The organism is Paenibacillus sp. sgz302114 (assembly GCF_056120345.1).
In genome coordinates this window covers 56,853-113,962 of sequence record NZ_JBVYOI010000009.1, presented here as the reverse complement: position 1 = coordinate 113,962, position 57,110 = coordinate 56,853, and the positions used below count along the sequence as shown (strand labels likewise).

Annotated in this window: 60 protein-coding genes (1 of these 60 only partly in view); 18 read left to right on the top strand and 42 right to left on the bottom strand. The window is 50.4% G+C overall.

Annotation, left to right across the window (positions count from 1 at the left end; translation table 11 throughout):
- From AC0LWF_RS20805 to AC0LWF_RS20765, 9 genes are all read right to left on the bottom strand, one after another.
- Positions 1–322, bottom strand: the start of a protein-coding gene (locus AC0LWF_RS20805; protein WP_474653449.1) for a 6-phosphogluconolactonase. It extends 416 nt beyond the left edge of the window; the window shows 322 of its 738 coding nt (coding positions 1–322); it begins with the start codon at positions 320–322; its stop codon lies beyond the left edge, outside the window.
- Positions 323–340: 18 nt separating this feature from the next.
- Complete coding sequence (locus AC0LWF_RS20800) at positions 341–1,471, bottom strand: ROK family protein (RefSeq protein WP_474653448.1); 1,131 nt, start codon at positions 1,469–1,471, stop codon at positions 341–343.
- Between the two features lie 355 nt (positions 1,472–1,826).
- Positions 1,827–4,256: an RNA polymerase recycling motor HelD gene (helD, locus tag AC0LWF_RS20795; protein WP_474653447.1), complete on the bottom strand. Its 2,430-nt coding sequence runs from the start codon at positions 4,254–4,256 to the stop codon at positions 1,827–1,829.
- Between the two features lie 282 nt (positions 4,257–4,538).
- Entirely contained in the window at positions 4,539–5,243 is a 705-nt protein-coding gene (locus tag AC0LWF_RS20790) for a PspA/IM30 family protein (RefSeq protein ID WP_474653446.1), read from the bottom strand.
- A 1-nt stretch (position 5,244) separates the two neighbouring features.
- Positions 5,245–5,730, bottom strand: coding sequence for a hypothetical protein (locus tag AC0LWF_RS20785; protein ID WP_474653445.1), 486 nt, complete (start codon positions 5,728–5,730; stop codon positions 5,245–5,247).
- 138 nt (positions 5,731–5,868) lie between these two features.
- Complete coding sequence (locus tag AC0LWF_RS20780; RefSeq protein ID WP_474653444.1) at positions 5,869–7,179, bottom strand: sensor histidine kinase; 1,311 nt, start codon at positions 7,177–7,179, stop codon at positions 5,869–5,871.
- A complete protein-coding gene (locus tag AC0LWF_RS20775; RefSeq protein ID WP_474653443.1) occupies positions 7,163–7,846 on the bottom strand; it encodes a response regulator transcription factor in 684 nt (227 codons plus the stop codon). Before AC0LWF_RS20775 ends, AC0LWF_RS20780 begins: the two co-directional genes overlap by 17 nt.
- Before the next feature lie 132 nt (positions 7,847–7,978).
- Positions 7,979–9,238 (bottom strand): MFS transporter, encoded by a 1,260-nt coding sequence (locus AC0LWF_RS20770; protein WP_474653442.1) that lies wholly within the window; start codon positions 9,236–9,238, stop codon positions 7,979–7,981.
- A gap of 22 nt (positions 9,239–9,260) precedes the next feature.
- Entirely contained in the window at positions 9,261–9,740 is a 480-nt protein-coding gene (locus tag AC0LWF_RS20765; RefSeq protein WP_474653441.1) for a MarR family winged helix-turn-helix transcriptional regulator, read from the bottom strand.
- A 28-nt stretch (positions 9,741–9,768) separates the two neighbouring features.
- Between AC0LWF_RS20765 and AC0LWF_RS20760 the strand changes: the two genes are divergently transcribed.
- Positions 9,769–9,990 (top strand): TetR-like C-terminal domain-containing protein, encoded by a 222-nt coding sequence (locus AC0LWF_RS20760; RefSeq protein WP_474653440.1) that lies wholly within the window; start codon positions 9,769–9,771, stop codon positions 9,988–9,990.
- 18 nt (positions 9,991–10,008) lie between these two features.
- Here AC0LWF_RS20760 and AC0LWF_RS20755 read toward each other — a convergent pair whose 3' ends face one another.
- Positions 10,009–10,977: a quinone oxidoreductase family protein gene (locus tag AC0LWF_RS20755; RefSeq protein ID WP_474653439.1), complete on the bottom strand. Its 969-nt coding sequence runs from the start codon at positions 10,975–10,977 to the stop codon at positions 10,009–10,011.
- Positions 10,978–11,112: 135 nt separating this feature from the next.
- Between AC0LWF_RS20755 and AC0LWF_RS20750 the strand changes: the two genes are divergently transcribed.
- Together AC0LWF_RS20750 and AC0LWF_RS20745 are read left to right on the top strand one after the other, a co-directional pair.
- Positions 11,113–11,562, top strand: coding sequence for a MarR family winged helix-turn-helix transcriptional regulator (locus AC0LWF_RS20750; RefSeq protein WP_474653438.1), 450 nt, complete (start codon positions 11,113–11,115; stop codon positions 11,560–11,562).
- A gap of 143 nt (positions 11,563–11,705) precedes the next feature.
- On the top strand, positions 11,706–12,377 hold the full coding sequence (locus tag AC0LWF_RS20745; RefSeq protein WP_474653437.1) for a cupin domain-containing protein: 672 nt from the start codon (positions 11,706–11,708) through the stop codon (positions 12,375–12,377).
- Positions 12,378–12,435: 58 nt separating this feature from the next.
- Here AC0LWF_RS20745 and AC0LWF_RS20740 read toward each other — a convergent pair whose 3' ends face one another.
- The 10 genes from AC0LWF_RS20740 to AC0LWF_RS20695 form a co-directional block, all read right to left on the bottom strand.
- Positions 12,436–12,795 (bottom strand): group I truncated hemoglobin, encoded by a 360-nt coding sequence (locus AC0LWF_RS20740; RefSeq protein WP_474653436.1) that lies wholly within the window; start codon positions 12,793–12,795, stop codon positions 12,436–12,438.
- A gap of 85 nt (positions 12,796–12,880) precedes the next feature.
- Positions 12,881–14,452, bottom strand: a complete 1,572-nt coding sequence (locus AC0LWF_RS20735; RefSeq protein WP_474653435.1) for an ABC transporter substrate-binding protein — start codon at positions 14,450–14,452, stop codon at positions 12,881–12,883.
- Positions 14,453–14,458: 6 nt separating this feature from the next.
- Entirely contained in the window at positions 14,459–15,220 is a 762-nt protein-coding gene (locus AC0LWF_RS20730; protein WP_474653434.1) for a response regulator transcription factor, read from the bottom strand.
- 1 nt (position 15,221) lies between these two features.
- Positions 15,222–16,955 carry a sensor histidine kinase gene (locus tag AC0LWF_RS20725; protein WP_474653433.1) on the bottom strand — a complete coding sequence of 578 codons (1,734 nt, stop codon included), beginning with the start codon at positions 16,953–16,955 and terminating at the stop codon, positions 15,222–15,224.
- A gap of 151 nt (positions 16,956–17,106) precedes the next feature.
- Entirely contained in the window at positions 17,107–18,609 is a 1,503-nt protein-coding gene (locus AC0LWF_RS20720) for an ABC transporter substrate-binding protein (RefSeq protein WP_474653432.1), read from the bottom strand.
- Between the two features lie 89 nt (positions 18,610–18,698).
- Entirely contained in the window at positions 18,699–19,634 is a 936-nt protein-coding gene (locus AC0LWF_RS20715; RefSeq protein WP_474653431.1) for a carbohydrate ABC transporter permease, read from the bottom strand.
- Positions 19,635–19,648: 14 nt separating this feature from the next.
- Entirely contained in the window at positions 19,649–20,593 is a 945-nt protein-coding gene (locus AC0LWF_RS20710; RefSeq protein WP_474653430.1) for an ABC transporter permease, read from the bottom strand.
- Positions 20,594–21,204: 611 nt separating this feature from the next.
- Entirely contained in the window at positions 21,205–21,918 is a 714-nt protein-coding gene (locus AC0LWF_RS20705; protein WP_474653429.1) for a DUF5666 domain-containing protein, read from the bottom strand.
- A gap of 91 nt (positions 21,919–22,009) precedes the next feature.
- A complete protein-coding gene (locus AC0LWF_RS20700; protein WP_474653428.1) occupies positions 22,010–22,507 on the bottom strand; it encodes an RNA polymerase sigma factor in 498 nt (165 codons plus the stop codon).
- A gap of 221 nt (positions 22,508–22,728) precedes the next feature.
- Complete coding sequence (locus tag AC0LWF_RS20695) at positions 22,729–23,379, bottom strand: alpha/beta hydrolase (protein ID WP_474653427.1); 651 nt, start codon at positions 23,377–23,379, stop codon at positions 22,729–22,731.
- Between the two features lie 313 nt (positions 23,380–23,692).
- Between AC0LWF_RS20695 and AC0LWF_RS20690 the strand changes: the two genes are divergently transcribed.
- A complete protein-coding gene (locus AC0LWF_RS20690) occupies positions 23,693–24,595 on the top strand; it encodes an aminoglycoside phosphotransferase family protein (protein ID WP_474653426.1) in 903 nt (300 codons plus the stop codon).
- Between the two features lie 15 nt (positions 24,596–24,610).
- Here AC0LWF_RS20690 and AC0LWF_RS20685 read toward each other — a convergent pair whose 3' ends face one another.
- The 4 genes from AC0LWF_RS20685 to AC0LWF_RS20670 form a co-directional block, all read right to left on the bottom strand.
- Entirely contained in the window at positions 24,611–25,009 is a 399-nt protein-coding gene (locus AC0LWF_RS20685; RefSeq protein ID WP_474653425.1) for a DUF1398 family protein, read from the bottom strand.
- Positions 25,006–26,187: a macrolide family glycosyltransferase gene (locus AC0LWF_RS20680; protein ID WP_474653424.1), complete on the bottom strand. Its 1,182-nt coding sequence runs from the start codon at positions 26,185–26,187 to the stop codon at positions 25,006–25,008. Before AC0LWF_RS20680 ends, AC0LWF_RS20685 begins: the two co-directional genes overlap by 4 nt.
- A gap of 94 nt (positions 26,188–26,281) precedes the next feature.
- On the bottom strand, positions 26,282–26,863 hold the full coding sequence (locus AC0LWF_RS20675) for a TMEM175 family protein (RefSeq protein ID WP_474653518.1): 582 nt from the start codon (positions 26,861–26,863) through the stop codon (positions 26,282–26,284).
- Entirely contained in the window at positions 26,860–27,132 is a 273-nt protein-coding gene (locus AC0LWF_RS20670) for a winged helix-turn-helix transcriptional regulator (RefSeq protein WP_474653423.1), read from the bottom strand. The genes AC0LWF_RS20675 and AC0LWF_RS20670 overlap by 4 nt, the downstream gene beginning before the upstream one ends.
- A gap of 161 nt (positions 27,133–27,293) precedes the next feature.
- Between AC0LWF_RS20670 and AC0LWF_RS20665 the strand changes: the two genes are divergently transcribed.
- Positions 27,294–27,647: a DoxX family protein gene (locus AC0LWF_RS20665; protein WP_474653422.1), complete on the top strand. Its 354-nt coding sequence runs from the start codon at positions 27,294–27,296 to the stop codon at positions 27,645–27,647.
- Here AC0LWF_RS20665 and AC0LWF_RS20660 read toward each other — a convergent pair.
- The 5 genes from AC0LWF_RS20660 to AC0LWF_RS20640 all read right to left on the bottom strand — a co-directional run bounded on the left by AC0LWF_RS20660 (position 27,644) and on the right by AC0LWF_RS20640 (position 31,827).
- Positions 27,644–27,814, bottom strand: a complete 171-nt coding sequence (locus tag AC0LWF_RS20660) for a hypothetical protein (RefSeq protein ID WP_474653421.1) — start codon at positions 27,812–27,814, stop codon at positions 27,644–27,646. The genes AC0LWF_RS20665 and AC0LWF_RS20660 overlap by 4 nt on opposite strands.
- Positions 27,815–27,958: 144 nt before the next feature.
- Positions 27,959–28,468 (bottom strand): DUF421 domain-containing protein, encoded by a 510-nt coding sequence (locus AC0LWF_RS20655; protein ID WP_474653420.1) that lies wholly within the window; start codon positions 28,466–28,468, stop codon positions 27,959–27,961.
- A 186-nt stretch (positions 28,469–28,654) separates the two neighbouring features.
- Positions 28,655–28,990 (bottom strand): hypothetical protein, encoded by a 336-nt coding sequence (locus AC0LWF_RS20650; RefSeq protein ID WP_474653419.1) that lies wholly within the window; start codon positions 28,988–28,990, stop codon positions 28,655–28,657.
- A gap of 28 nt (positions 28,991–29,018) precedes the next feature.
- A complete protein-coding gene (locus AC0LWF_RS20645; protein ID WP_474653418.1) occupies positions 29,019–30,215 on the bottom strand; it encodes a ParM/StbA family protein in 1,197 nt (398 codons plus the stop codon).
- 208 nt (positions 30,216–30,423) lie between these two features.
- Positions 30,424–31,827 (bottom strand): MDR family MFS transporter, encoded by a 1,404-nt coding sequence (locus AC0LWF_RS20640; RefSeq protein WP_474653417.1) that lies wholly within the window; start codon positions 31,825–31,827, stop codon positions 30,424–30,426.
- A gap of 184 nt (positions 31,828–32,011) precedes the next feature.
- Between AC0LWF_RS20640 and AC0LWF_RS20635 the strand changes: the two genes are divergently transcribed.
- Together AC0LWF_RS20635 and AC0LWF_RS20630 are read left to right on the top strand one after the other, a co-directional pair.
- On the top strand, positions 32,012–32,350 hold the full coding sequence (locus tag AC0LWF_RS20635; RefSeq protein ID WP_474653416.1) for a PadR family transcriptional regulator: 339 nt from the start codon (positions 32,012–32,014) through the stop codon (positions 32,348–32,350).
- 5 nt (positions 32,351–32,355) lie between these two features.
- Complete coding sequence (locus AC0LWF_RS20630) at positions 32,356–32,907, top strand: DUF2812 domain-containing protein (RefSeq protein WP_474653415.1); 552 nt, start codon at positions 32,356–32,358, stop codon at positions 32,905–32,907.
- An 80-nt stretch (positions 32,908–32,987) separates the two neighbouring features.
- On the opposite strand, the gene AC0LWF_RS20625 is transcribed toward AC0LWF_RS20630, so the two are convergent.
- From AC0LWF_RS20625 to AC0LWF_RS20595, 7 genes are all read right to left on the bottom strand, one after another.
- On the bottom strand, positions 32,988–33,755 hold the full coding sequence (locus AC0LWF_RS20625) for a class I SAM-dependent methyltransferase (RefSeq protein WP_474653414.1): 768 nt from the start codon (positions 33,753–33,755) through the stop codon (positions 32,988–32,990).
- A 34-nt stretch (positions 33,756–33,789) separates the two neighbouring features.
- Positions 33,790–34,164 (bottom strand): YciI family protein, encoded by a 375-nt coding sequence (locus tag AC0LWF_RS20620; RefSeq protein WP_474653413.1) that lies wholly within the window; start codon positions 34,162–34,164, stop codon positions 33,790–33,792.
- Between the two features lie 96 nt (positions 34,165–34,260).
- On the bottom strand, positions 34,261–35,529 hold the full coding sequence (locus AC0LWF_RS20615) for an RNA polymerase sigma factor (RefSeq protein ID WP_474653412.1): 1,269 nt from the start codon (positions 35,527–35,529) through the stop codon (positions 34,261–34,263).
- Between the two features lie 161 nt (positions 35,530–35,690).
- Entirely contained in the window at positions 35,691–36,248 is a 558-nt protein-coding gene (locus AC0LWF_RS20610) for a CotH kinase family protein (RefSeq protein WP_474653411.1), read from the bottom strand.
- 168 nt (positions 36,249–36,416) lie between these two features.
- A complete protein-coding gene (locus AC0LWF_RS20605; protein ID WP_474653410.1) occupies positions 36,417–37,346 on the bottom strand; it encodes a GNAT family N-acetyltransferase in 930 nt (309 codons plus the stop codon).
- A gap of 11 nt (positions 37,347–37,357) precedes the next feature.
- The gene (locus AC0LWF_RS20600; protein WP_474653517.1) at positions 37,358–38,242 is read right to left on the bottom strand and encodes a phosphotransferase enzyme family protein; all 885 of its coding nucleotides are present in this window, start codon (positions 38,240–38,242) and stop codon (positions 37,358–37,360) included.
- Positions 38,243–38,273: 31 nt separating this feature from the next.
- Positions 38,274–40,148, bottom strand: a complete 1,875-nt coding sequence (locus tag AC0LWF_RS20595) for a heparinase II/III domain-containing protein (RefSeq protein WP_474653409.1) — start codon at positions 40,146–40,148, stop codon at positions 38,274–38,276.
- A gap of 259 nt (positions 40,149–40,407) precedes the next feature.
- Between AC0LWF_RS20595 and AC0LWF_RS20590 the strand changes: the two genes are divergently transcribed.
- Positions 40,408–41,055: a Dph6-related ATP pyrophosphatase gene (locus tag AC0LWF_RS20590; RefSeq protein WP_474653408.1), complete on the top strand. Its 648-nt coding sequence runs from the start codon at positions 40,408–40,410 to the stop codon at positions 41,053–41,055.
- A gap of 72 nt (positions 41,056–41,127) precedes the next feature.
- Positions 41,128–42,219 carry a diguanylate cyclase domain-containing protein gene (locus AC0LWF_RS20585; RefSeq protein ID WP_474653407.1) on the top strand — a complete coding sequence of 364 codons (1,092 nt, stop codon included), beginning with the start codon at positions 41,128–41,130 and terminating at the stop codon, positions 42,217–42,219.
- Positions 42,220–42,317: 98 nt separating this feature from the next.
- Here the strand turns inward: AC0LWF_RS20585 and AC0LWF_RS20580 are convergent, their stop codons facing one another.
- A complete protein-coding gene (locus tag AC0LWF_RS20580; protein WP_474653406.1) occupies positions 42,318–42,734 on the bottom strand; it encodes a GNAT family N-acetyltransferase in 417 nt (138 codons plus the stop codon).
- 114 nt (positions 42,735–42,848) lie between these two features.
- Between AC0LWF_RS20580 and AC0LWF_RS20575 the strand changes: the two genes are divergently transcribed.
- Entirely contained in the window at positions 42,849–43,751 is a 903-nt protein-coding gene (locus AC0LWF_RS20575; protein WP_474653405.1) for an aminotransferase-like domain-containing protein, read from the top strand.
- The gene (locus AC0LWF_RS20570; RefSeq protein WP_474653404.1) at positions 43,703–44,110 is read left to right on the top strand and encodes an aminotransferase-like domain-containing protein; all 408 of its coding nucleotides are present in this window, start codon (positions 43,703–43,705) and stop codon (positions 44,108–44,110) included. The genes AC0LWF_RS20575 and AC0LWF_RS20570 overlap by 49 nt, the downstream gene beginning before the upstream one ends.
- 154 nt (positions 44,111–44,264) lie before the next feature.
- On the opposite strand, the gene AC0LWF_RS20565 is transcribed toward AC0LWF_RS20570, so the two are convergent.
- On the bottom strand, positions 44,265–44,858 hold the full coding sequence (locus AC0LWF_RS20565; protein WP_474653403.1) for a TetR/AcrR family transcriptional regulator: 594 nt from the start codon (positions 44,856–44,858) through the stop codon (positions 44,265–44,267).
- A 151-nt stretch (positions 44,859–45,009) separates the two neighbouring features.
- Here AC0LWF_RS20565 and AC0LWF_RS20560 point away from each other — a divergent pair, with 151 nt between their 5' ends.
- Positions 45,010–46,251 carry an MFS transporter gene (locus tag AC0LWF_RS20560; RefSeq protein ID WP_474653402.1) on the top strand — a complete coding sequence of 414 codons (1,242 nt, stop codon included), beginning with the start codon at positions 45,010–45,012 and terminating at the stop codon, positions 46,249–46,251.
- Positions 46,252–46,319: 68 nt separating this feature from the next.
- Here the strand turns inward: AC0LWF_RS20560 and AC0LWF_RS20555 are convergent, their stop codons facing one another.
- Positions 46,320–47,879 (bottom strand): tetratricopeptide repeat protein, encoded by a 1,560-nt coding sequence (locus AC0LWF_RS20555; RefSeq protein WP_474653401.1) that lies wholly within the window; start codon positions 47,877–47,879, stop codon positions 46,320–46,322.
- Between the two features lies 1 nt (position 47,880).
- A complete protein-coding gene (locus tag AC0LWF_RS20550) occupies positions 47,881–48,510 on the bottom strand; it encodes a TetR/AcrR family transcriptional regulator (RefSeq protein WP_474653400.1) in 630 nt (209 codons plus the stop codon).
- 146 nt (positions 48,511–48,656) lie between these two features.
- Here AC0LWF_RS20550 and AC0LWF_RS20545 point away from each other — a divergent pair, with 146 nt between their 5' ends.
- Positions 48,657–49,025 (top strand): MFS transporter, encoded by a 369-nt coding sequence (locus tag AC0LWF_RS20545; protein WP_474653399.1) that lies wholly within the window; start codon positions 48,657–48,659, stop codon positions 49,023–49,025.
- 52 nt (positions 49,026–49,077) lie between these two features.
- Positions 49,078–49,818, top strand: coding sequence for an MFS transporter (locus AC0LWF_RS20540; protein ID WP_474653398.1), 741 nt, complete (start codon positions 49,078–49,080; stop codon positions 49,816–49,818).
- Positions 49,819–49,919: 101 nt separating this feature from the next.
- Here the strand turns inward: AC0LWF_RS20540 and AC0LWF_RS20535 are convergent, their stop codons facing one another.
- Both AC0LWF_RS20535 and AC0LWF_RS20530 read right to left on the bottom strand, forming a co-directional pair.
- Entirely contained in the window at positions 49,920–51,239 is a 1,320-nt protein-coding gene (locus tag AC0LWF_RS20535) for a DEAD/DEAH box helicase (protein ID WP_474653397.1), read from the bottom strand.
- Between the two features lie 379 nt (positions 51,240–51,618).
- On the bottom strand, positions 51,619–52,956 hold the full coding sequence (locus tag AC0LWF_RS20530; protein ID WP_474653396.1) for a GH1 family beta-glucosidase: 1,338 nt from the start codon (positions 52,954–52,956) through the stop codon (positions 51,619–51,621).
- Between the two features lie 222 nt (positions 52,957–53,178).
- Here AC0LWF_RS20530 and AC0LWF_RS20525 point away from each other — a divergent pair, with 222 nt between their 5' ends.
- From AC0LWF_RS20525 to AC0LWF_RS20510, 4 genes are all read left to right on the top strand, one after another.
- Positions 53,179–53,859 (top strand): response regulator transcription factor, encoded by a 681-nt coding sequence (locus AC0LWF_RS20525; RefSeq protein ID WP_474653395.1) that lies wholly within the window; start codon positions 53,179–53,181, stop codon positions 53,857–53,859.
- A complete protein-coding gene (locus AC0LWF_RS20520) occupies positions 53,856–55,235 on the top strand; it encodes a sensor histidine kinase (protein ID WP_488656658.1) in 1,380 nt (459 codons plus the stop codon). Before AC0LWF_RS20525 ends, AC0LWF_RS20520 begins: the two co-directional genes overlap by 4 nt.
- Before the next feature lie 67 nt (positions 55,236–55,302).
- Complete coding sequence (locus tag AC0LWF_RS20515) at positions 55,303–56,421, top strand: ABC transporter permease (RefSeq protein WP_474653393.1); 1,119 nt, start codon at positions 55,303–55,305, stop codon at positions 56,419–56,421.
- Entirely contained in the window at positions 56,418–57,098 is a 681-nt protein-coding gene (locus tag AC0LWF_RS20510; protein ID WP_474653392.1) for an ABC transporter ATP-binding protein, read from the top strand. The genes AC0LWF_RS20515 and AC0LWF_RS20510 overlap by 4 nt, the downstream gene beginning before the upstream one ends.
- The last annotated feature ends 12 nt before the right edge of the window (positions 57,099–57,110 follow it).

Genomic DNA, 57,110 nt, shown 5'->3' with positions numbered 1-57,110 from the left:
TATCTGCCGCTGTACCGTCGAAGAACTCAATCTGGCCGCTCTCAAGCGGGATCAGCGAGAACAAGTCTTGGTTCAGCATCTGATAGCAGCTGCCCTCGGAGCTGCGTTCAATCCCCACCCACTCGTCGAGACTGACGATGCGAAGATTCTTCAAGCTGCCGCTATCGCCAACGAGGCTGCTTGCGAACTGGGCGTAGCTCTTCTGCGGCGTACTGCCAGAAGCCAGACAGAATACCGGCTGCTCGTCTTGGGCCAATCGCTGCTGCATTTCCCGTGCGATTTCACGAGCCAGCTCTTCTTCGCTGTCAAAAATACGAAGCATGCGCCTTACTCTCCTCTCTTAAGTTGATAACACCTGAATCATTTCCTGCTGCAGGATCAAGCTCGCTGCGCCAACTGCCGCCTGATGCGCGGCATCGCTCACCGTAATCGTCGGCGTCCATTCGGTATATTGCTGTACGTATGCTTCGGTTCTGCTTCCTATAAGCTCCGGGAACAGCGCAGCCGTCTTGCCGCTGATAATGATCCGATCGATGTCCAAGATGCTGATCATATTGGCGATAACAAGAGCGAGATGGCGGGAGACGTAATCCGCGCAAGCTTCCCGCTCCTGTTCCTTCGTTAAGTCATACGTGCGAAGCAGCGTCTCAAGCCCGAGCTTGCTCTCGAGCCAGCCGACCGAGGACTTCTTCTTCCGATACTCCGGATCGAAGCACATATACTCAAGCTCGCCTGCGCTTGCATTGAACCCTCGGTGGAGCTCCTTATTCAGGATGATACCCGCTCCGACACCGTCACCCGCAGATATGAGAATAAGGTCATTCGGCGCTTCTTCCGTGCTCTCGAGCTGACGGAACTCCGCGATAATCGAGGCGTTCACGTCATTTTCCAGCAAGATCGGCAGCTGTACCCGCTCCTTCAATCTCGCCATAAGAGGCTCGTAAGCGTAATCCTCTTCGAGGTTGTCATGAGTCATAATTCGGATCGTGCGCTTACGGATATTGATGGCGCCATCGACGCCAATCCCTATGCCGAGAATGACACTGCCCATCGCCTTCGCTTTGCTCCGCATCCGTGCCACGATGTCCTCAAACATGCTTTCAAACTGTTCACTAAAAAAATGAATCGGCGTGTCGATTGCCTGCATATCGATGATCTGGCCGTATAGATTAACGAGCAACGCCGTCGTCCTCTTGCCGATCGTTTGAATGCCGATGGTGACATAGCTGTTCGCATTGAAGCGATAGACGGTACGTTTCCTGCCAAGTCCGCCGGATCCTTCACGACTCTCACCTGTAGCGACCAGCAGGCCGATCTGCTCGAAGAAGCTGACAATCTTGCTGACCGTTACGAAGCTCATCGCGGTTTTCTCCGTAATTTCGACCTTAGCTAGCTCCGGGTGCTGCAGCAGAATATCAAAAATGATTTTGCGGTTCTCATCCTTAATATTATTGGGGAGAAATGACTTCACTTGAGACCCTCCTTTCTTTATTTAAGTTTATTATTTAATTAAGTTTAATAATTATCTAAAATGAATCGGGCACTATAGAGCCCGTTCATTCACATCATATCCAAAGGCAGCTGATGCTGTCAATGTTAATGTTTATGTTGCATGGTGAAACGGCTGTCGCCGCCCTTTGACGGCGCGACGCGTTTCTCGGCTGGTTCCTTTTCTGAGAGTGCTGAATCTGCAGGCTCAGAGCTTCAATCGGCCAATTTTCATGCTGAGAGAGCGTATTTGATCTCTCAGTCTAGCCGGCGGCTAGGTAGAGCGTGTCAATACCGGTGCTTTGTCAACAACTACTCAGGTCCCCAAGCCCCTGCACTTATCCCTCATAAAGCGACGTATCGAGCTGCTGCATATATGGCGCTACATCTCCTGCCGTATACAGCCGCAATCGGTGCATCGCTCTCGTACAGACCGTATAGAAGAGCTTGCGCTCGCTCTCCCTGCTGTAGGTCTGAGCAGAAGCGTCATAGACCAGCACCGCATCGAACTCGACGCCCTTCGCGAGATATGCCGGAATGACCGCCACGCCCTTCTCGAAGGTGAGCGTCTCCTTCGTGACGAGACGCAGCGCTTCGCCGCCATTCTCCGCGAGCGCGTCATATGCGGCGCGGGCCTCCGCTGCCGTCTTCGTAATGACGGCGATGGAGTCGAAGCCTTCGGCTCGAAGCGCTGCCAAATCGCTGGCGATACGCGCCGCCCGCTCCTCGCTGCTGCCGAGCCGCACGAGCTGCGGCTTGCCGCCAAGCCGCTCGAACGGCACAATGTCCGCGCCATCCGGCAGCATCGCCTTGGTGAACTCCACGATCTCTTTCGTGGAGCGGTAGCTGCGAACGAGACGAATGAGCCTCGTTTCGTCTGGCCCATAGATACGCGCAAGCGGCGAATCCGCCTCGTGCAGAATCGTCGATTGCACGAAGATTGCCTGGCCGAAGTCGCCAAGCACCGTCATGCGCGCGCGCGGAAACAGCCGCTTCAAGAAGGCATATTGGAACGGCGAGTAATCCTGGCCTTCATCGACGAAGACATGCCGCACGTCCGTATTCATCCGCACGCCTTCCACCAGCTCCTTGAGATACAGGAATGGCGTCGCATCTTCATAGAGCAGCTCGTAGCCGCTCAGCTTCGCTCGCGTCTGCGCGCAGATTTCCGCCCACTTCTCCGGCACATCGGCCTCGCCAGTCATCTCCAGATACTGAGCTTCCTCACGGTACAACTGTCCATATAACTGAACAAAATCGATGAACTTGAACCGTCTCACGTCACGACGCAGCGGCGCAAAGCTCTCCTTCACAATCATTCGGCGGAGAAGCTCCTCTTCCTGATCGGCAAAATCAAACGCTTCTCCCTCACCTTGCTCGGTACCTTGGAAATCTCCATACTGATCGATATACGACTGCGTAAAATCAAACACCGCTTCATCGCGCTCGTATTTCTTCAGCACCGCTTTATGTGCCTCTTCATATTGCTCGTTGTCGAGGTAGTCGAGCTCATCCTTCACCCACTCGGCCTTCCGCTCCTTGCGCTCAATTGAAGCCAGCTGCTGCAGCAGCCATTCCCGCAACAGCAAGGCACGATTCGCAAGCCGAATGGTGCTGTCATAGCTGTAAAACTGCTCTGCCATCTGCTCCGCAGTAATCACTTCGCGGTCTCTAAACCAGATCCCGCTGAATAGCATGCCCTTCTTGCAGAGCCATTCTCCATATTGCTGCAAAGCATGAAGGAAACGCTCCGAGGCCTTATACCGTATGCCCTGCAGTCTCCCTTCATATGCCGAATCGCCGTCAACATCTGAGGTCAGCACATATTCAATCTGATCAAAAGGGTCCTCTAGCCGCATCTGATTACCAAGCCAGTATGCCAAATACTCTTGGAACGTCGTCTGCTGCATATTCTCCTCGCCAAGCTCAGGGAGCACCGTCGAGACATAGCTGTTAAACATCGGATTCGGCGAGAACAGGACGATCTGGTCCGCCCGCAGCCGGTCGCGGTGCTTATAGAGCAAGTAAGCGGCCCGCTGCAAAGCCGCTGACGTCTTGCCGCTGCCAGCCGCGCCTTGCACGATGAGCATCCGGCTCTTGTCGTCGCGAATAATCGCGTTCTGCTCCTTCTGAATCGTTGCGACGATGCTCTTCATCTGCGCGTCCGCGCCTTTGCCGAGCGCCTGCTGCAGCAGCTCGTCGCCGATGGTGACGCTCGTGTCGAACACGCTGCGCAGCTCGCCGCTCTTTATCTGATACTGCCGCTTCAGCAGCATCGTTCCGTCGATCTGCCCGCCGGGCGTCGCATATGAGGCAGATCCGGGGGAATGATCGTAATACAGACTTGCAATCGGCGTACGCCAGTCGTATACGAGGAAGTTCAGTCCATCCTCTTCGACAAGCGAGGATACGCCAATATAGATTTGCTCGCTTGCGTCAGCGCCCTTCTCTTCATAATCAATGCGCCCAAAGTAAGGCGACGGCAGCATGCGCTTCATATTGTTCCACCGCTGAAGCCGCTGCTTGTGGCTCCGTTCCCGTTCAGAGAGCAGCGCCTCCTGCTGCCTGATGCTGTATAAGGTTTCTTCGAAATCGTCAAAGGTGCTCGTGTTGACCGTTACATCTTCCCAGAACTTCTTGGCAAAGTCCGTCACCTGATTGCGCAGCCCTGACACCTCTGGCGCAAGCTCCTCGATCTTCGTCTGCAGCGTCTCTGTTACCTGCTTTAATCGCGCCTGCTCCTGCTTCCAATCGTTCTCGCTTATCATTCTCGGACACGCTCCCTCATAAGTTTTGGCAACCCGCCGCAATACCGGTTGACAGCGGGCGAACTATCATGGTAAGATTAAATTATAGATAAGATGTTCTTACTCTGTCTTCATGAAATAAGAGTCGTGACAGGTTTTCCTAGCATATCATAGGACGGCTTGATTTGTAAATCATTTATAAACATAACAAAACCGGCAGATTCTGCCGGTTTTTCTTATTGTTATCACATATATGCGCTCGCCTTTGGCTTATGCCATCTGCACGCGCACTATGCTATGCAATTATTCTGCTGCCTGCTGTTGCTCCTGCTCCTGCTTCAATTCCACTGCTGGCTTCCGCTTCAATTCCTCCAGTGAAGCTTCAATCTCCGCTGTCAGCGTCGGATCGAGATACTGCGGCGCGGACCGCTTTGCCGGCGAGTTGAAATGATTCATTGCCGCAAGCTCCGCCTCAACCATCAGCACCCTCTCCTCCGCACGGGCGAAGCCTTTGACGATGCCGTCCGTCTGAAACGATACGACACTCTGGTTCAACTCCTTCAGGGAGCTTGCCACATTAACCCGGGATTCGAGCAGCAGCCGGCGATGATTATACTCCTCTGATTGCACGAGCAGCTGGGCGATGCGCTCCTCCAGCACCTGCGTTTGTTCCTGGATCGTTACGTATTGCTCGCGGTAGACGGCCAGCTTCTTCTCCTGCAGCAGCTTCTCCTGCAGCGCCAGCTTCGCAATCTGGTCCTCGCCCTGATCCACCGCAAGCCTCGCTTGACGGTCCCGCTTCTCTACTGCCGTCTCGGCATTCGCAATCAGCACCGCTTGCCGCTTCTCAATAAACAGCTGGTGCGCCAGCGCCCGCTGCCCTTTCTCCAGCTCCACGCTAAATTCCCGCATATATTGATTCACCATATTGAGCGGCTTCTCGCACTTATCGATCAGCCCGTTCGTTTCGGCTAGAAATACATCTTTGACACGTTTGAAGATACCCATATTACTTCGACTCCTTTGATTGATTTTGCTGCATTTCCCATTGATCCAGGAAGTCCGATGCGCTAGGAATGCCAGCAAGCACGTTCGCTCCATCCGCGACTCTCGACCGTTTGCTTCGTCTGCTCATCCAGAAGATCAGTAGTCCGGCGATCAGAATGGCTCCACCTACCGCTACGCCAACGCCATGCTCATGCTCGTGATCCCGACCAAAACGCATGTTGCCGCCCTCTTTGAACATCGGCGCTTGCGGCGGTACTGGCACAGATGCATCATCGCCGCGTAGCGCAGGCATAGCCATGCCCTCTCCGCCTCTTATCTCAACCTTCATGCCCCCTGCAGGGCTGCCATGGAACTCCTGACTTACTCTCACTACTTTCGATACATCACGCCCGTGCTCACCGGCCACCATGCTTAAGCCGGCTCCGACAGCAACGATGATGACGGATACCAGCAGCGCTTTTTTCACCCAAGGTCTAATGCGTCTCACGCTTTAATCATCCTTTCCTAACAGTGATCTTGTCTCTACAGTACCCACTATATCGAGCAATGGTAAAAGTACGGTAAAGGGTACAAAAAAAGCCCTCCTCTTCATCTTCCAAAGAGAAAGGGCCGCTCGCCAGCCGTGCTATACGGGAAACTCGACCGAGAATGTGCTTCCTTTGCCAGGCGCACTCTCGAGAACAACGGAGGCCCGGTGGGCGATCGCGATTTGTTTTGCAATTGCGAGTCCTAGCCCTGCGCTGCCCTCCTCGCGAGAGCGGTGCTTCTCGACTCGGTAGAACCGGTCGAATATACGCGGCTGATCCGCTTCGGCAATGCCGATACCGCTGTCGCGGACAATGATCCGCCACTGCCTCGGGTTAGGGTCAAGCCCAACGTCGACCTTGCCTTCCTCGGGCGTGTACTTGATCGCATTATCCAGCAAAATATAGACTAGCTGCTTCAGCTTCTCTGGATCGCCTTTCACGGTCAGCGTATCAGGCAGCATCATCCGCAGTGTGATCGCCTTCTTCTGAGCAACACCTTCGAAAGCTTGCACCCACCCGCGAAGCTTCGGCACGATGTCGAAAGCGCCCATCTCGAACTCGACCGAGCCTGCGTCGGAACGGGCAAGCAATAGCAGATGCTGTACCATCCGGCTCATCCGGCCGATCTCTTCCTTCATATCCGACACGACTTCCTTCGAATACGGTGTTATCGTCTCCCCGTTCTCCAGCTCGATAACATCTAGGGAGGTGTTCATAATGCTAAGCGGCGTCCTCAGCTCATGCGATGCATCTGCCAGAAATTGCTGCTGCTGCCTGAACGATCGCTGGATTGGAATCATCGCTTTTTGGGACATGGAGGAACTAAGCTTTATGGCTACAAGAACGAAAATAATAAGAATAAAGATGAACACAAGGAGCAGTGTACGGAGAATATCCCAGTAGTAAGTGACATCCTTGGCCGCATAAATCGTAGCCGGCCCGTTCGCCGTCATAATCGGATGCGCGCCTATGAAGAGCAGCCGATTGTCTGAGACAAGCATCACGGTTCCTTGGTGCTTATGAATCTCGGGGAGCCAGCGCAGCCGATACTCGTCCCGATCCGACTTCCAGTCTCGAATCTTATGCAGGCTGTATTCGCTGAGCTCAGGAATCGCATCACTATGAGCAAGCACTTGCCCTTGATTGTCCAGCACATAGAAGAAGTACAAATCATCATTGCGACTGTTCTCCAAATCCGGAATGACAACGCGGCCGTCCTCAGTCGCATACATGGTCGTGCTGAGCGAATTGCTCTGCTCCCGGTACGCCATGATGATGAAGAAAACCGATACGATGATCGAGAATAACGCCAGAAACAAGATAATGAGCCACGTATAGGTGAAGGTGAGCTTCCTCTGTGTATATTGGAATAAGTCGCGTTTCTTGCCCTTCTTAAGCGTCCATTTCAAACCGGTAGCCTACCCCTCTGATGCTGTGAATGGCCGGTTCCCCACCAGAATCATCCAGCTTGTCCCGGAGCATTTTCACGGTAACATCGACATTTTTGTAGGAGACATCACTGCCGAGCCCCCAGATGCGATCGAGAATCGCCTCTCTCGTCAGCACATTGCCGGTGTTCTGCAGGAAGAAATCAAGCAGCTGGTATTCCCTCGGGCTGAGCTGGATCTCTGCGCCGTCTCTATATAACTGGTGCGAGGCACGATTGAGCCTGAACCGCCGTCCGAACGTCACAATATCCGACTGCCTCGGGGCAAAATTCCGCCGTGCCAGCACCCGAAGACGAGCAAGCAGCTCATCCATCTCGAAAGGCTTCGTCAAATAGTCGTCGGCTCCTGCATCGAGGCCGAAGATTTTGTCCTGCAGCGAATCCTTGGCGGTCAAGAGGACGATGGCTTGTCCATAATTGTCGCCCCGCAGCCGCTTGCAGACGTCGACCCCATCCATGAGCGGCATCATCCAGTCCAAGATGAGCACATCATAAGCCGACCCACGGGCATAATCCAATGCATCCTCGCCGTTCTCCACCCAATCGACGTGATAGCCGCCCTTCTTCTCCAGCATATATTTAACGAGCTTGCCCAGCTTCTTATCATCTTCCGCCAGCAAAATGTTCACGTTTACGCTCCCCCGCCGCTACATTCGAAATAATAGCTTAGTATACCAAACAAACGGTAAAAGTACGGTAAAAAACAACCCCTAAACGCTGTATTGGCGAATAGGGGTTGGCTCATTACTTATCGGGGAGGCTTACGACTCCAGTGCCGTTTGCTTCGCGCGGCGGCGGTTCGTAGTCAGCGCGGCTTGCAGCATAATCAAGACGACGAACAGCGCCATGCAGCCGGCGGAGTATCGGTACATGACCGAATAATTCGACGCGGCGGATATTGCGCCGAGGAGAATGGCCCCTGTTGCGACGCCGAAGTCCGTCGAGTTGTAGAACATGCTGTTCACAGTGCCGTACTGCTCCGGCGCGGAGGAGCGCAGCATCCATGCTTGAATCGTCGGCTGAATAGCGCCGAAGCCAAGGCCGTACAGCAGCGCCGATAGAATCAACATCGGCATTGCATGGGTGCCGGAGAGCAGCAGCATGCTCGCTGTGACGCATAAGCCGGCGGGAACGAGCACCGCCATGTGGCCTTTGCGATCGAAGATGCGGCCGGAGAATGGCCGCACTAGGATGATCGTAATCGCGTTGAACAGGAAGAACAAGCCGACCTGTTCAATATGCACATAATCGCCGAACAAGGCGAGAAAACTAAGCAAACCGCTGTAGGTAATGGACAGCAGCGTGTTCAGCAGCACGGGGAATAGCAGCTTGCGGTTGAAGCCGGTTTTGACCGGGGCAGCCGTGTTTCGCGCTGCCTGCTGCTGCACGGCCGATGCTGGCAATTGTGCTGCCGGCGCTGCTTCGCTGTGCTTCGAGCCAGACAGCCACAGCACCGGGAAGATCAGCACCGATGCGATAAGCCCAAGCATCGTGAGCTCCATGAAGCCTGCATGCTTCATGACGTTCAGCCCGATCGACGGGCCGATGGACATGGCGAGGCTCGTCGATAAGCCGAAATAGCCGATCCCCTCGCCCATCCGGCGAACCGGGATGATGCGGGAGACGAACGTCGGCAATATCGTGCTCGCCATGCCGAAGCCGATGCCGTAGGCAATCCGCAGCACGAGCAGCGCGCCGAACGATCCGGCTGCCGTGTACAGCCCTGTTGCTGCCGCTGCGATCAGCAATCCGATAATGAGCAGCGCCATGCGGGATACGCGCCGCATGAGAGCAGCTGTCGCGAACCGCGAGGCAATGGCAGCGAGCGCGAATACGGAGGTAACGAGACTGACCTGCACGTTACCTGCGTCGAACTCCCCTTTTACATAAGACGGGAAGGAAGACAGCAGCATTTGCAAGCCGAGAAATAGAAGAAAGAAGCTTGCCGTGAGCGCGATAAAAGGTCTTGTCCACAAAGCTGCCGGTTGTTGTTGTTGCTCCTGTTGTAGCTCTGGCTTCATGATTCACCTCTCCTTATGTTCGTTATTCATGACCGTGCCCGCCCGTGCTGCCGCCAAAATTCGCGGTTATATGGTGCTGAACGCGCATAAGCAGCTCAAGCAGCGTGTCATATTCTTGTTCCGATAAACAGCTCTTCACATCTGCCGTGACCGTCTCTTCAATCGGCGTCGTCTCACGAATGAGCGCTTTGCCCGCTTCCGTGCTGTAGACGAGGAATGCTCTGCGATCCTGCTCGCCCGGCTTCTTATAGATGAGGCCCTTCTTCTCCAGATGGTCTAGAATACGGGTCGTCGATGGCTTGTCCTTGCTCGTCCGCTCCGCGATTTCTTTCTGGATGAGCCCTTGCGCCCGATTAATCTGATTGAGCGCCGACCATTGCTCCGTCGTAATGCCATATGGCGCGAGCCGCTGCTGGAACTGCGCCGCGACTTTGCGGTAGGCTATGCCAAGCGCGAAGCCAACCGGTATTTGATTCGTATGGTTCTCATGATTCGTTGTCATCGCAAGAAGACCTCTCATCTTTAAATAGTTGTTTAGACAACTATATGACAGGCAACCGTTTCTGTCAACGTTTCTGAAGATAGCAAAAACCCTGTCTTCGGAATATTTGCTCGCCTATACCACATCAGCGAATTTCGGCATCTTGACGCACTGGATCGCGACCGGCATGAAGCAAACGCCCACGGAAGTGGCCCACATTATGATGCGGATCCACTACCATGGGCCTGTGCACGTGCTTAATCTGGATTAATTCGATTACAGCTTACCCTTATGGGACAAACACAATCCGACGACTTGAATCAGCTAATGCAGCCTGCCATGCCGTCTCCACCTCGGAAAGCGGCAACGAAGCCGCATTCACACGAAGCTTACCAGCGGCAATCGCATCCATGAGCGCCGGGAATTCAGCTAGATACCCCGCTGCCGTGACCGAGCCTTGACCGCTGCCAATCAGCTGGAAGTTGGCAGATCTGAGCGCAGCAGAAGGAATCGCGGCTGTCTGGCCAGCAACGGATCCGATCTGGATCCAGGCGAGCGCCCGGCTCCGGTCGGACCGCTTCGTTAGCAATGGAACCATCGCTAGTTCGGCCGGCTTCCCCCATAAATAATCGAGCACGATATCAGCCTCTGCCGCTGCCTCGCCCAGTCGCTCGGCGGCAGCCTCCGGGTCGCCCGCAAGCGATACGATCTTATCCGCGCCAAGCGCAGGCAGCGACTCAAGCCTTGCTTGGTCCCGCCCGGCGCCGATGACCTCGCTTGCGCCAAGCAGCTTCGCAATCCGGACCGCCATCTGTCCAGAGTTGCCGGTCGCACCAAGCACCAGCACCTTCTGCCCAGGCTGGATTTGCACCCTGCGCCGAAGCGAGACCCACGCCGACATCGCCGGATTCATCCCAGCCGCGATCAGGACAGGGTCTGCCCCTGCGGGCAAAGGCACGCTGCGGCGGACATCGATGACTGTGCGCTCCGCGAATGTACCGAGCGGCGTGTCTAGGGCAACGAAGTAGACGAGCTGCCCGCCCGGCAGCCGCCCTACACCGTCAATACCGGGAATAAGCGGCAATTCATCCGTGCTCGTATAGTGGGAACCGTTAGCCTGTGCACGTACGCGCATATGCAGGCCTGCTGCCAGAACATCGCCTACCACTTCATGCTTCCCAGTGGGCTGCGGCAGGTCGATCGCTTCATACTTCGGTGCTGTATCGAAAGAACGTACTACTGCTGCTTGAATCATCATAAGTAAAACCTCCATTATGTTTTGCTTGCATTCATTTAGTTTGTCATACAAACTAATATAGTTTGTATAACGTACTATGTCAATAGCTGTTGTGTTATAATGGGAGAAAATGATTATGGCTCGGAGTGAATGCTTATGAACACTACCTCTTCTCATTCGCAGGAAGACCTATCTATTGTCGACAGTCTGGCGCAGCTGTCGTTCCTTGTCCACGGCATTCTTGGCCGAGTTGGCGCAGAGAATGACCTGTCGATTATCCAAATCCGACTGCTTGGCATACTGCGCGACCGAGAGCCGAGCATGCAGCAGCTCGCCCAGCATCTGGCGCTCGACAAATCGAGCATCACCGGACTGATCGACCGTGCGGCTAAGCGCGGGCTTGTCGAGCGTATTCCATCGCCGACCGACAAGCGCGGCTTCCTTGTCCGCGTCACGGACGCCGGTCGGAAGCTGATTGACGGCGGCGGCGAAGAGATCATACGCCAGCTGAATGCGGCTGTCACAGCTGCGGGACTTTCCGAGGCGGAGCAGGCGCAATTCGCTGCACTCGCCACCCGAATTATCGGAGCTAACAGCACGCTGTAACGATATGCGCCAATTCGAAGAAGAGCCGCCCTACTGCTGGGCGACTCTTCTCTTTTTCCAGACAAATACACCGAACACGGGGCGCGCACATAAACTGCCTATATCTAGGCTCAAACTAAACTGGAATGAGGCGAAAGCAGAGAATGTCCGCTTATATCGATTACACGTCACCTTCTGTGCAGTACGCATTTGACGTGAATAAGAGCCCACTATTCAAGAAGGATGCCAATAACTATATAAACGTGCTCGGCGTGCAGCAGCTGAACTCGCTCGAGAATTCGTCGCTCCTCGACATTTATCTCAGCGCGGGCAATGTGGTCGAACCGCATTACCATCAGAACGCTGCCGAGCTGGTCTATTGTATTTCTGGTGCAGCAACGGTATCCATGCTGAACCCGTTCACGAAGCAGCTTCTCAACTTTCCCATCACCCCAGGGCAAGTCGCGAATATTCCGCAAGGCTGGTGGCATTATGAAATCGCGACAGCGGATCACACGCATCTGCTGGCCATCTTCGATGCCCCTCAGCCGGAGGTTATACTGGGCTCCGACATTCTGAAATTCACGCCTGCCAACGTCATGTCCCATACCTACTGCATTAACGAAGAGACGTGGAAGAAGGCGGTTGAGCCGGTGAAGCCGTCCACCTATATCGGACCTTATACCGACTGCAACAGCCCTAAAGTGAATTTGGCCGGGCAGCAAAATATGCATCATCCCTATCCGCAGCAACAGCAGCAGGCGGTGCCTTACCATCATCAATATCAGCAGTATCCGTACCCTCCGCAGCAACGAAACTATTGGGATTATTACTGAGCTATTACGCCACTGGGCACGACAAAGGGCCATCCACTTCGGATGGCCCTTCTCTCGGTTACTTATGAAGAATATCGTCTTTCAAAGCGGCAACATGCGTCAAAACCTGATCAATATCTGATTCATCTACACCAAAATGCGCAAGCGCATCATGCAGATGTTTGGCAATCGCATTAAAGTGCTCCTCCTGCAAATTCATGCCTGCATGCGCCTTCGCCATCGAATGCCCGGTGTATTGATTTGGACCTCCCAACGCGAAGCTGATGAACTTCGTTTGATGCTTGCGCTGCTTCTCCATATCCGTGTTCTTGAAGAAATGATTGACCGTATTATCGTCAAGTACTAGCTTATAGAAGTAGTCGACGACCTTGCTGATCGTTTCTTCCCCGCCGAACTTGTCGTAAAGAGACTGGTTCATATGCAGCCCTCCTTCCCTTCATGCTTCTTTAGCATCGCCTGTTAGGTTATCCGATTGCATAATTTCCCATACTCGTCCAATTTCCCTACTTTTTCACTTCGCTTGGATGAGCCGCCCGCCAGGCGTCCAGCTGCTTCTGCACTTCTGCCCGCACCTCGTTAATGCCCGCTTGCCTAAGCTCCTCATTGAACTTCGGCAGCTCCGTATCTACATCCACACTGCCTGTCATCAGACTCGGAAAATATTTCTCCCACACCATCTGGATGTTCTGCATCTGCGCAGACACCTTGGACAAGTCCGGCGTAAAGCCTACGGCGCTCGAATTAACAGCCTCCTTGTTGCCTGCGCGGAATTGGTCCCACTTGTCGAGCGGATCGGGGAACTCGCCGCCCATCGTCTTTAGAATGAACCAGTTTCCTTGCGTATACTGTACGCTGCTATACGTGGGCGATGCATCCGGAATGGGCTTGCCATCCTTGTCCTGAGGCGATTTCGGCACGACTTGGCCGTTGCTGTCGAGCGTATAGTGCACGCCTTCGATGCCGAAGTTGAACAGGTTGCGCACTTCCGGGTCGGTGTTCAGCAGATTAAGAAACTGGACGCTCTCGACCGGATGCTTCGTGTCCGCACTCACTGCCATCACCCCGCCGCGGACGGACTCCGTCGTAATGAGCGCGGGAGTGACTGGATTGGCGACCAGCTTGTAGCCGCGGTCCTTGCTCCAGCTGTTATCCGACAGCGGTCCGCCGCCTGCCGCTTTCCAGAAGACGAGCTCCCCCCGCTTCAGCCCTTGGCTGTCGCGCAATGCCGCATCCTCGTTAATATATCCCTTAACGTAGTAGTGCCGAAGGATATCAAGCACCTTCCGCGCTTCTTCCGTTTCGAAGATGTTCACGACCGGCGACTTCGGATCGAGCGCCCGAATCATAAGCGGAAGATACTTCTCAGACACGTACTGATAGCCGTCTATCGCGAAGAAGTTCTGAGAGTCCTTATCCAGCTCCATCGGCTGATAAGTCGGCTCCTTCTCCTTGATCATCCGCAGCAGCGGCTCAAGCGAAGCAAGCGTCTTGTACTTCGAGATATCTATCTTGTACTTCTTCACGAGCGCATCCGGGTACATCCACTGATCGCGCACGGCGAACTCCTTGTTGGTCGGCACGCCATAGATGCCGCCATCATCCAGCTGCACGCCTTTCCAGAAGACGGGGTCGATAGCGTCATACATTCCCTTGCCGATAGTGGGCAAATAATCGTTCAGCCTCAGCCATGCCCCTCGCTGCGCGAATGAAGCATACTCCGGTGCAAAAGCGATATCAAAAGGCGTCCCCGCCGACACCAGCGTATTCAGCCGATCCTCATACTCCTGCCAGCCCACTTTGATATACGTGATCGTCACGCCGATCTTCTTCGCCAGCACTTCGTTGATCTTCTCATTGACCAGCTTCAAGTCCTTGTCGGGATCGCCGATTGTGTAGTAGATCAAATTCACCGTATTGCCGGTCGTCGCAGCCGTCTCACCATTACCGGACGAGGAGAAGCAGCCTGTAAGCGGCAATATCAGCATCGCAGCAAGTATGAGACCGAATGCAAGACGTCTCATTCTCTGCTGTAGCCGCAGCCGAATCCATAGCCATAGCCGTTGTTGTTGTCGCATTACGGGCTATTCCTTTCTCCGCAAGTCCGAGGGAGATTTATCGAAGTACGTATGGAAATGGGAATAGAAGTAGTTCAGATTCGGATAGCCGACGGAAAGCGCCACACTGACGATTTTCTCATCCGTCGACTGAATCCGTTCCTTGGCACGCTGCATCCGGTAAGCCATCAGATACTCCGAGAACTTCATCTGCGTCTCCTTGAGAAACAGCTGCCCTAGATAGGTCCCGTTCATGCGAAACCGCTCTGCAACCGATTTCAAATTAATGTTCTGTGCATATTCCGCCTTGACCATGAGCAGGATCCGATTCGTCAGCTTGGACAGGCTATCATAACGCACGCCGAGTACCGGGTCCTTGTCCAGGTCATCGAGCTCTGCACCTTCTACCGTTCCGTGCAAATCCTCGACGATGATTTTCTCCACGATGCTCTGCAGCTTGGAGCGGTCCACAGGCTTGAGAAGATAATCCTTCGCGCCGCAGCGGAGCGCCTCTATCGCATACTGAAATTCGCCGTAGCCACTCATAATAATATAGTTCGATTGAAGGCGAAGCTCATTGAGCTTATGAATGGCGTCATAGCCGCGCTGCTTGCCAATGCATACGTCGAAGATGGCGAGATCCGGCATAAACTCCACCGCCTTCGCAATTGCCCCTTCGTACGATTCACTCGTCTCTATACGGTCAAAGCCGTATTTTGCCCAGTCTAGCGTTCGCTTCATGCCCTCCAAAATTTGCGGCTCATCATCTACAATTAGCAGCTTATACATCTCAAGCAGCCTCCTTTGGCAGGATTACGGTAATTTTGATGCCAGCTTCTTCGTTGTTGTCGATCTGCATGCGGAAGCCTTCTCCATAGAAGAAGTGAAGGCGGGTATACACGTTTCGCAGCCCTATGCTGTCTGTTGAAGCGTCGTCGCCTCTAGCTAGGTTGTTCCTAATCTCAGCCAAGCGCTCTTCGGAAATCCAGTTGCCGTTATCCACGATTTCGAGCACGAAATGCTCCTCTTCCTCCCAGCCGTTCACGACAAGCAGATTGAACTCGCTTGCCTGATTGAAGCCATGAATGAAGAAGTTTTCTGCCAGCGGCTGCATCCAGAACTTCACCGTTGGCAGTGTGAGCAAGGCGTCGTCTACGTTGTACTGATAATAGAACCTGTCCGGATATTTGAATTCCATAATTTTCAAGTACTTCTGGAGCAAGCCCAGCTCGCTGCCAAGTGGAATGATATTCTCGTATTTCACAATATCGCGGTACAGCGCGCCTAATGTTGCGATCGCATCGGATGTACCTTCATCGCGGCTGCCAAGTGCAAAGGACCTTATCACTTCAAGCGTATTATATAAAAAATGCGGATTAATCTGGTGCTGAAGCGCCTTCATCTCCGTCTCCTGCTGCTTCAGCTTCAGCAGATAGTTCGTACGGATATGCTTGTCGAGCTGGTGAATCATATCGTCCAGTTCCCTGGCGATCATGCCGTATTCGTTCCTCCGGTAACGAGCCGGATTGATAGGCGCGAAGTCCGCAGTCTTGGCGCGGCCGATGGAATTAATAATGCGCCGCAGGAAATTCGCGTCCTCGCGCAGATTGTACACGATGAGCAGCAGAACGCTAATCATCGCAGCCAGCACGATAAGGAATACGATGAGCAGCACGCTTGCTTTCTGACGGACAAGCGCTGCCATATCTATCATACTGACGAACTTATAATCGAACTGGGTGGATTGAAAAGTGACAAAATACGCACGATCCAGAAGTCCGGTCCGCAGGAAGCCGTGGTCGCGTTCATCCGCCGCCGCTCGCTTGATCAGTTCCTCCGCCTTGCCGTCGCTGCCAGCAATCAGATGCACCTCGCCGGATGGACTAACGGCGCCGGCATTGCTTAGCCGGTAATTTTGCAGCGTCCTGAAGATGCGGTCACTGCTGACCAGAAATCGGAACTCGCCGAGTTGGCGAGAGATTTGCTTTGGATCCGACAGCTTCTTCCGATAGACGAAGCCCTCCCCAATCGTTTCTCGGAATACCGGGCTCGCATTGGGCAGATTGAATAGAAACTTCGTATTCCCGTTGGCGTCGAATTGCACCACATTGCCCTTGTAGCTGGTATGCAGGCTTACCTGCGTAATATCGCCATGTCCGCCATTGCTCAGGAAGGACTTCAGATCCTCGGGGAACGAAAGAAGCGGCCGGTTATAGTGGCTGTCATGCAGCCTGCTCGTCAAATACCCTTCCGCACTGTTGCCGAGGAAGTAACGAACATCCGCGATAAGCCCGCTATTCGAATAGACCCGCTGCATGAATGCTTCTATCCGTTCGGAATCGTTCTGAAGCGTATTCTCCACCCTAGTGAACGCGCCGCTTGCCTCGTTCCGGGAGTTCTGCACCCATTGATCAAGCAGCACCGCACAGGTAATCGCTCCGAGAGCGAGGCCGATACATACGACAAACACCATGTAGGCAATGAATTTACCGCGATATATTTTGATTTGAAGAAAGGAAGACATGCGGTTTCTCCTTTGCGATAGGTGTTATGTCTAACTCTGCTCAGGGTGCTGTTCCCACCATATACCCGAGCTGCCCGTAAAATCAATCCGGCAATTTGTGTCAGAAAACCCGAACGGCCATCCGTTCGGGTTCTCTCTTGCTGCGATATGCTTATTTGAAATAGTTGTCGATCTGCTCTTGAGCAGCTGTCATGATCGTATCCAATCCGGCAGCTTTCAGCTCGGACAAGATCTTCGGAACCGTTTTCTCTGGATCGGAAGCGCCTGTCATCAGCTCATAACGGTACTTGTCCCACACCGCTTTGGTGTTAGCCACTTCTGTGCCCAGCTTGCTAATATCAAGCGCAAAGCCAAGGTTTGTGGAGGAGGTTGCTTGGTCGTTCAGCTTGCGGACTTGCTCCCATTGATCAACCGGCGCGCCTTTTGTAACCGCCAAGTCGAAGAATGTACCTTGCGTGTATGCAGCCAGCGGCCAAGTATCCGAAGTACGCTCGATTACTTTCTCTCCGTCTACACTCGTATAGTCTGCGCCTAGCTCTCCGAAAGCAAGCATATTACGCAGCTTCGGATCCGTATTCACCAATTGCAAGTATTTCAAAGCTTCGTTCTTGTACTTGGAGTTCGCGGAGATCGCATTCAAGGAGCCTTGAATGGTGCTCGTTGTGTAGATCGGTCCGAAGATCGGGAACATGTCGTACTTCGCTACGCCTTCATTGATCTGCCAGCTCGCTTCCGCGCCTGGGAATGCTTGAGCTGCGAAGAATGGACGCGCTTTGTCCGCTTCCGTCTTCGTCGGTGCATCCGGATTAATAATGCCGTCTTGGTACCACTTATGCAGCAGCTTCAGGTCGTTCATAACGTCCGGGTTCTCAAGTACAGAGACCACTTTACGAGAGGCATCGTCTACTTTCACACCGATTGGCGGCAGACCGAGCGTCATATCATCGTAGCCGTTGAAGAAGCCGTTAAAGCCATCGCCCTGCGTAAGCGGCATCGGATAGAAGCTCTTGCCCTCGCCTGCTTTCATATCATGCAGCGGCTTGTCCAGGTCCGCAAGTGTCTTGATGTTCGCGGTGTCGATCTTGTACTTCTGTACATATGTGTCGTCGAACACCCAGTATTGCGACAACGAAGAGTCCTTGTACGTTGGCACGGAGTAGATCTTGCCGCCGACCTTCGTTCCATCCCATACCTTCTGCGGAATGAGCTTGTAGAGATCAGGAGATTCGCTCTGAACCAGATCCGTAATATCGGCAAAAGCACCCATGTTCACTTGCTGATTATACTTTCCGTTATTCGTAAACATAATGTCGAACGGTTCGCCGGTGTTCACGATGGTGTTGATCTTCGTGTCCCAGTCGCCCCAGCTTGCTACTTTAATGTCGATCTTCACGCCGATCTTCTCGGCTGTGTATTCATTCATTGCGGCGATCGCCTTATCGAAGTTCTCAGGCGTTTGTCCGCCGATCGTCCACCATACCAGTGTAGGCACTTCGGCCGAATCCGCTGGCTTGTTCGCGTTAGAGCCTGCGTTCGTTGTTGCGGCATTATTCGAGGCGTTCGAATTGTTCGAGCTCGATCCGCAGCCCGCAAGGGCTGTTGTCAGGAGTGCTGCTGTGCTAAGTACAAGCAGGTGTTTCATTGTCTTTTTCATCTACAAGAACCTCCCTATAATGACTACCTTATTTATCATAAACCGGGCATTTACCCAGGCTTACTAACCCTTGAGCTAACCTTTAACCTTTAACCCTTAACAGCGCCAACCGTCAGGCCGGATATAAAATATTTCTGGAAGAACGGGTACGCCGCAGCCACAGGAACTACGATGACGATTGCGACTGCCATACGCGCGGATTCCTTCGGCATTGTCGCGACCAGCGTCGCGTAACTGATGCCCATGGTCGATGCATTTTTCGCCAGTGCGTCCACATTGCTCATCAAGCTGTTTAGCAGCGCCTGCAGCGAGTACAGATCCTGATTGTTGATGTACAGCATGGATTGGAACCAGTCGTTCCAGTACGAGAAGCAAAGGAACAAGCCGATAGTCGCAATCAGCGGTAAGGAAATCGGCAAAATAATGTTGAAGAAGATTCTGAACTGGCTCGCCCCGTCAATCTCCGCCGACTCGATTAATCCATCCGGAATCGTGCTTCTGAAGAACGTTTTGCAAATAATAACGTTGAAGGACGAGACAGCCAGCGGCAGAATGAGCGCCCACACCGTGTCTTTGAGCCCGAGCAGATTCGAGTTGATGTAATAGCTGGACACCAAGCCCCCGTTGAACACCATTGGAATGAATACGATCCATGTCAGCAGCCCTTTTAACTTATAGTTCGGTCTGGAAATGACATAGCCCATTGAAGTGGTGAGCAGGATGCCGAGCACGGTGCCGACTACGGTCACGAGTACGGAAACGCCGAGCGCTCTCGAGATCATCGTGCCTTGCTCCGCGATATAGTGATACGCCTCTCCCGATAAAGCCGTCGGGATGATGTGGTACCCGGTATGACGGATCGAGTCCTCGCTGGACAGTGATACCGACAGCACCACAAGGACGGGCACCAGGCAGACAATCGCTAGCAGTATAAAAATCGTATGGAATGCAACGTTGGTCGCATTGCTGACTCGATTGAATTTATCAAGACCAGACTCATTATTCGCTCTAGCTTTCGTTGACATATTGTTAGCTCCCCCTACATCATCGCGCTGTCTGGATCAACACGGCGTACGACCCAGTTGGCGATTAGAATGGTCGCACATCCGAGCACGGATTGTACGAAAGCGGAAGCGGAGGCCATGCCGACCGTTGCGGTCTTGAGCTGCTTGTAGACGAGCACGTCGACGGTCGTCGTTACGTTAAACAGCGAGTTGGAATCCCTCGGCACTTGGAAGAACAGCCCGAAGTCGGTGTAGAAAATGCGGCCGACCGACAGGATGAACATCATGACGATAACCATCTTCATGAGCGGCAGCGTAATGAACTTCGTCTGCTGCCACTTCGATGCGCCGTCAATGACTGCAGCCTCGTAATACGTGCTATCGATACCCGTAATCGTTGCCAAGTAGACAACCATTCCGTAGCCGAGACCCTTCCACAGGTTCATAAACACGAGGAAGTACGGCCAGTATTTCGCTTCCATGTACCAGTTGATCGGATCTTTGCCAAGGTCAGCTAGAAACTGATTGGCGATCCCTTTATCGAAGCTGAGGAACGCCCAGATGACCGCGGATACGACGACCCAGGATAAGAAATAAGGCAGGAACATCATCGTTTGATACACTTTGCCTGCTTTGCGGCTGTGCAGTTGTCCGACCATGAGCGCTAAGGCGACAGGCACCACAATGCCGAGTACAATAAACACCAAGTTGTAGCCCAGCGTGTTGCGGATAACGACCCAGGCGTCGTTCGACTTGAACAGAAACTCGAAGTTCTTGAAGCCGGACCATTCGCTGTGGATGATGTTGCTTAGGAAGCCTCCGTATATTTTGAAGTCCTTGAAGGCAATAATGACGCCGAACATCGGCAAGAAACAGAATAGGATATACCAGACCGTTGTCGGTAAGGCCAGCAGCGTCAGCTCTGTATCCTGTGTACGCCAGCGCGTTCGCAAGCGTTTACGCTCGCTCTTCGAATCCATGTTAGCCACTCCTTTCATGTGTACGCGCTTACAGGTAACGCTTTCAAAACGTTCTAACAGTTGTAATTGTAATGAAAATGGCGATCCCCATTCCAGACAACAAACATAAGACCGCAGTCAACAAACGTTAGATTTTGATTAAAAAAATATAGTTACCTTCGTTCAGAAAGTGATTCTGTATTAATCAAGGATGTCCTCACGACCACTCCCGCTTCGCCCAGCTGGGGCTAACCTGTATGTGCGTAACGGAACTCACACTCGCTATTTGGCGGAAATCGAGGCTTGTGGCGAGCTAACGGAACTCCGCATCGCTATTGGAGCCGAAACAAAGCATTTTACGTGAAAAAGCGACTAATAACGACTCTACGGTCCGTTACAGTTCCCAAAGCGTGAAAATCGCGAAAATAAAGGTTATACGTTCCGTTAGCCGTCGGATCTCAAAGGCGACCTTCAGACCGACCTTGCTTGTTTGGCACTCTCGCTTCAGCAAATAGCCGGCTTTGAGCTGCTTTTGGAGCTGCGTGAGTGGAAATAAAAAAAGGAACTGCCTATAGGCAGTTCCTTAAAGGCACCGTAATTAAAGGTGCCCTTGCTAACATTTCCGCTCTCTCTTATTTTTGCGGAGCCATATTGTTGTAAATACGCGCGGCGTTCACTTTACCCGTGCTTACATCTTCCGACGTAAAGCCGGATACGAAGTTGCCCACTTTAAATTCCTTCTGCAGCATCTCCTCGGATGGTTCAGCCGCGTTAGGGCCGTCGATGCCCAGCTTCGTATCCGCCGTCACCGTCACCCACAGATCACCGACCTTGAAGCTTTTGCCGTCTGCGCTTACTTCCGTAATTTCACCGTTAATGTTGGCTGCCATCTTGCCGCCTTTAGTAGGCGCGTTTGTGCCGCTGTCCTTCGCCGGCGCCATATTGTTATAGATGACGTCCGCCGTTACTTTGCCAGTGCTGACATCCTGCGACGTGAAGCCAGCCACGATGTTGCCGACTTTAAACTCCTTCTGCAGCAATTCCTCGGATGGCGGCGTTGCTGTCGGTTCATTGCTGCCGAGCTTCGTTTGATCCGTTACCGTTACCCACAGGTCGCCCACTTTGAAGCTTTTGCCGTCTGCGCTTACTTCAGAGATGGCACCTTCAATATTGACGGCTACCTTGCCGTGAATCGGTGGTTTCGTTGTCGCTTCCGTTGACGGTGATGTTGCAGCTGTCTGGGTGGAATTATCATTATGATTCATGATGAAAATACTTATGGACAATACCGCACATGCCGCGAGTCCAGCCAAACCAATCAGCTTTCTTTTCTTTGCTTGTTCCATACGTAATCTCTCCTTTGATTGTGTTTGCAGAAGCTTCCGATACGTCGTTTCCTTGAAATCTTCACTTGTCTTCACATGGGACATTGCGGATTTATAAACAGATTTCTTCATCATCCAGGCCTCCGATCTTCTCTTTTAAGAGCTGGCGGCCTCTGGCAAGCCATGTTCCGACCGTTGCGGGCTTAGCCTGCAAAATAACCGCTATCTCCTGGATCGAGTATCCTTCATAGTAGTGTAGATGGATCGGAATTCGGTATTTCTTATCCAAGGCGAGCACGGTCTGCAGAACCTCGCTCTCTTCCTTGGGGAGGTAGCTCAGGTCTTCGGGAACCGGGTTTCTGCTTCTAAACCATCCGGTTTTCAGCATATTTTTGCTTTTATTAATAGTCGTTCGGATCAGCCAAGCTTTCTCGTGTTCGCGGTTTTGGAAGACAGGACGCTTCTGCAAGTAAGTGAGAAACACGTCCTGCGCGACTTCCTCGGCATCCGCCGTATTCTTCAAATAGGCAAAAGCGACCTTAATCAAGCTTTGCGAATGTTCATCCAATGCCCGTCGCACGGATTCATTGAGCTCATATGAATCGTACACCTTAAGCCCTCCTTTCACTTGTAATACAACTGAGCGGGCTGCTATTTTTCATTGCGGCTCATTTTTTTGAAACCTACATCACCGTAGACGACTGGTTGACCGTGAATGAATGCAAATACGCAGCATGTAAATTCGTCCAGCAAGGTCATGCAAACAAAAAAAGGCAAACTCCCTTGCCTGCAAGCAGGACTAGGAATTTGCCTCTTTCATAACGATTAAGTTTATTCGACCGCGGCGTCCGCGCTCAGCCACTGCACGAAGTCTCGCTGATTCTCCTCGGAGACGGCATGGTCGATTGGATAGAGCTTAAAGGTCAACCGAGACGTTAGCGGCTCGAAGTACTTCGCCGTCTCATGCCCGATCCGAACCGGGAATACGCCGTCGAACTCCCCGTGGGAAATAAACATAGACACGTCCGTGACACTCTTCAGCGGATACTCCAGCTTCACAAACTCAGGGACGTAGCCATTCAGCGCAACGATCCCTTTCAGCTGATCTCCCATCGTCAGAGCAAGTGTCATCGACAGAATCGCGCCTTGACTGAAGCCGAGCAAGTACCGCCGAGCAGCATCAATCGGGTATTTCTCCGTTGCGTACTGGACGAAAGCCTCCAGTTGCTGAATCGCCAGATCGAATATCTCCCGGATCGGGTTTCCGAGGCTGCGGAGCTCATAATATTGAAACCCTGCGCCAAGCGTCAGATTGCCGCGAATGCCGACAATAATAAATTGCTCCGCAAGCGGCTCCACCAGACCGAACATATTCCGCTCATTGGACCCTTTGCCATGCAGCGTGAAGATGACTGGATATCGTTTATTCGCATCCATATTGGCGGGAAACCGAATGTCATACTCGTAAGCTGGGATTATCATACGTATACGTCTCCTTTTGTCATCATGCCTTGCAAGCGTATATTAGTTATAGAGATTATTATTCATTATAGCTAATATAATTCCCAGGAGTCACTCTGTCAACAACAAAACAGGACACATCCTCTATGAGGCGTGCCCTGACCTGCTCATAATTATCGTGGTCGAAGGCTGTAATGAGAAGTCGTTCCGTTATAAGCTGCAAATCAACAGTCTCCTTCTGAAAACAAGTTTAATTATAGTGGTTTTATCCCGTTCAACTTCCATGATAGGGTATTATAATGACACCATGTCCAGTGAAGGGAAGTGACGAGCAATGATTGCAATTGAAATTACAACCGATCTTGTACGCCGTTTAATAAGCAAGCAATTCCCCGAGTGGAAACATCTTGAGATACGGCCCGTTGAAAAAAGCGGCCATGACAATCGAACCTTTCACTTAGGAACCGAGATGACCGTCCGACTGCCGAGTCATGAGCGATACGCTTCGGCTGTAGAGAAGGAGCTGACTTGGCTGCCTCAATTCAAATCTCAGCTTTCTCTGCCCATTCCGTCACCCCTTGCTAAGGGAGAGCCGACGGAAGAATACCCGCTTCCATGGTCAGTCAACCAATGGCTTGCGGGCGAGACGGTTACAGACTCTAATATACGAAATATGAACGAGTTCGCTCAAGATCTGGCCGATTTTCTAAAAGAGCTCGAGGCGATTGATGCAACAGGCGGCGTACCGGCAGGGGTGCAGAACTTCCATCGCGGCGGCGACCTTGCCGTCTACGATTCGGAAACAAGGTCCGTCATTGAGCACGTCTCAGACTCGGGCTCGGGCTCGGGCGTTTACAGTGCAAATCTATTAACGGAAATATGGGAGCTTGCTCTGGCGTCCAAGTACCATTCGGCTCCGCTCTGGCTTCACGGCGACATCGCTGTCGGCAACCTGCTCGTTCAAGACGGAAGACTTTCCGGGGTCATTGATTTCGGCACGATGGGCGTAGGCGATCCTGCAAGTGACCTTGTGATGGCTTGGAATTATTTTGACGCGGCTAGTCGCAGCCTCTTTCTTGGCAGTATGAATCTAGGCGATGACACGGTCGACCGTGCACGCGGGTGGGCGCTCTGGAAGGCGCTTATCACCTATCATTGGAACGATAAACAATCGGAGGCTGCTCATTGGGGCAGACGTGCGATTGACCGTATTATCGAAGAATATACAGCTCGCTAAAGCTGTTGCTTACCGTTATTCGAAGGGCGGGATTGCTTCTTCATACGATTCCGAGGGCTTCCCGCTCGTATAATTAATCATCCGCTCTTTCATATTCACTTCGTAATACTGCACACCGGCATCCGCCATGTCCTGAATGAAATCCGTGAAGGGCGTCCGGTGCTGCTGATGATGCAGAAGCCCCCGTCTGACCGCATCTCCTTGGAACTGCTCTGCCACCTCTAGGCTTGCAGCCGCCATCCCATTCGGTTCCTCGTACTGATTGTCTTCCCCCATAAATACGGTCCGGTTATTCGCGATGCTTGTCCGGTAGGAGACGACTCCCGCAGCGAGCAGCTCCTGGAACGTTCTTGGGTAGGGCCACTTCTCAAGCTTGGACACCTTGCTGATTCGTTTCACTTCTTCAATATTCATTGATGCTCCATCCTTATTTGAAAAATCTCATCGACTGCCTGACGGTAGCCGCCGGACGCCAGCAGGGACTCCCTAATCGACGCAACAGCTGGCTCGAATGACGCATCGTTTAGGACATGAGCTACCGCTTCACGCAGCTGATCCACGGTCAAGCTCGGCATGTCCAGCCGAACTCCTGCTCCGATAGCAGCGACTTGCCCAGCAATAATCGGCTGGTCCGCGCTTAACGGAAGCACGATGAGCGGCACCCCGCAGTAGAGCCCTTCGTGGGCGCTGTTCATGCCGCCATGCGTAATGAATAGCTTCGAGTGCTGCAATACCTCTGTTTGTGGCACATAATCACTGATGATGAAATTGCCCGGAATTTCGCCAAGGTCCGCAATTGGCGTCCTTGTCCCGACAGACATGACCACCGAGTGCTCCGTGCTCCCAAGCGCCTCCATGCACAGCTTATAGAAGGCAGCAGCTTGGTTAAAGACAGTCCCCAGCGAGATGTAAATGACGTTCTTCCCCTCGATTGCTGCGATATCGAAGGTGCTTTGTGACTGCCTCGACGCGATGGACGGGCCTACAAATTTATATGAGGAGTCGAATGTCTCGCCATCAGGCTGAAACTCCCTTGTCGTATACACAATCGTAAGCGGGGCTGGGTTGCAGAACACTTCGTATGGAGACTGAAGCTCCACGTTATATCGTTCACTCACCATCGCGGCGAGAGTATTGAATTGATCGTAGATCGGACCAGGAATATCTGCGCGTTTGAGCATGGAATTGAACGACTCTTCACTTTGCGCAAAAGTCGTACACGAGCTGATGGCGGGCAGCTTCAGCATCTCCGCAAGGATTCGTCCGCATCCAAACATGGAATCGTGAATGATGTAATCGAACTGCTCGCCCTGAATCTGCTCAAGCACACTTGGAATGACGACATCTGCTGTATGTAAGAGACCGTTGATACGTTCGAGCATATGGCTTCTGCCGCCCGAGACGAAAGCTTGTATGAACCGCTGCCCGTCCAGCGTTCGAACGGTTGCGCCCGTCTTCTCCATCCGCTCGCGGAACGCTTCGACACAGAAGTACACGACCTCTTCTCCACGTGAAATCAGCTCCTGCACGACGCCAACTGTTGGATTAATATGTCCTTCTGAGCCAGCATTGATAAAAAGCACGCGTGCCATGCTTGCCACTCCTTTGCGCTTAAAGTTCGCACCATTATTTTAACATACCGCTGCCAGGCAGCAGAAAAGCCGGGTTCGGCGACAGACTTTCAACCTATTGGCGGCTCTTCAAAGCCTGCTCAACCCGCTTATCCGGCACAAACCAGATTACCGCAACAAGCACGAAGAAGAAGCCGGAAATCCAGGCGCTTACGTATGCAGTCAGAATCGCTATCAAGTATAGAACAGGCGATAGCTTGCCCTTCAAGTCTTTCCCTACCGCTATTACAAACTGAGATTCACTGGTATGCTGCTTCATAATTGCGCGCTGAAGAAGCCAGTAAGATAACGCCGCTAGCATCAGAATGATGCCATACAGCGCCGTCGGAGTGCTCGCAAAATGGCTCTCTCCCATCCAAGCCGTCGTGAACGGCACAAGTGATAGCCAGAATAGAAGCAGGAGGTTCAGCCACATGAGCCGCCCGCTCATCGTACGAACCATATGCACCAGATGGTGATGATTGTTCCAGTAGATGCCGACATAGACGAAGCTGAAGATATAACTGAGGATCTTCGGCCCAAGCTCCACTAATGCACCCCAATCGTGATCCTCTGGCACCTTGAATTCCAGCACCATAATGGTAATGATAATCGCTAGCACGCCATCGCTGAAGGCTTCCATCCGATTCGCTTTCAGAGCGCTTCACCTCCTGATTGATTCTCTTCGCGATCTGTTCCATGCAACTCATCCATATGCTGAGCGTGAGCCGCTCCCCAATCATTCAATGCCTGCAGAACGGTACTTAGACCTTTCCCGTATTCCGAGATCGAGTATTCCACCCTAGGCGGAATCTGGTTGTACACCTCTCTGCGGACGATATCGTGATGCTCCAGTTCTCGCAGCTGCTGGGTAAGCATTCTTTTGTTTATATCCGGGATTGCTTTCTGGAGTTCGCTGAATCTCATCGTGCCGGTTGCAATAAGCTCCTCCTCCTTCCCGCTGCTTTAAGCAAGGTAACTTTTTATTTACTAGGTCTAGAAAAAGTGCCTACTTCCGTCATGGGATACTACCATTTATTATACCTGTAGAGGATAGCGAAAAAGTAGTCAGGAGGCTCGCAGCATATATGAATATTACATTGTGGTTCATTCAAGGACTTGCAGCTCTAGCCTTCGCTTACGGAGGCTGGCTGAAGGCGGTTCAGTATGAGAAAGCACGAGCAGAATGGGGATGGGTGAGAAGCGTTCCCCGAGCATTCGTCGTCTTCATCGGGGCAGCAGAATTAATCGGAGTGATTGGGCTCGTCGTTCCACAAGCGACTGGCATTGCACCGATATTAACGTCTATTGCCGCAACCGCTCTTGCCTTTGTCGTGCTGCTCGGCGCCCTGCTCCACCTGGTACGCAAGGAATATCGCGAGGTCGGCGTGAATGCTGTGTTCATCGCGCTAGCGGCTATCGTTGCGATCGGTCGATATTAAGCTAGAATCGCATAATAGCCAATTTCGTATGACTCATCGAGGATTACATAAGTGGCGGATGAGAGGATATGCTGTTCCAAAAACGAATCAAACGGCGAGGATAGCGACTGCGTGTACTCTTGCATGAGATGCTCGATCTCGTGAGACTGGCACGGTTTAAAGTCCACTTCCAACATCCTTTCAGGGTTCCCATTCTCTTGAATGGAATTAGTATAACGGAAGAGCGGATTTTGCCACAACAAACAAATAAACCGGAATCCCAATAAGGAATCCGGCGATTTGCATCCTTGCTCTTGTAATCAAAATGAACACTATCGGGAAAGCCGAGACTCAATAAGCTCCTTCAGCTGCTCAATATCCTGTTTCGTGGCAGGAGCTTTATGCGGTTTTGGCTTAACGGTCAGCTGACCGTTAGCCTCAATAGCAGCGTATTCGACATCATCCCGGTCATAGATCCCTGCAATGCGCAGCTGCGCGTTAACCTCTTCGACGTTTAGTTTCAGCGATTCCATAGCGACATGATTCAGCTTTCCGCTCACGATAATGGGTGTTGGTTTGCCGATCCATAAAGCGCGAATGGGCTCGTAGCGCATAAACAAAGCTCTAATAATACGTACTGTAAGTATGAGAACGACCGCGGTGCCGAAGGTTGTCCATAAATTCTCATTCTCGACAGGGCGAATAAATAACGGACCAAGAATCAGCATGAGTAACACGTCGACAATCGTTAATTTCCCGATTGACGTTCGACCGGTTAACCGGAGGAGCAACGAGCCAGCGGCCATAATGAGGATGGCTTTCCAAATCCAGTCGTAATGCATGAAATACCCTCCTTATGGTATAAGTATTCCATTGGCTTAGCGACTGCTATACGTTACCTCGTACTACCTCTTATGCCCTCGTAATGCAGCGTATCACTCGATATGACCGAGCATGACTTCGTATTGCCTGGTATTACTTCGTATTACTTCGTGTTACTTGGTATGACTAGGTATTACCGCATCGTGCTAGCTCCAAGCTTCAATATCTTCATCATCAACCTCGTCTACCGTGGGCGCTTCGTGGGCGGCTACTTCTTCGTCATGGTCGGCAGCCTCTGCAGCAACTGCCATTTCCGCTTGGGCGGCTTGAACGGGAGCGACCGAGCTCTGAACACCTGCCCGCTCGACAGGTATAAACATCTGCAGATTGCGGACGCCATGCTGCATGATTTCGTTCTCTACCAAATAGCGAAAAGAATCCATCAGATTCGTTTGCGCGTTCAGCCACGCCATAACAAGAGCATCCTCCGTCTTCCTCGTCTTCAGGCTAATATTATCGCCCGCTAGCTTGGTCTTCTTCATCCGCGATCACCTACCTGCTCCGCTCTGATTATGCGGGCTGCTCCGCTTTATTTTTCAGCGCCTCATAAATTTTGCCGCGTACGAAAGCGTCCAGCCCTGTCGCGTTCAGCTCGACAGCGTACTCAGCCGGAATATAGAACAGCTTGATTTCGCGGACATCGCTCAGCTCCTTCAGGTACGGATACAGAATCGTCCGCATCAGAATGCTGCCGCCGCCGTACACGCAGATCAGGTCGATCTCATTACGCGCTTTGGTCAGCTGCTTCTTCGTCTGCTGCACGATTTGCTTGACCTGACTTTCCAGCGGCCGCCGCAGTGTCTTTAGCGCTCTCGCATGATACTTATGCTTCGGGTTTTTGAGCACGTCGCTGAAGAACTGCCTTGGGCTGTCCGGCAGATGAATGAGACGATTGAACTCCTGCAGCGCTTCCTCAATTGCATAGCCCGCCCCGTGATGGCTGCCGTGCACGAATTGCCTCAGGAATCGATTGCCCTCCGTGATCGGATACTCCGTCGAGCCGTCCCCGATATCAACATGCAGAATCCGCTTATCCTTGAAGAAGCTGCCATTGAACTTCTTCTCCATCCCGTACGATGCGGCAAAATCGGCAAAGATCTCGCCCTCCCGCCAATTGCCCGCAGCATCCTTTTGCAAAGTGAAAATGACCGGCGTCGCTTCTGGCACGACCTTCACAAACGGAAATACAATATTGACCGACACACGGAGAGTACCGAGGTGAACCGTCACATGATGTCTGCCCGACGTAAACCGTTTCTCGAACTTCGCAGATGACTCGTCGGTATGCTGAGTAACCGGCAGCGCTGTCGCCATATCAACTTCGATGTCGAGCTGTGGCGGAATCCGTTTCTCCTCTTCATAGGCCTTCTGAACTGACACCGCGGCGATTTGTGCCAGCGTGTTAATAATCGGCAGATCCATCTCGCTCTTGGAATCAATGCCGATCTGAATATTGTCAATAATTTCGCCGCTCTCAAGCGCGAACTTCCCGATGTAGTACATTCCCGGCTGAGCAGAAGGCGAGTCGATGGTGACGACCAGCTGATCTTGGAGATTCTTAATGAAGCTCTCCGGCACCTGCTCCTCCCGCCACGGCAGCTCGTCCACTCTACAATTCACGTTCGGCTGTTGAATCAATCTACCGTCGATCATTAGATCATGCTCGCTGTTCCCATTATCGTTACCGACAAAGAAGTGAAAGTTCATCCTTACATCCTCCTATCGTTATCGTTATCGCTAGGTTTCGTATGCCTTAGTATTACTTTGCCATACCAGGTGTTAGTAAGCATCATGCTGGAGTCCCACGATAGATTAGGTTTCTCTCATTGGAAAATGTCGAACGTACAGCGAAAAATAAGACAAAAAAGGTGCACCAATTATGGCGCACCTTTAACAAGCCTGTGCCTCTGCCTCCCTACCCCGCCACACTTGAGCGCGTCTTGCCCGATTCCTTGCGCTGAGACGGCAGCAAGCCGACAACGAGCACGACCGCGATTGATATGGCAAAGATCGATATAAAGACGACATGCATGCCATGAGCGACCTGCTTCGTATCAAGCCCTGCTGCCGCGTTATTGAATAACGTGCCGAACAACGCTACACCAACGGTCTGCCCAAGCGCGTTCATCAGCGAGTTCGTCGAGGTCGCCACTCCCCGCTCGCTCCAATCTACGGCATTCTGGATCAAGACCAGAATCGGCGTCGTCAACAAGCCCATGCCGAAGCCGATGACAACCAGTATGCCGACCAAGTTTGCGTATGGTGAATCCGAATTAATGAGCATGAGCCATAGGCTGCCTGCTGCAACGACAATCGCGCCTGTGACAATGAAGAGGCGAGGCCCGTATTTGAACATCAGCCTTCCCGTCATCGTTGCCGCGAACGGCCAAGCCAGACACATCGGCATTAACGTGAACCCGGAGTTTGTCGCGCTATGCCCAAGCACAACTTGAATCCATTGAGGCGCATACACCATGACACCGGCCGTTATCGCAAAACCTAGAAAGCTAAGCAAGTAGATCACGCGAATCTCCCTCGTCTTAAACAGCCCCAGCGGTATCATTGGCTCCTTCACCCGCGTCTCTACGAACAGGAACAGCGAGATGAATACCACCGCGAAGCATAACAGTCCGATGATTAGTGCCGAATCCCATGCATACTTCTCACCGCCATTAAGCAGCGCGTACAGGAGCGCCGATAGACCAATCGTGAAAAGACACGCGCCAATGAAGTCGATTTTCTTCGCTTTCCTCTCGAACTTCTCATGTAGAAACAAGGCGACGAGAATGAACGCTAGCACGAACACCGGCACATTCATGTAGAATATCCAGCGCCAAGAGATATAGTCGACGAACATTCCTCCGACGAGCGGACCAAGCAATCCCGCCACCGACCATACGGAAGCGAATATCCCTTGAACCTTCGCCCGCTGCTCTCCCGGATACAAATCTCCGACGATCGTGAATGTCACCGGCGTAAGCGCACCCGCTCCAAACCCTTGGATGGCACGGAACCAGATCAAGGCGGTCATGCTTGTCGCTGCTCCGCAAAGAATAGATCCGATTGCGAAGATAAGCAGACCTGCTGTAAACACCGATCTTCTTCCGTACAAGTCAGCCAGTTTACCGAAAATAGGCGTCGCGACGCACATCGTCAGCGTATAAATCGAGAATACCCAACTGATTAAGCTGAACCCGCTTAATTCCTTCGTAATATGCGGCATCGCTGTACTGACAACCGTTGCATCTAACGCACCGATGAACAGTGCCGCCAGCAGGCCAATTGTTACGACCTTTCGATTCGTCGTTTGCTGGACCAACTTGGAATACCTCCTCACTTAGGATGAAATACCGAGATATCCTCAAATCTATTCGCCTTTGCCGAAACCATTCCTCTAACTCCATCCCCGTTGCATTAACATATATTGACAATTTTTATATCGTCCCGTAATATATCGTCATAAGATATATCGTCTAACGATATAAGTGAAGGGAGGAATACAGATGCGGGATCCGATGGAGATGCTGCCGCTGACGGAAGCTTTTTACTATATATTGATTGCGCTGCATGCTGAGCCTACGCACGGATACGGCATCATGCAGGATGCGGAACGTATGAGCAGCGGGCGGGTAAAGATCGGCGCGGGCACTTTGTATACGGCGTTGAACACGCTGCTCACCAAAGGACTTATTGAGCATTATCCGGGCCCGGAAGGAACAGACAGCAGGCGCAAAATGTATGTCATCACCTCATACGGGCGAGCCGTCACAGCGGCGGAGATTAACAGGCTGGAAGAGCTTCTGCAGGCAGGTCGCCGAGTTCTTAATGATGGGAAGGAGTGAGGCAAATGACAATACCGACAGAGAAACGGTATCGGCTGTCGATGAGCTGGAACTACGAGAAGGACGAAGCTTGGCTATCGGAGCAGTCTAGACGAGGGCTGCAGCTTAGGAAGGTTGGCATATTCAGTTACACCTTCGCGCGCGATGTAGCGAAGCGTTATACGTATGCGCTTGATTTTCAGAATGGGCTAGGACGAGGAGACAAGTTTGAAGCCTATTTGGAGTTATATCGCGATGCGGGCTGGGAGCATGTCAGCTCATACGGAGGAATGTGGCACTACTTCCGCAGAGAATGGCATCCGGGGGAACTCCCTCGGCTGTATACGGACCGTGAGTCATTGATGACGCATTTCCAGAAGATTAAACGAGTTTTTATCGGCTTGTTGTTTGCGAACCTCGCGATCATGATCATCAATATGTTCAATCTGCTAGCACGATTTAATGATCGGCCATGGAGTATTATTGTACCAGTACTCATCATCTACGTATGCATATTTATAGTTCTGGGGTATGGCATATCCGCCTTCGGGAAGAAGATTCAGAAGCTGCAGCAATAACCGCTTTGGACCCCAGTTCGTTGAAAATAGGTCAGGAACTCGCCTCGGGGGCGGTGTCCTGACCTATCGGCCTTCGTATATTACTCTTTCCGTGCGGTCACAATAGGCTGGTAATAGCCTGTGAGCTCCGGGAGATGCCACTCGATATCCGTGAAACCGGTCTCGCGCAGTAATTGGTTCATCTCTTCCCGCAGCAACGCTCTGTACTCTGTCTTGTAATGCTTGGTTGTCCATTGCTCATTCATTTCCTGCAAAATAAACTGGTTAACCGTATACGTCTTTCCGTCCCCCGCCCAATCCCATACCTGAAAGACAATCCGCTTACCCTCATCGAATATACGAGGCTGCGTAGAAGGCAGCTTCTCCAATGTTAGTTCGTCGTAATCTCTTATGGTGACGACTAACAGGCCATTCTGGTTAAGCTTTGCATGCAAATTCGCAAAAGCTGTCTGTAAATCTTTATCGGTCAGAAGATGTGGAATCGCGTTATCCGCCGACAGCACAATATCGAAGCTCCCTTGTACATCCTTATCCAGCGAACGAAAGTCTACTACTCCGAAGTTTATTGCCACTCCGTGAGCTATTGCTTCTTCTTCCGCTCTTCTGACCGAAGCTGAGCTTATGTCTGTCGCACTTACGAGATACCCCTGCTTCGCCAATCCGATTGCTTGTGTACCGATGCCGCACGAACAGTCCAGGAGTGTTAGATTGGGCCGGTTCATTAGTTTGGATTTAATGAGCCTGTCCAGAGTCACACCTTGCCGTGCAATTGCTTCATTCCAATCATGAAAGATTAGGTGATAGTCTTCAGCAATTTCATCGTAGAAATGGAGAACAGAATCGTTCAATTCATTTCCCTCCCTATCCCATTAGTCGATGACACTAATCTCGCATCTTAAAATAATGAATGGGGCGGATCTCGATTCCCCAACCAAACTGCTCGCCTGCGCCTATCTGTACACTCGGATGTAAGGAAGCGATTCGAATCGCTTCATCCATGTCCTGTGCTTCTATAAGAAACGCACTGCCAATCATTTCTTTTGTTTCGATAAAGGGTCCATCCATAACCTTTACTATCCCATTCTCTCTTCGCAAGCATTTCGCTTCAGAAGCAAGCCCCGCATCGACGAGCACTTGACCGCTACTATAGAAATTGTCCAGGTGAGGCATGCATGCATTCATAACCGTATTAATCTCATCCTTCGGGCGGGCATCCATCTTCGCTGGTTCCAAGTATCCCAAACATAGAAATTGCATATTGGTTTCTCCTCTGACTTTAGATTGAAGCAATCAGACTTGCCTCTACTTAATCAACGAACGATACGTGGCAGAATCGACATCCCTTAAAAAGAATTAAGAAAGATCATTACCCTCAGAGCATTCAGCCGCGCGTCTTAACAGCAGTTCCTGCTCACGCGTGTTGCCAGCGAGCGTTGCAGCGCGTTCGAACTCCAGCCTCGCTTCGCCTAGTCGTCCCAATTTCATTAGGAAATCGCCACGCACGCTCGGTAATAAATGATAGTTCTTCAACGCTGGCTCCGACAGCAGCCTATCGACAAGCTGAAGTCCAACTGCCGGCCCATAAGCCATCGATACGGCTACCGCATGATTCAACTCGATAATAGGCGATGGCGTCAATTGGTAGAGTTCATTGTAGAGCTCGGATATCCGTACCCAATCCGTCTCCGCTGCGATTCGAGCCCGCGCATGACACGCAGCAATAGCCGCCTGAAGGGAGTAAGGACCAAGCTCGCTGCCAAGCTGCTCGACACGATCAAGCATAGCCAGCCCGCTTCTAATTAGGGAGTCATCCCAGAGCGCCCGGTTCTGATCCATCAGCAGAATGGGCTCCCCCGCTTGGTTAACCCGCGCTTTAAATCTCGCCGCTTGGAATTGCATAAGTGCAACAAGCCCGAAGACCTCGGGTTCGTTATATATAGTTTCGGACAGAATAAGCCCTAGCCTCAGAGCTTCTTCACAAAGTACGGGCCGCAGCCAATTATCGCCGGAGGATGCAGAGTACCCTTCGTTAAACATGAGATATACCACCTGGAGAACCGAGGACAGCCTTGCCGTAAGCTCAGCCTTCGGAGGAAGCTCGAATGGAACACGCTGCTCCGAGAACATTCGCTTAGCCCGCGTAATTCGCGCAGCAATTGTTGGTTCTGGAGTGAGATATGCTTTGGCAATTTCTTCGGTCGTTAGTCCTCCAAGCAAGCGCAGCGTGAGTGCCGCACGCGCCTCTGCCGACAACATGGGATGGCAGGTCATAAATATGAGGCGGAGGATATCATCTCCAACGTGATCATCAAGTGCAGCATCAAGATCCAGCTCTTCCTGCGTGTTTAGCTCGTAGCCAATCTCTTCATATTTGCGGTCCCTTAATTTATTTCTGCGCAGCAGATCGATGGCCCGGCGCTTGGCGGTTGTCATTAGCCAAGCACCTGGCTTTTCCGGTATACCTGATTGAGGCCAACGCTCAATAGCGATGATCAGTGCATCCTGCGCAAGATCTTCGGCAAGCCCAACATCACGCACGACTCTGGTGAGGACTGCAATAATCTTCGCCGACTCACTCCTCCATATTGCATCAATGGAACGATTAATATCCGTGTCCGTCACGACAATCCCTCCCTGATCACTCCTTGCACAAGAGCAGAATACTGCTACTTTCGTGATCTATGGGTAAATCCCTTTATTGCCTGTAAAAGAGCATCCATTTACGGTATAAAAACAAAAGGCACCCGCAATTGGGTGCCTCTTTATCGTGCATTATTAATTTATTAAGTATAGCAAGTAATGCCAGAGGAACCTGTTGGGCCTGTTGCTCCTGTTGCTCCTGTAGCACCGGCAACACCAATTGCGCCATTGCGACCGTCGAGGTATTCCTTTAAGCTTGTTGCATCGGAAAAGTTGTTATTAAGCACGAGCTTATCAAGACCCTGCCAAGTTTGCCCTTCGACATACTCACCAAACTTGATCTTGAAGCTATATCGGTCCGTATCTCCGTCCCGCACAATGGAAGAAAGACTCGAGTTCCCTTTCGGACGGATACCTACATTCTTGATCGTTGTGCCGTTAATCGTTACATCTGCGGAAATGTATTCTTCATCAGCCGCGTTGTCCTGCATTTCCTTCCATTTGGCTTGCTCTACCGTGATTGCAAATGTCATAATCTTATTCTTATCCATCTCATTCACATAATTAAGCGATGCGGTTATCGCTTCTTCGCTCTGACTATTAAGCTTCGCATTCGACGATGTGGTCGCCTCACAACCGGTCAGAATCGTAACCGCTATAGCTAATGATAAACAGATGACCCATGTAGATTTTATAAACACCGTTCCCATCACCTTTCGTTTATTGTTTATTTGGCATTGCCGCACAAGCATCTTCGCTCTACGGCTCCTATCTTAGGCAGTGAACCTTTAATGGATCTTAAATGGATGAGCAAAGCAAAAAAGAAGAGGCTGCAATGGTAAATTGCCGCCTCTTCTTTCTCTCATCTCCTATAAGGATAACTCATAATAATCCATCGTCGACTTCGTAACGAAGCCGCAGGATTGATACAGCCGAAGTGCGCCCGCGTTCTCTACGGCCACTTGCAGCATAATATCACTCGCGCTGGCTTCCTTCAGCTTATCAATCGCCTTCAAGAGAGTTGCTCTTCCATATCCCTTGCCGCGATACTCGGGCAGAACGCCTAGGCCATATATGCCCCCAATGCCAGAAGACAGCTGGATGTGGACCTTCCCGATAACCTGCCCGTCAGAGGCTTCTGCAAGATAAATGATCATGCCCCGTTGTTCTTCTTCCTCAGGGAGAATCATCCCTTGCTCTGGATCGTCCGCGCCCTCTTCCACCGGCTCGCCGTCGAAGTATATTCCATTCTGCCGGTGAATCTCCCGCCGATCTGCATTCGTCGCCTTCCGAAGAGTAATGCCTTCCGAGTCATTGCTTACTCCCGTCCAGCCCTCCTGAAGATACATCTCATGCTCCGTATGATGATACTTTGCGCCAGTTCCTTGGATGAACGCTTGTCCGGCTTCCGACTTCCGGTCGCTTAGAAGAAGCATACTCTTGGAAGCTCTGCGCCCCCACTCTTCCATGACTAGCTTGCTTAATGTTCCAAAGACACCTTGGCGCCTGTACTCGGGATGCACCATGCCGTTCACTTCAAACGGTGTACCTGCCCCGCCGAATTCGCTCATCCCTATATAGCCGATTAATTCATGCCCATCGAAGTACATGAATTCATTGATTTGACGGATCCCTGCGCTGTCTGTGCTTGAATGCACACCGAGCTTGTAGTCCAGCTCCAGCTTTAACGTCGTCTGATCTTCGCGGATGCACCTCTCCTGCAGACCGTTAATCAAGTCATAATCCTCTTTATTCATTCCTTCTTTGAGCTTTAACCACGGGTTATGAATTCTCTTCAAAGGCCACCTCTTTATATCGTAGGTCTTGTTCTAGCATCCTGTCCCATCAATGGCGAGCGCTCGAGCAGCTTCCCGATGATCCAGCCGTCGTCATGACTGCCTTCCTTCAAGTGCTTGCATGCAAGCTCAATCAGCCCTGCCCACCACATTGGCGTTAGAAGCTCCCACTCCTCGGGCTCTAGGGGCGATACTTCATCGTAACCGTATACAACCTCGTCGTACTTCCCCCTCCACGAGAGAGCAAATTCCCCGACTCTATGATCCCAATGCGCGAGTTCAAAGTCGAGAATGCCGGTGAGCTTGCCATCTTGGAATCGTAAATTCCATGGAGCAAAATCACCGTGGATGACGATACCGGGGCGGGAGTGAAGCTTCAGCCCTTCTACCCGCTTGCGGGCACGCTCTAGGTGCCACCGCAGAATTCGTATTTCCTCTGGTCTATTCTTTTCATTCTCAGAGAGCAATAGATCTAACTCGTAGTCCTGAAGAATCTCTTCGCATCGACGCCAGCCCTTGCGCTGTCCAACTCCGCTGAGCTTCCTAAGATCATTGTGGAATTGAGCCATCAGGCGGCCCTCGGCAGCCGGATTCCGAGTAGATGGCGGTTCACCTTGAAGATACGGGAACAACCCCCAAACCTGACCCCCAATCTCAATCGGCTCTTCAATGACGGCTGCAACAGGCCATCCAAGCTCGGCAATGCGATTAAGCAGATTGACCTCATACTGGATACTAGCTTTGTCAGTTGCACTCGACCAGAGCCGTAATACAAGGCGCTCGTTCCTGACATTTACAAGCCAATGCTGATTGAGTCTCCCTCCGAGCGGGGCAACCATATTGATTTTTAACTTGTCTAGAACTTCGCTACTCGGGAGCATCGGATCTGAGCCGTTCATCACCACTATTCCCTCGTCCTCCACAGCGCAATTAAATTTGGTTGATTCGGATCGAACATTCGCCCTGATTCGCAGGCGTAATGGATGTAAAATGAAGCCGATACAAGTGATCTCCCCATGCATCCCGCATGATCTCGTCCTCGAGTGAAATTTCCTCTGATGATACTGCATACAGCTCGCTGTTATATTGGATACTTACCTTATTGCCATGCTCATCCTGCAAAATAATAGTGCCGCTCCCTGCCATCCGAGGAGGATGTGGCGTCATTAAGTGCAAGGTAACGTCATCAATGACTTGCTCTAGTTGATACTCATCCTTGATTTCAATATAGGGAGATGCGTCACGAATGAGTTGAATGGTCCGTATCCAGCTATTCAGCTGGGCTGACTCTGGATAGGCTGCTGCAATGTTCATGGATAACGATGCCGCTCCATCTTCTACGCGATAATTCACATCAGTCGCTCTATGTTCTCTTCCATTCATTTGCCCAATCCCGTTGACTGTCGGCACATTGTGATAGGCAGATTGCATCGCCCAAATCGAGTATCGTTCGGAGAAGAAGGACTTGGATGTGTAGGTTAATACGCCAGGGTCTATAATCATCGGGGACCCGTTGCAATAGACGATGAACTGTCCAATATCGTTGTGATTATGGCTTTCATCGTTATGTCCTCCTTTGGCTGCAAGATATAACCCCGTGCTTGAATCCGGCTGCTCTCTTGCCACCATCATCTGAATGCCGTCAAGCCAAGCATCTCTTATGTAAGGGGATTCTCCCGTATATTGCTCGATTTCCGAATAATGAAATAAAGCTGGAAGTATGCGGACCATCGCAGGGAACTCGAAATGAGTGGTTTCTTCGCGTCTCTTCTTCAGCTCCAATGCTCCGAATTGGGACAGCCGGCCATCTCCAATACGACGTCCAAACCGATAGGCAAGCTCCGCGGGGATCTTTACCTTAGGCGTGCTGTCTGCAAAATTAACATAGAAGGAATCGTTGATATAGGCCCTGTAAATATAACGACCAATTTGCGCGATTTTGGGCTCATCGAATACACTAATTTTGCCGTCCGAGGCACCGTATAGCAGCTCTAGACAGTCAAGAAGTGTTCCCCCAGCGTATATCCAATACTTCGGCCCTTCCTCACAGCCTCCATCTGAATGGATTCTATCGATATAGTGATCCAAACTGCGCATCGCCTTGATAACCGCAGCTTCTCTACGTTCGGGGTCGTCCTCCAGGAGCAAGAATGCCGATAGACAATTGGAATTGCACCAAGGAGTCCAATTGTTGAGCATCCTTTCTTGATTGAAACCGAGCCACCAGAAATCGTTGCGACTTAAGTATGGATCAAGAATTCGATTCTTCACTTCAAGCTGAATACGTTCGCAGACCATTACGCTAACTTCATTCAACTTGGTTTGGAGTAGATAATGCGTCCAAGCGAGCAGTGATGCCGTCTCAGCCGAGAATAGTTCAATGACTTGATCGGATACGTCTGGCAGCGGGTCGCGCCTCTTCATCATATAACCATGTCCCGGAATGCCCCAGAATGTTTCCTCGCATATACACCAAATTCCGTTGACGATATCATCCATAAACCGTCCTTGGTTCTCGATACATTCTGCGATGACCAAAGCACCCAGCGCCCGTCTTCTCGCCCACGATGCATCGTCATACTTATTCCGATTGCCTGTTCGGCTATATTCCATATACGCAGTGGCAGTCAGAGCTCCCCATGAATGATTGAGCTCTTGAACGCCCTTGTTGATCCAGAATTCTCTTAGATTGGGCGGAAGTTCATCCCATTGATTGCGATCTTCGATTGTAGGAAAGGGCTTGTAATTGTCCCGAGAATGCAATAAGTCACCGAGTGTTTCATTCACATATCTCTCTGCTAACATCGAAACATTGCCTCCTATAAACCTATAATGTGGACATTCCAGTATTACCTATTTCTTTCGGACTTTGTAAACATTATCGTCCCGATGATCGAGAATATCAAGAAAAGCTTGGTGCATTAGAAATTATAGAGCATGTAAGTAACGGCAAGTTTAACGGCCATTCTTATGGGTGGCCTTTTTTGGGGTTTCATTGGCGGTAGCTTCACGATACGATTTTCAACTATGATAATAGAATAATATAGGACAAGGAGAACCACATATGAAATTTGCTATAATGTACAGCTGCGGGAAGGACAGTAGTTTGGCGCTTTACCGTATGATCAACGAGGGTCATACTCCGGTCGCCTTGGTTACGACATTCAATGAAGAACAAAGCCGTTCATGGTTTCATGGTGTATCCGAGGAGCTATTAATTTCGGTGTCGGAGAGCTTGGACATCCCCCTTATCATTTGTCGCTGCGGTCCTCATAATTACTCCGAAGCCACCGAGGAGGGTCTTAGAAAAGCAGTTCAACTCGGTGCGGAGGGTTGCGCCTTTGGCGATATTGATATCGAAGGTCATAGAGAGTGGAACGAACAACGCTGTATCAATGCCGGTTTGAGCTGTGTGCTGCCGCTTTGGCAAGAAGACAGAAAAGCTTTAACCGAGGAGGTCATTGGCGCAGGGTTTAAGGCGGCTATTAAAATTGTTCAAAGCGATATATTAGATGAGAGCTTCTTAGGGCAAACGCTAACGACGAATCTCGTGGAACAACTAACAGCGGCAGGCTCTGACCCTTGCGGTGAAAACGGTGAATACCACACCTTTGTGTACGATGGCCCCATATTCCGGAAGCCGATACCTATTGAATTCGGTAGAACAGTAGACTTCAAATCACATATGGCAATTGATATCAGGCCTATCTAGCATGTATATTGAAAAAAAGATCTATTAGCACATTTTGTCGATTTTAATGTCAATAGAAGGGATCTTGAACCTATGATTGATGAAACGAGTCGTTTAAAAATCATTATGGATGTCCAACAGCAGATGCTTCTATCCAGTTTTGATTTAGAACCATTTATGCAAACGCTTTGCGATCGTATGCGCTTATTAACGGGTGCGGACGGCTCCACAATCGAGATGCTGTCGGGCGACGAGATGGTTTACGCTGCAGTCAGCGGAACCTTACAGCCGCATATAGGAATCAGGTTAAATAAGAACGGTAGCTTATCCGGTATGTGCGTTACGGAAAAAGAAATCTTGTATTCACCAGATACGGAATCCGACGAACGCGTGAACAAGGCTGCAACTCAAAAAGTCGGAGCTCGAAGCATGGTCTGCGTTCCGTTGTTCAAAGCCAGCCAAGCCGTCGGTGTTCTGAAGGTCATATCCGGTCAAGCAGACGCCTTCTCGAACCGCGATATTGAGACTTTACAATTATTATCGCTTGCACTCGGAGCAGAGCTGGGCAAACAAATTAACTATGACGAGAAAATTCGTATTCTAAACGATTATGAGCTGTTATTAGAGCAATTACGATCTGAAATTAAAAGGCGTGAATTGTTAGAATTAGAGCTTGTTCAAATGGCTGAACGAGACATCTTAACGGGATTGCTTAATCGAAGGGGATATAGGGATAGAATCCAGCAATGGATTAGTCAGGCGAATCGTGAAAAGAGTCCATTCGGAGTGTTTTACCTCGATTTGAATAAGTTCAAGCAGATTAATGATACGTTTGGACATGAGATCGGCGACCTCGTGCTCAAAGAATTTGCGATTCGAATCAAACAAGCGCTTAGGGATACCGATCTTATCGCCCGTTTTGGCGGCGATGAATTCGTAGTGGCAGCGCGGTTAGCTAATTCGTATGATAGCCTTCTAGTGATAGCAAATCGTCTAATTGACCAATTAGAAGCACCAATGTGCATCAAGGATCTTCAAATTCCAATGAAAACAAGCGTTGGCTGTACGCTATGGTCAGAAGGCATGATGGAAACCGATCTGCTTCGTATGGCCGACCAGTCCATGTACCTCGCCAAATCAAACGGCTCCAATCGAATTGCAATTGATGGCGTGTTAATCAATTAGAGCACAGCATCTCGCCTAAATCTAAACGGTTGCCAGTTCAATAGCGTGCGTGGCAACCGTTTATTCAATCAAGGAGTCCAGATTCACGTAACTGGACGTTATTGTGCTGCTCTGCGGACCATCAGTTCCCGTCGTACGAAGTCGTACTTCTCATAGAGTCCATGCGCGTCTCGTGTGCCGAGATAAATAGGCGTATGGCGAATCCGAGGATGGTTGACCAGAACAGCCATCATCCACTTGCCGAGTCCGTTGCCGCGATGATCAGCGTCTACGATTACATCGCACAGCCAGGAAAAGGTTGCTCCATCCGTTACAACCCGCATGAAGCCTACTTGTTGCCCAGCCTCGCTGTAAACTCCGAGACAAAGCGATTCCTTCCAGCTATTCCTGATGGTTTCTTCCGACCGTTCCGCAGCCCAATAACTGCCCCTCAATAATGCAAGGATGGCATCCGGCTGCAGTTCTTCCGCACGGTCACTGATTCTGTAAGGCAAGCTATCATGATTCCATTCCATCTGTACCCCTCCTGTAGTTCACGATACGTAATATGTTCAGTATAATGGTAACAGTTGGGAGATAATATTGATTTATTACGTAACTATACCCATACAGATTGGGGTGGATAAATCATGAAATACGAGAATGTGAAGGACGCTCTGAAACAACAGATTAATAGCGGGGCGATCAAGCCGGGCAGTAAATTGCCGTCCATCCGAGAGCTTAGCATGCAATGGAAGTGCAGCAAAAACACCGTAATAAGGGCTATCGATGAATTGGAGAAGGAACATCTCATTTACTCGGTACCGAAGAGTGGCTACTATGTGATTGTTCGCCCCTCCAAGTCTGAGGGCCGGCCGGAAGGTCGGATTGATTTTGCCGCGGCTTCTCCGGACCCCGGTATTATTCCTTATGAAGAAATTGGGCACGGGTTGAATCGGGCGGTAGAGCTCTACGGGGATCGTCTCTTTACGTATGGCGATCCGCTCGGATTTCTATCTCTACGCGAGGCTATATCTCGGCACTTGGCAGTCTCGCAAATTTTTGCTGAACCCCAGCGGATCTGCGTCGTCTCCGGTTCCCAGCAAGCTCTTCATTTGCTTGCCTCCATGCCGTTCCCAAATGGGAAATCGGCGATTTTGGTCGAGCAGCCCTGCTATACCGGAATGCTAAGAATAATGAGCCTCCTCGGGGTAACCCCAATCGCAATTGCTCGAACGGAAGCAGGTCTTGACCTTGATGAACTGGAACGGCATTTTCGGAACAATTCCATTAAGTTCTTTTATACGGTCCCAAGGTACCACAACCCGCTCGGAACCAGCTTGTCACGCCTGGAGAAAGAAGCAATTGCATCACTGGCGGAGAAGATGTTTATATCGTGGAGGATGATTATCTCGCAGACTTGGAAACGGACGGCAAAGCCGATCCAATCAGCAGCTATGATCAATCGGTCCGCGTCATCTACATCCGAAGCTTCTCCAAAATCATGCTGCCCGGTCTGCGCCTGGGTGCCGCTGTACTTCCCGCATCACTAATCACTTTGTTCCAAATGTACAAATCGTCGAGCGATTTAAGCACATCCGCCCTGTCACAAGCCGCTTTAGAGATTCATCTGGGGAGCGGACTGTTTCAGCGCCACGCCGCGAGGATGAGGGAACACTATGGCATTCGAATGAGGGCTCTGCAGGAGGCATGTGACCGATATTTAAACGATGGTTTTCGTCTAAGCAAATCAGCCGGCGTGGAGTCCGCGAACAGTTGGCGTCTCAGCATTATTCGCACGAACGAACAAGAGATTGAGCACGGCATTCGAATCATCCGCCGGACGGCTGACGAGCTAATTAGCCAAAGAAGAACAAACAAATTTAGCCGGTCAGCCATTACGTGGATTTAGAAGAGTTCACTACTAAAAATGGCCACATCTACCCCATATGTCCTACCTCCAATCCGTAGTATTAATATTTTCAGGCGAGTCAAAATCCATTCCTAGACTCTCTTTGACTTCTGCATACTTAACTGCTTGTCTGATCTCGCCTTAGGAGTTCCCGTTATAACAAGCACATCCCTTTCAAATAAGCCGTCAGACTCTCGATATTCATGCGGACATGCCGATTGTCTCCCTCCAGCTTGCTGAGCATAATGCCGCCTTCCATGACGGATAACGTGAAGGTCGCTAAGGCATCGATATTCAGATCCGCTTTGAATTCCCCGGACTGTACACCTTCCAAAATAATTTTCTTCATTGCATCCAACGTGCTATCCAACCCCTGACGAGCTCTTTCACGTAAAACCGGATGGCTGTCGTCGGACTCGGTAGCCAGGTTAAGCAGCGGGCACCCGCCTATAAAAGGAGGGGCTTCGACTACGTTCTCATACACTTGCAGGTAGACAAGCAGCTTGTCCATCGCAGTTGATTCTTGATCGAGTGCCTCTTTGAGTTTACTATTCACGATGCTGCCTGCATATTGGTAAGCTTCAATTGCGATTTCATCCTTACTGGCAAAGTAGCGGTAAATACCGCCTTTCTTAATGCCCGTTAGCTCCGTAATGTCCGACAAGGACGAGCCAGCATAGCCCTTCTGGTTAAACAACTCGGCAGACTTCGCGATAATGTGTTTGCGGGTGCTTTCTCCCTTTAGCATGTCAATTCTCCCTTGTGCACATATAGAATGATTCCTTTTATTATAACAAATGAAAATTTGCTTTCGATAAGCGATTCCTTATGCTATATTAAAAATACCGATCGGTATCTTTTTTTGGAAACTCCCCTTTTATAGGAGGTCGAGCCTTGAGATGACATGGTTTAAGGAACCTAAGTATGCGTGGATTGGGCTGGGTTATCTGTGGATCATCGGATTTATTGGTGCGCTTATGCGATTTATTATGGCTTTTTTTCAAGTTCAAATCTCAGAAGATTTGGCAATTAGCAGAGGATTTATTTCGATGGCTTGGTCTACAAACTTGCTGATTGGAGCCTTATGTGCGCCACTGGGAGGGTGGCTTGCAGATCGATATGGGCCAAAGAGAGTCATGCTGATTAGCTCCATTATGGGGATTGCAGGTACAGGAACCGTCGTGTTTGGACATCATGACATCGTCTTTTTTATTGGATACGGAGTAATATCAGGGTTTGCAGGCATCGGAACGACCACGACCTATCTGTTGATTTTTGAGTGGTTCCAGCATCACCGGGCCAAAGCGACAGGACTGCTCGCTAGCGCGTCCTCTTTAGGACTGGCGATTAGCACGCCGATCTTCGTCTCCTCAAGTTCACTGACTTGGAAGGATGCTTTTATCGCTTCATTTGCTCTGAGCATCATCGTTACGTTACCTGTTATTTTATTCGGAATTAAGGGAACGAAGCCGCGAGGCAACAAAGCAGCAGGAGTGTCGGTAAAAGAGCTTGGTGAAGCGAATGGCCAAGAAGAACGGCAAACAGTGCGTTCTCCGCTCCGTGGAATTGCTGCCCACTTGCCAATCTTCATCGTAGTAGCTGGCGCCTTGTTCACTTGCGGCTTTAATATGGGGACTGTAGAAATGAATTTGGTCGCTATTCACCAGTTAGCGAATACGTCGCCAGATATGATCGCGGTATCCATGAGTGTACTTGGCATTATGGAAATTACCGGATCGATTATTGTAGGCTATTGGTTAGACAGAGTCAATAAACTAATCATGCTTACTCTCTTGTATGGCATACGGATCATTGGGTTCTCTCTACTTTTCATGCATCTCGGCTGGTCTCCGATATTCTTTGCCATAGCGTTTGGTATTACTTACTTAAGTGCGGTACCGGGAGGATTATTAGTCGTCAACGAATACTGGAAAGGAAAAGGCAAACAAACGGGCTGGCTGCTTTTCTTTCATCAAGGAGGAGGTATTATTGGCTCGCTAACCGGAGGCATTTCCTTCGATTACTTTCACAATTATCAAGTCTTAATCGGTGTCGATGTCCTCATGTGTACACTCGTGACGTTCGGATATTTCCTCTTATACGCAAACCGCAAACGAAGTTTACGACTGGCCGTAACGTGATTAACGGCAAGTATTTAGGCCATCCTTTGCAGGATGGCCCTTTGTTTGATCTTGCTTTATTTTAAGACCTACATCTCGATCTCGAACTGCCGTATCAATTCCAATGCTTCTTCATGATCAGGCTCAAGCTTTAATAATTCCCTCGTGTAATTCAACGCTTCTTCGATTGCATTTAACTCAAAACAACAAATGGCCAGACAATAAAATACGGTGGATACGATCTCATCTTCTTCTTGATGTACCGATATTTCCAAATACCGCTTGGAGTCTTCGTACATTCCCATCTCGAACAGTAACAGCCCTGCATCAAGTGCGACGTCATAGCGCTGCTCCATCACATAGTAAGACGACCACATCAACTCGATACCCCTCAGAATATCCTGCATTTCTTCATCAGTTGCATCTTCTAACAGCTTAGAGATCTGCTGCGTGCTCTGAATGAAGAATTCCGCGTCATGCCCGCCCAAACGCCAAAAGCTTAAAATTTGCTGAAGCTCCATACTATCTAGATTGCGATCCACCCACTGCTTCATGCTGTAAAACTCATCTGGGCCGAAGCGTTCAATGAATCGACGATAGGCTAATCTAGTTTGGAAGTAGTCCATCGGCGTATCCGTATTGATTATACAACCGACATTTATACTTTCATAATGCTGCGGGGGGAATAGCCCGGCGGCTCCGTTCTGTTCCCAAACCTGCCGAATCGCATGGTAATTGGTCGTTAAAGAAAAGCTTCCGCTTCCATGAACAATCAACTCCGGTGGTTCTACAATCGTCAAGTTATCGAGCAAATGCTCGCCTTTGTCTGCCGTTATTAACAGAGAGCCCGACTGAGACAATCGATTCAATCGAGCTAAACAATCTAACCCAACGACTGGGAATAGTAAATATGAATCTTCCATTTGCTCCTGATAAATGGCTATAACATCATGGTAACGATAGGTTTCTTGCTCATACTCTTCCGCCCGCCGATGCTCGTAATGCAATGAGATTTGCTCTAATACTTCCGATGGTTTCAGGGCATCCATCTGGTCGGGATATTCGATGAAAACATCCGCTTCATATACTTGTCCACTCTTAACGTAAAGCAGTTCTTGCGGAATATTATCGAAAAAGTAGTTGGCTACAATGATTAATGGTTGTTTTAAGTCGCCTTTATCAATGGTTTCTTCCGATACGATCAGATTCAGAACCGAATCATGAACAGCATCAAAGCGTGCAAAATCAAGCACACCCTCGGCAATAAATGACTGTAGAGCAGGATGCTCCTTCCAAGCCAACACACTGTTCATCGCCAAATCCGTCATGATATAGCGAAACGGCGGCAACGTTCCCCCCGCATAAGCTCTCAGCTGGCACAGCTCGTGTAACACATGGTAAGCAAGACGCCCCGCTCCTGCTCCAAGCTCTGCGATGAGTACAGGCTCCGGGCTAACTTCCTTATTCGCGCGATCTTGAAGAAACCCGAATATCATTTCCGCATACGCCGTAGCGATCATCGGATTGCTCGTAATATATTGAGGAACTTGGTCATTGTTCCAGGCCTTCAATCCGACTTCTTGATAATATTTCCGTTGAATATCCCATATAGGCGCTTCACTAAAGCGGTAACGTTGTTTTTTATCCATTTTAAACTTGCCCTGCTCTCTGGAAGTTATTCAAACTCTTGTTATTCAAATAAATAGGCAGCAACACCTCGTCAACCAAGCGGCTCAAATAGGACTCCGACAAGTTACCACCCTGAATAATGTATTCATATCGCATCATGCTGAAAGGCAGCTGTATTTGCATAGTAGTAAGATCGCAGGTTAGTTCTCCACGTTTCTTTGCAAAGTCTTGAATCTTTTGCATAATCTGCGCACTTACTTCTTGCGCATGAATGCTCATTTCTTTCAAGATATCCTGCTTCCGGCTTAGCTCTAGCATGACGGCGCTAAATAATTCCGGCCCAACAGCAACCAGGAAACGCCTATAAATACTTACCATTGCCTGTAAATCCGATCGCAAGCTTCCCCGATCTTCTATCAGGTCAAGTATGGTGAGCTCTCCGAACACTTGCGATATTCGATAATGCGCCATTTCATGCAGTAAGTTTATTTGAGTATCATACTGGCGATACAGTACCGTTCGACTTGTTTTTGCCTTTTTAGCAACATTTTGAAACGTCATCTCTTGATAGCCAGAGGTTTGAAAAATTTCAAATGCCGCTTCTAATATGGCGCGTTCAAGCTCTTTCCCTCGTTTTCTTATACTCGGCATTTCAAAGCTCCTCGCAGGTTCTATACAGACCAATATAACATGAATTTAAGATACACATTGCATCTTGTAACTTGTTTCGAAACGATGTATAGTTCAATATGTAAATAAGGTTCAATTTGTACCTTATTTGGAGAGGAGCTTGTGTAATGGCCGCAAAAGAAGACGCAAAAATACCGAAGTCTTTGTTAACGATCGCAATTGTGCTTGTCCTTGGCACTATCGCTCCTATGTTGGATGGAACTATGGTGAACATCGCACTGAATGATTTCTCTACGGATTTTCACGCATCACTTGATCATATTCAATGGATCGTAACGGGCTATGTATTGGCTACAGGAATAGCTGTTCCCTTTTCTGGATGGCTCATTCAGCGATTTGATAGGAAGAAGGTTTATATTGCCGCACAGCTTTTTTTTCTACTTGGCTCGATTACTTCGGGGCTTTCATGGAACCTATGCTGCCAAGCTTCCCACCCGCAAATCAACATGCAAAGCTGGACTGGTTCGGGATCTTAGTACTCGGGGGCATTCGGTTAGTTTTATCTATGGTATCTCTGCTGCAGCGCGGGTGGCGGGTTTTAATAATACGAAGACGATCGCTTTCATCATTGTTGGAGCCTTGCTAACCATCATTTACGTGATATACGCTCTTCGAAATGAGAAGAATGTCATCGTGCCCCTAAATTTATTTAGGCACAGAAGCTTTAGCGCATCGTTCTGCGGCTTATTTCTTGCAGGTATCGGCACCAATGGTCCTATGCTTCTGCTGCCGCTTTTCTTTCAAAATGTTCGTCACGATTCCATCATTTTAGCTGCGTTATCCTTAATCCCACAGGCAGTAGGCATGCTGCTTGTAAGACCTCTGATTGGGAAATGGATTGATCGCATCGGTGCCAGAATTGTTGTCATTATATCGATTGCCATTTCTCTAGTTGGAACCATTCCGTTTATATGGGTCGATCAAAGCACAAGCTACTGGATCATCGCCGTTATACTCCTTATTCGCGGTATCGGCGTCGGTGGCGTCGCGATTCCATTAATGAGCGATGCCTATACAGGCTTGGCAAAAGCGCAAATTCCGCAAGCCAGCACCGGCACCCGTATTATTCAAAATATCGGCGGCGCTTTCGGCTCAGCTGTATTGGCGACCATTGTCGTAAGTCAGTTGAATGCTGCGGCTCCAGATGTATCTCATTTGACATCCGCGTATCAATTCGGCTTTCTGACAGCGAGTATGCTCATGGTTGTCATGATCGTTCCAGCATTATTCTTAACCAATAAGCTGGCTTTGAAGGTTGCTTCGAAATAGAAGAGTTAAAATGAAATGGCGTACGCCCTCGTTTCAGGGATCGTACGCCATTTTTTTTCTGCATAATTATAGGTTAACTTTATGGTTGGCCTATCTCCGGCTCACTTTCCAGCCTTTGTTCGCGGTCTGTAACGGCGGCCAGCCTCGCCGCTATGTCCGCGTGCGCCGTCCTTAGATGGTTCTCTTCCCGCTCTGTTGGCACTACCCGTTCTGTTGGCATTGCCTGGTCTGTTGGCACCGCCCACTCTGCCCGCTCCGACCGCCGCAGGTGCCGGCTTCGTGACCGTCATCTGGTAAGGATGATCTGTAATGACTGGAATTCTCTGCTTCGTCAGCTTCTCGATATCCTTCAGATAAGGAATTTCCTCGTTCTCGCAGAACGAAATCGCGATTCCGCTTAAGCCTGCACGTCCGGTACGGCCGATCCGATGTACATAGGTCTCCGGTATATTCGGCAAGTTAAAGTTAATAACGTGCGACAGCTCATCAATGTCGATGCCCCGTGCCGCAATGTCTGTCGCCACCAGCAAGCGGATCGCACCGGTTTTGAAGTTATTCAGCGCCATTTGGCGGGCATTTTGCGATTTGTCGCCATGAATGGCCTGCGCAGCAATCTTCGCCTTCGTCAAGCCGCGCACCAAACGGTCCGCGCCGTGCTTCGTACGGATGAATACGAGCGCGCTTGCGATCGACTTGTCCTGCAGCAGCTCGGTCAGCAGCTGCAGTTTATCCGCCTTCTCCACATAGTAGAGCTCCTGCTTAATCCTCTCTGCCGTTGAGGAAACAGGTGTAATCTCAATTTTCACCGGATTCTTCAGCAAAGAGTTAACCAAGGACGTAATCTCAGGCGGCATAGTCGCAGAGAAGAATAACGTCTGTCGCTTGACCGGCAGCTTGGCAATGATTCGCTTCATATCATGAATGAATCCCATGTCGAGCATCCGATCGGCTTCGTCCAACACCAGAATCTGCACGTGACGCAGGTCAACCAATCCTTGGTTCATTAGGTCGATTAACCTTCCTGGTGTCGCAATCAGAATGTCCGTGCCTTGCTCCAGCAACTGCTCCTGAGCTCTCTGGGAGACACCGCCCACGATTACGCCGCAGCGCAGATTAGTGAAACTTCCGTAAGCTTTGGCGTTGTCGGAAATCTGAATAGCCAACTCACGCGTAGGCGTCAGAATGAGCGAGCGAATGACGCGCTTGCCGTTCGGACGCCCCTGCTGCGTGCTCAGCAACTGGATGATCGGCAGCAAAAACGCCGCCGTCTTGCCGGTTCCCGTCTGGGCGCAGCCAAACAAGTCGCGGCCTGCCAGCACGGGCGGAATTGCCTGCTCCTGAATAGGCGTGGGCTTCGTATAATTTTCCTTAACTATTGCTTTAATAATAGGGGGAATCAACTGCAATTGTTCAAATGTCATAAGTTCTCCTTCTTCAAGAAACCATCAATACGCAAGCTTCTATACTACTATTATACTCTAGAAGCGGAGCAGAGTAAGTGCACACTTGTTTCCTTTGAGAAAATTGCTCTAAATTCGCACTGCATTCCATTCCATGGCAGTCCCACCGGTTAATGCACCGCCAACAGGCATATCCTTAAATGGAGAGGTGCTTGAGGACGGGGACATCATTCCGCTGTTGTATTTCCCAATCAACAAGAAAAAGGAGCAGGAGCTCTCGGAATTCTCGAAAAACAGGCAATTGGAGCTTGATTCTCCTTAAGCCGGACTAGGCGTTGGTCATGGGAAACGAAGGGGCCGCTAAACGACGAATCGTTCAGCAGCCCCTGTTCTCACGCGTCTACTTTCTGCTTTCTTGGTTCAAGATGAGATCCCGCAACCAATACCCGCTATCGCGAACGGTACGCCGCTGGGTCTCGTGATCCACATGGAGAAGTCCCATACGGCAAGCTAGTCCGGAATTCCACTCGAAATTGTCGAGCAGCGACCAATAGAAGTACCCTCTAATATCGGAGCCCTCGTCAATGGCATCTCGCAGCGACTTCAAATAGTGGGTAAGATAGTCGATCCGATCTTTATCCGCAATCTCATCCCCTACGGTACCGTTCTCGGTTATATAGACGACAGGGTTCCCATACTCCTCGCGATAGCGCTTGGCTAGCTCCTTAAAGCCCTCCGGATAGCCATGGGCACCGAGAATCGGATGGGCATATCGTTCATCGCTATATCCTCTATCGACCCATGTTTTTAAGAAAGGAATGTACCCCTTTCTCGCGGCAAATATCCGACCGTAGTAATTAATCCCCAGAAAATCAATGGGCTGATTAATCGTCTCCATATCCCCTTGATGAATTTTGGGTGCGATCGGCCACAGCTTCGACAGCAGCTTCTCCGGATATTTCCCTCTAAATACGCCATCCAAGTAGAACCGGTTGATGAACATATCCGCCATCTCGACGGATTCCATCTCCTTCTGACTCGCCTCATAGCTAGCCGGATAAACCGGAAACTGGCTGAGCGTGACGCCAATGTTCAAGTCATTGCGCTCGCTTCTCATTGCTTGCACTGCCAGGCCGTGTCCAAGAAGCTGGTGATGGGCAACCTTGAAGTAGGTCCATGGATTTCGAATGCCCGGCGCGTGCTCGCCGAGGAAATGCCCCATCATCGCGTGCTCCCATGGCTCGTTCAGCGTAATCCAGTCTTTGACGCGATCTCCGAGACGCCCGGCGACAAGTCCCGCATACTCTGCAAAGTACTGCGCGGTTTCTCTGCCGGCAAAGCCTTTGTATTTCTCAAACAACGCATACGGTGTATCCCAGTGGAACAGCGTTACGAACGGTCGTATCCCCTTTTCAAGCTGGGCGTCCACCAGACGGTCGTAATAATCAAGCCCTTGGTGGTTAACCCTTCCGCTGCCTTCGGGCAACACTCTCGACCAACTGATCGAGAACCTGTAAGCATCCATCTTAAGGCTGCTCATGAGATCGATATCCGTCTGAAAATCATGATAAGTATTACAGGCCACATCGCCCGTGCTGCCGTCACGAATCTTGCCTTTCGCATGGGAGAACTTGTCCCAAATCGACATTCCCTTGCCGTCCTCATTCCAACCCCCTTCGATCTGATAGGCGGCTGTTGCCGTTCCGAACAGAAACTCTCTTCCAAATTGCGTATACATGTATATGTGCCCCTTCCTTAATATCAAGTCTGGAATAGACAGTGGAATAAACAGCTATATACTGTACTGACTAGTCAGTTTAATAATAAATTGAAGATAAATTGATGTCAATATCCCCAATCTAACCGAAACTAAAGTGAAAGTATGCTCCAATCCACCACATTTTGCGTAGCTTCCCGGTAACGTGATAATGTTGGAATAGTAACTGGAAGGAGACTATCCATGTCGAAGCAACTGTTAATTGTAGATGACGATTCGAATATACGCTCATTGCTTAAGCTCGTATTGGTGCGTGATGGTTATCAAGTAGTGGAAGCACGAGATGGTCTGGAAGCCATCAAGCTGCTGAAAGAAGCTTCTATCGCCATGGCGATCATTGATGTGATGATGCCGAAGCTTGATGGCTTAGCGTTGTGCGAGCATATTCGGGAAAATTACGATATCCCGATTATTTTGCTTACCGCACGCGAGCAGCTGGCGGATAAGGAGCAAGGCTATCTGCGAGGCACAGACGATTATATGACGAAACCCTTCGAGCCCATGGAGCTATTGTTCCGAATCAAGGCGTTGTTTCGCAGATATTCCCGCATATCTACGGATAAGATTCGTCTGAATCGATTAATGATCGATAGCAAAAACTTTGAAATTACCCTCGGGGATGAAGTACTGCTGCTCCCGCTCAAAGAATTTGAGCTGCTTGTACAGTTGGCCCAGTACCCGGGCCGTTTGTTCTCTCGCGAAGAGTTGATTACCCTGGTGTGGGGCGCAGATTACACCGGAGACAACCGAACCGTAGACGTCCATATTAAGCGATTGCGGGAACGATTTGCCGTATGCCGGCAGGATTTCACCATTCAAACCGTACGCGGAATCGGATACAAGCTGGAAGTGACTTCTCCATGAAGTCGTTGTACTCCCGGGTCTTTATTATTACAATCTCAGCGGTACTCATTAGCAGCCTTCTTGGGTTTCTTGCATCGAACATCTATTACCACATAAAGCTTAAACCTTTCAACGACGAGAAACTCATCGACATCGCTAACCACATAAGGCTATTCACGGAGCAGCATCCCGAATTAATGGAATCCTACTTAAATAGCGTTGCCCAGACGGGTTATGAGATCTATGTGACGGATGAGCAAGGCAATGAACAGTATTATGGTCATGGCTTTCGACAGTTAGACCTGATGGCAGATGCTCGCAAGCTCGTTCTCGAGGGTGGCGTGTACCATGGCGTCGCTCAATTTCCTAACAAGCCGTTCATTTCAGGCTTTTTTAAAAATAGCTTAAGCAATACGGTCGGTATTCCGCTGCAATTGACTGACAAACGCTACGCCCTGTTCTTAAGGCCTGATGTTGAGCTGCAGTTCGGCGAGCTTCGCAGTTTTTTCGCTATGATCGGCCTTCTCACGGTACTGTTTAGCGTTCTGATCTTTTTAATGAGTACGCGATATTTGGTCAAGCCGATTGCCCATTTAACCGATGCAACCAAGCGTATTGCCCTTGGGCAATACGAACTGACCCTGCCCGAGAAGCGACGGGATGAGATTGGCCAGCTGGCAGTCCACTTTAGGAGCATGAGCCGGGAATTGGAACGCGCCGAGCAAGCCCGCAAACAATTCGTGTCCAACGTATCCCATGAGATTCAGTCGCCTCTAACTTCGATCAAAGGGTTCGCACAATCGCTGCTTAATCCCGAACTCGAAGCAGAGGAAAGAGTGCGCTATGCGATGATCATTGCAGAAGAAAGCAGTCACTTATCCAGGCTAAGCAAGCAATTGCTAACGTTATCTTCATTGGAAGAATCCACGAACGTACTCATAAAGAAGCCCTTCCAACTACGCACGCAGATTCGCCAGATCGTCCAAGTGCTTGAATGGCAATTAACAGATAAGATGTTGGCTCTCTCTATTGCGGTGCCAGAAGAAGTGATCCTTAAAGGAGATGAACTGCTGCTCTCCCAGGTTTGGACGAATCTGCTCGTAAACGCTGTGAAACACACACCTGTTGGCGGGGAGATTGCCATTCGCGCAGTATCGGTTCACGACGGATATGAGATCAAGATTTCCGATACGGGCCCCGGTATAGCGGAAGAAAATCTGCCATTCCTATTCGATCGATTCTATCGAGTAGACCCATCGCGCGATCGCGAGACCGGAGGGACCGGTTTGGGTTTGTCGATCGTCAAGAAAATCGTTCAATTGCATGGCGGATCGATTGAGGTAACCAGCCAGCTCGGTCACGGTACCGTATTTGTCGTCAAGCTTCCGCAATTGTAATCTGGTATTCATCCGCCGTTCATTTTCGAGCCCTAAATTGGTTACAGAACCAAGGGAGGGATGAACGATGTATCTGGCACTAAGGGAACTGAGGTTTGCAAAGACGAGGTATGTCATGGTCGTGACGATTATGCTGCTGGTTTCATTTTTGGTCTTGTTCGTGACGGGATTAGCCAATGGACTGGCTTATGCGAATGCTTCATCGATAAAAAATATGTCGGCGAGTCACTTTATATTGGAAAAGGATTCGGATCGTCGTTTTGGACGGTCACAATTGACGGAAACCGATTTAGCTGCTGCTCGTTCAATTGTAGGTGAGAACAACGCGGTTCCATTAAACATCCGGATGACGACACTCACAGAAAAGGGTTTGAGTTTGAAATCAGATGTGACCATGTTCGCGATTGATATGTCAAGCTGGCTCGCTCCAAAGGTAGTTGAAGGGCAGAATCTAACAAATAACACGCAAGGACAAGTACTGGTGGACCACAAGCTCCAAGATGCCGGGATTAAGATCGGCAGCATCCTAGTCGATCAGATGACCGGGATGAGCTGGACGGTGAGCGGGTTTGTCTCCAACGAATCATATAGTCACACGCCAAGCCTGTTTATGAATGAAAAGGATTGGCAGAAGCTGCAGGGACTTACCTCCGTGGGCATGCAAGATTCCTCGGTCAAATTGTATAATGCGATTGCCTTGAAAGCGAACGGAAGCCAAGCGGCTCAGCTAAGCAGTAAGCTGACGGATTCGGAAATCATCTCTAAGAGCCGTACTGTAGCTGCCGTTCCAGGTTATAAAGAAGAGCAAAGCTCGCTTCTGATGATGATTGCCTTTTTGTACGTAATATCCGCAATGGTGCTTGCCGTCTTCTTCTATGTGATTACGATACAGAAAACGAGTCAATTCGGTATTCTTAAGGCAATTGGGGTGAGAACAGGATATCTGGCGCGTAATGTCGTCGGTCAAGTGCTGTTACTGACGTTAGGAAGCTTAGCGATTAGTCTAGGACTCATTCGCATTGTTTACTCGGCACTTCCGTCATCGATGCCGTTTCAGCTTCATCCATCAACTCTGATGCTCTCTTGTTCCTTGTTTGTCGTAACGGCGATACTGGGCTCATTATTATCGGTGGTCAAAGTCGCCCGGACGGATGCATTAGATGCGATAGGGAGGGCTGCCGCATGAAGCCGCTGCTACGCATAAATGAAGTAACCCATACCTTTCATGACGGGGATTTCGAATTGACGGTATTGAACAAGCTATCTCTTCAAGTAAATGCAGGCGAGCTTGTCGCCGTAATGGGGCCATCGGGATCCGGGAAGAGCACTTTCCTCTCCATTGCCGGAGCCTTGTTGACTCCCACTAGCGGAGAAGTCTCCATAGATGGAATGTCGCTCTCGGGGATGAGAGCGCAGATGCTGGCGGAGCTTCGGCTTAAGCGGATCGGCTTCATATTCCAAAGCGCTAACTTGGTCCCTTACCTCAAAGTCGAGGAGCAACTGCTGCTCGTTGCGAAGCTGGCAGGGATGGATGCAGCTACGGCGGCCAAGCTTGCAGCCGAATTACTTGAGCGTATGGGATTAACGCATCGTCAAAAATATTATCCTGATAAGCTATCCGGCGGCGAAAAACAACGCGTCGCAATTGCACGCGCATGGATGAACAGCCCCTCCGTCTTATTCGCCGATGAACCGACGGCAAGCCTGGATGCCATGCGTGGGCAGGATGTTGTAAGAATGATCGCCGAGGAAGTCAAAGCAGCGGGTAAAGCTGCTGTCATGGTCACTCATGACGAGCGGGTGCTGCCGTTGTGCGATCGTGTCATGCATTTGAAAGATGGAGCTTTGATCATGGTTTCATAATCTCTTGACGAG

Coding starts and splice junctions, on each gene's coding strand:
- helD (WP_474653447.1), bottom strand. CDS start 4,256: ATGATAAGCGAGAACGATTGGAAGCAGGAGCAGGCGCGATTAAAGCAG.
- AC0LWF_RS20590 (WP_474653408.1), top strand. CDS start 40,408: ATGAAATTTGCTATAATGTACAGCTGCGGGAAGGACAGTAGTTTGGCG.
- AC0LWF_RS20595 (WP_474653409.1), bottom strand. CDS start 40,148: ATGTTAGCAGAGAGATATGTGAATGAAACACTCGGTGACTTATTGCAT.
- AC0LWF_RS20695 (WP_474653427.1), bottom strand. CDS start 23,379: ATGATAATCCCAGCTTACGAGTATGACATTCGGTTTCCCGCCAATATG.
- AC0LWF_RS20620 (WP_474653413.1), bottom strand. CDS start 34,164: ATGCAATTTCTATGTTTGGGATACTTGGAACCAGCGAAGATGGATGCC.
- AC0LWF_RS20555 (WP_474653401.1), bottom strand. CDS start 47,879: ATGGATAAAAAACAACGTTACCGCTTTAGTGAAGCGCCTATATGGGAT.
- AC0LWF_RS20715 (WP_474653431.1), bottom strand. CDS start 19,634: ATGTCAACGAAAGCTAGAGCGAATAATGAGTCTGGTCTTGATAAATTC.
- AC0LWF_RS20510 (WP_474653392.1), top strand. CDS start 56,418: ATGAAGCCGCTGCTACGCATAAATGAAGTAACCCATACCTTTCATGAC.
- AC0LWF_RS20725 (WP_474653433.1), bottom strand. CDS start 16,955: ATGTCTTCCTTTCTTCAAATCAAAATATATCGCGGTAAATTCATTGCC.
- AC0LWF_RS20710 (WP_474653430.1), bottom strand. CDS start 20,593: ATGGATTCGAAGAGCGAGCGTAAACGCTTGCGAACGCGCTGGCGTACA.
- AC0LWF_RS20570 (WP_474653404.1), top strand. CDS start 43,703: ATGCTGCCCGGTCTGCGCCTGGGTGCCGCTGTACTTCCCGCATCACTA.
- AC0LWF_RS20515 (WP_474653393.1), top strand. CDS start 55,303: ATGTATCTGGCACTAAGGGAACTGAGGTTTGCAAAGACGAGGTATGTC.
- AC0LWF_RS20720 (WP_474653432.1), bottom strand. CDS start 18,609: ATGAAAAAGACAATGAAACACCTGCTTGTACTTAGCACAGCAGCACTC.
- AC0LWF_RS20635 (WP_474653416.1), top strand. CDS start 32,012: ATGCGGGATCCGATGGAGATGCTGCCGCTGACGGAAGCTTTTTACTAT.
- AC0LWF_RS20705 (WP_474653429.1), bottom strand. CDS start 21,918: ATGGAACAAGCAAAGAAAAGAAAGCTGATTGGTTTGGCTGGACTCGCG.
- AC0LWF_RS20600 (WP_474653517.1), bottom strand. CDS start 38,242: ATGAACGGCTCAGATCCGATGCTCCCGAGTAGCGAAGTTCTAGACAAG.
- AC0LWF_RS20645 (WP_474653418.1), bottom strand. CDS start 30,215: ATGAACTTTCACTTCTTTGTCGGTAACGATAATGGGAACAGCGAGCAT.
- AC0LWF_RS20655 (WP_474653420.1), bottom strand. CDS start 28,468: ATGCATTACGACTGGATTTGGAAAGCCATCCTCATTATGGCCGCTGGC.
- AC0LWF_RS20580 (WP_474653406.1), bottom strand. CDS start 42,734: ATGGAATGGAATCATGATAGCTTGCCTTACAGAATCAGTGACCGTGCG.
- AC0LWF_RS20665 (WP_474653422.1), top strand. CDS start 27,294: ATGAATATTACATTGTGGTTCATTCAAGGACTTGCAGCTCTAGCCTTC.
- AC0LWF_RS20550 (WP_474653400.1), bottom strand. CDS start 48,510: ATGCCGAGTATAAGAAAACGAGGGAAAGAGCTTGAACGCGCCATATTA.
- AC0LWF_RS20650 (WP_474653419.1), bottom strand. CDS start 28,990: ATGAAGAAGACCAAGCTAGCGGGCGATAATATTAGCCTGAAGACGAGG.
- AC0LWF_RS20735 (WP_474653435.1), bottom strand. CDS start 14,452: ATGCGACAACAACAACGGCTATGGCTATGGATTCGGCTGCGGCTACAG.
- AC0LWF_RS20545 (WP_474653399.1), top strand. CDS start 48,657: ATGGCCGCAAAAGAAGACGCAAAAATACCGAAGTCTTTGTTAACGATC.
- AC0LWF_RS20765 (WP_474653441.1), bottom strand. CDS start 9,740: ATGACAACGAATCATGAGAACCATACGAATCAAATACCGGTTGGCTTC.
- AC0LWF_RS20740 (WP_474653436.1), bottom strand. CDS start 12,795: ATGAACCAGTCTCTTTACGACAAGTTCGGCGGGGAAGAAACGATCAGC.
- AC0LWF_RS20575 (WP_474653405.1), top strand. CDS start 42,849: ATGAAATACGAGAATGTGAAGGACGCTCTGAAACAACAGATTAATAGC.
- AC0LWF_RS20525 (WP_474653395.1), top strand. CDS start 53,179: ATGTCGAAGCAACTGTTAATTGTAGATGACGATTCGAATATACGCTCA.
- AC0LWF_RS20530 (WP_474653396.1), bottom strand. CDS start 52,956: ATGTATACGCAATTTGGAAGAGAGTTTCTGTTCGGAACGGCAACAGCC.
- AC0LWF_RS20565 (WP_474653403.1), bottom strand. CDS start 44,858: ATGCTAAAGGGAGAAAGCACCCGCAAACACATTATCGCGAAGTCTGCC.
- AC0LWF_RS20770 (WP_474653442.1), bottom strand. CDS start 9,238: ATGAAGCCAGAGCTACAACAGGAGCAACAACAACAACCGGCAGCTTTG.
- AC0LWF_RS20680 (WP_474653424.1), bottom strand. CDS start 26,187: ATGGCACGCGTGCTTTTTATCAATGCTGGCTCAGAAGGACATATTAAT.
- AC0LWF_RS20690 (WP_474653426.1), top strand. CDS start 23,693: ATGATTGCAATTGAAATTACAACCGATCTTGTACGCCGTTTAATAAGC.
- AC0LWF_RS20750 (WP_474653438.1), top strand. CDS start 11,113: ATGAACACTACCTCTTCTCATTCGCAGGAAGACCTATCTATTGTCGAC.
- AC0LWF_RS20755 (WP_474653439.1), bottom strand. CDS start 10,977: ATGATGATTCAAGCAGCAGTAGTACGTTCTTTCGATACAGCACCGAAG.
- AC0LWF_RS20520 (WP_488656658.1), top strand. CDS start 53,856: ATGAAGTCGTTGTACTCCCGGGTCTTTATTATTACAATCTCAGCGGTA.
- AC0LWF_RS20745 (WP_474653437.1), top strand. CDS start 11,706: ATGTCCGCTTATATCGATTACACGTCACCTTCTGTGCAGTACGCATTT.
- AC0LWF_RS20560 (WP_474653402.1), top strand. CDS start 45,010: ATGACATGGTTTAAGGAACCTAAGTATGCGTGGATTGGGCTGGGTTAT.
- AC0LWF_RS20585 (WP_474653407.1), top strand. CDS start 41,128: ATGATTGATGAAACGAGTCGTTTAAAAATCATTATGGATGTCCAACAG.
- AC0LWF_RS20730 (WP_474653434.1), bottom strand. CDS start 15,220: ATGTATAAGCTGCTAATTGTAGATGATGAGCCGCAAATTTTGGAGGGC.
- AC0LWF_RS20535 (WP_474653397.1), bottom strand. CDS start 51,239: ATGACATTTGAACAATTGCAGTTGATTCCCCCTATTATTAAAGCAATA.
- AC0LWF_RS20685 (WP_474653425.1), bottom strand. CDS start 25,009: ATGAATATTGAAGAAGTGAAACGAATCAGCAAGGTGTCCAAGCTTGAG.
- AC0LWF_RS20670 (WP_474653423.1), bottom strand. CDS start 27,132: ATGAGATTCAGCGAACTCCAGAAAGCAATCCCGGATATAAACAAAAGA.
- AC0LWF_RS20630 (WP_474653415.1), top strand. CDS start 32,356: ATGACAATACCGACAGAGAAACGGTATCGGCTGTCGATGAGCTGGAAC.
- AC0LWF_RS20790 (WP_474653446.1), bottom strand. CDS start 5,243: ATGGGTATCTTCAAACGTGTCAAAGATGTATTTCTAGCCGAAACGAAC.